The sequence below is a fragment of the Nonomuraea monospora genome (assembly GCF_039531895.1).
GTDB lineage: Bacteria > Actinomycetota > Actinomycetes > Streptosporangiales > Streptosporangiaceae > Nonomuraea > Nonomuraea monospora.
In genome coordinates this window covers 57,672-101,308 of the sequence record NZ_BAAAQX010000049.1, presented here as the reverse complement: position 1 = coordinate 101,308, position 43,637 = coordinate 57,672, and the positions used below count along the sequence as shown (strand labels likewise).

The following is a 43,637-nucleotide window of genomic DNA, read 5'->3' as shown; positions in this document are numbered from 1 at the left end:
TGGTGGCGGCCCGGCGGGCGGCGGCCTGGCGGGCGGCGCGGCGGCTACGGGCGGCGTGGCGGCGCGGAGCGCTGAGGCGGGCGTGGTGGCGGGCGGCGTCCCGGCAGGCGGTGTCCCGCCGACCGGTGTTCCGGCGGGTGGGGTGCTGATGGGCGGGCCGGTGGGCGGGCCGGCGGGCGGGCCGGCGGGCGCGTACCTGCCGCCCAATCCACCGACCCCGGGCACGAGCCTGGCCAGGATGTTCGGCGGCGGCATCATCGGACTCCTGGTGGGCCTCCTGGTGGGCATGTTCGCCGCCGTCCTGGCCAGCGTGACCATGGGCGACGGGATGGCCCTGGTCACCCTGGTCGGCTGCACGGCGCTGCTGGCGGCCGTGGGGGCGGCCATGGGCGCGGGGTCGGGCAGGAGGGCGGCGGCAGCGGCGTACCAGGCGACGGTCCCGTACCGGAGCCAGGCGGGCCCGGTCCCGCCGTACGTGCCGCCGCCGCTGTTCCCCAGGCCGGAGCTGCCGGATCCGCCCAGGTGGCTGTTGCCGGCGGCGGCGGGCGCGGGGGTGTTCGCGGCGGTGGCGCTGCCTGAGGCGCAAGTGGGGCTGGGGATCGTGCTGGTGGCGATGGTGCTGGGCGCGGCGGCGCTGCCGGCGGTGTTGCGGCGGATGACGCCGTGGACGGTGGCGTTCGGCGCGACGGCGTACTGGCTGATCTCGATGGCGGCGGTGCGGGACGCGGACTGGCTGGTGGGGATCCTGCTCGTGGCGGGGGCCGGGCTGGGCGCGCTGGCCGTGTCGGGCGCGGGCGGCGGCTGGCTGGGCGTGATCAGGGGCGGCGTGTCGGTGCTGCTGGCGCTCGGTCCTGTGCCGTGGTTCCTGGCGCAGCCGTTGAAGCGGCTGACGGCCAGGCGGCGGGTGCTGCCGATGGTGGCCGCGCTGGGCATCACGGCGGTGCTGCTGCTGGTGTTCGGGTTGCTGTTCTCCTCGGCGGACGCGGTGTTCGCCTCGTACGTGGAGCGGCTGACCACGGCCCCCGACTGGGCCGAGTCGATGCCGGGGCGGATCATCCTGTTCGCGCTGTTCGGGGTGCTGCTGGCGGCGGTGGTGCTGGTGGCGCTGCGGCCGGTGGTGGATCCGGTGGGGCCCGAGACGAAGTTCAGGGTGAGCAAGAGCGTCTGGCTGGTGCCGCTGACGGCGGTGAACCTGCTGTTCGCCTCGTTCGTGGCGGTGCAGATCACGGCGCTGTTCGGCGGGAACACCCTGGTGCTGAAGACGGCGGGGCTGACCTACGCCGAGTACGCCAGGCAGGGCTTCTTCCAGCTCGTGGTGGTCAGCGTGTTCGTGCTGGGCATCGTGGCGGTGGCGGCCGGGCTGCTCAGGGTGGAGCGGCGGGAGCGCTGGCTGCTGGCGGTGCTGCTGGGCGTGCTGTGCGGGCTGACCATGGTGGTGCTGGCCTCGGCGCTGCACCGGATGAACCTCTACACCGACGCCTACGGCCTGTCGCGGCTGCGGCTGTCGGTGCAGGCGACGGTGTGGTGGCTGGGCGCGCTGTTCGCGCTGGTGCTGCTGGCGGGCGCGGCGCGGCTGCTGGGCCGCGGCTCCGGCTGGCTGCCGCGGACGATCGTGCTGATCACCGGGCTGAGCCTGGGCGCGTTCGCGGTCGTCAACCCCGACCTGCGGGTGGCGCAGACGCAGGTGGAGGTGCGCGGCCCCGCCAAGATGGACTCCGACTACCTGGGCGACCTGGGCGCGGAGGCGGTGCCGGCCCTCGACCGGCTGCCTGAGCCGCAGCGCAGTTGCGTGCTGTCGGCCGTGGTGGCGGCCAACGGGCTGGACCGTCCGGACCCGTGGAACGGCTGGAACCTGGCCCGTTCGCTGGCCCGCGACGTGCTGGCGGAGCGGCCGGTGCGCGACGAGTTCGATTGCTCGAAGGTGGACACGCGGGTCCCTGATTAAATCCAGGAGTGACCTTCGACATAGTGATCAGCGGTGGGCGGGTGCTCGACGGCACGGGCGCCCCGCCGTACCGGGCGGACGTGGGGATCGCGGGCGACCGGGTCGCGGCCGTCGGCCGGCTCGACGGCGCGCGGGCGGGCACGGTGATCGACGCGGTGGGGCGGTTCGTCGCGCCGGGTTTCGTCGACTGCCACGCGCACGGCGACGCGGCCGTTTTCGACGCGGACGTGCAGCGGGCGGCGCTGCGGCAGGGGGTCACGACGTTCGTGCTGGGGCAGGACGGGCTGTCGTTCGCGCCGGGCTCGGCCGCGACCGTGGCCTACGTCTCGCGGTACTTCGCCGCCGTCAACGGCACCTTGACGGACGGGCCGCTGACGGTCGCCGACCTGCTGTCCGGCTACGACAGGGCGGTGGCGCTGAACACCGCGTACCTGCTGCCGCACGGCACGATCCGCTACGACGTCATGGGCCCCTCGCCCGAGCGGGCCGGCCGCGACGAGCTGGCGGCGATGCTGCGGCACGTCGAGCGGGGGCTGTCGGAGGGCGCGGCCGGGCTGTCGAGCGGGCTGGAGTACCTGCCGGGCCGCTACGCGGACGCGGACGAGCTGGCTGCCCTGTGCACGCCGCTGAAGGGCCTGCCGTACGTCACCCACATGCGGGCCTACGGCGAGCGGGCCGGGGTGGGCATGGCCGAGGTGGTGGAGATCGCCGGGCGCTCGGGCGCGGCCGTGCACGTCTCGCACCTGCACGGGCCGGCCGGCGTGCTGCTGCCGCTGGTCGAGGAGGCCCTGGGCAAGGGCGTGGACCTCACCTTCGACACCTACCCCTACCTGCGCGGCAACACGATCCTGGCGATGCTGGTGCTGCCGGACCACGTGCCGGGCGCCGACACGGAGGCGGCGCTGGAGATGATCGCCTCGGACGCGCTGGACGAGTGGTGGCCGTCGCTGTCCGGCGTGTGGCCGCGCGTGACGATCTCGCACGCGCCGGGCCTGGCCTGGGCCGAGGGGCTGACGCTGGTGGCGGCGGCCGAGCGGGCAGGGGAGGAGCCTGCCGCGTTCTGCCGCAGGCTGCTGATCGAGACGCGGCTGGAGGCGGGCGCCGTCATCACCCGTCCCGACGAGGGGCGGGAGGGCGAGGAGTCCGTACGCCGGATGCTGCGGCACCCGTCCCAGACCGGCGGCTCCGACGGCATCTACGTGGGCGGTCATCCGCATCCGCGCGGGTTCGGCGCGTTCGCCAGGTTCCTCGGCCGGCACGTCAGGGAGCTGGGCGACTGGACGTGGGAGCAGGCGGCGGTGCACCTGTCGGCGCATCCGGCGAGGCGGTTCGGGCTGGCCGACCGGGGGCTGCTGCGGCGCGGGTTCGCCGCCGACGTGGTGGTGTTCGACCCGGCCACGGTGGGCGACCTGGCCACCTACCCGGAGCCGCGCACGCCCGCGGAGGGGGTGGACGACGTGCTCGTGTCCGGCGTGCGCGTGCTGGCCGGCGGCGAGCTGACGGGCGCCACCCCGGGACGCGCGCTGCGGCCCTCGTGAGCGGTGGCCGGGCAGGCGTCGCGGCCCTCGTACGCGGTGGGCGGGCGCGCGCCGCGCCCGTTGTGAGCGATAAGGTCGGAGCCGGAATCAGAGGGGGTGTTGTGCCGGCGATCCTCGGTCAGTCGGTCTTCGACGGCGGGCTCGAATTTCCCGCGATGGTGGTGCACCGGGACGCGCTGGAGCACAACGTGTCGACGATGGCGGCGTTCGTCCGCGACCACGGCATGGAGCTGGCGCCGCACGCCAAGACGCACATGTCCGCGGAGATCTCCGCGATGCAGCTCGCAGCGGGCGCGTGGGGCCTCACGGTCGCCACGCCCCGGCAGGCGGCGGTGGCCAGGTCGTTCGGCGCCGCCCGCGTCCTGGTGGCCAACCAGATCGTCGACCCGGCAGGGCTCACCTGGGCCGCCCACGAGCTGGAGCGGGATCCGGGCTTCGAGCTGCTCAGCTTCGCCGACTCCGTCGCCGGCGTCGACATCCTGGCCGCGCACGCCGGCTCCCGGCCGTTCAGGGTGCTGGTGGAGCTGGGGCACGAGGGCGGCAGGGCCGGCTGCAGGACGCTCGGCGAGCTGCTGGAGGTGGCCTCCTACGCGCAGGCCACGCCCGGCGTCGAGCTGGCCGGCGTGGCCGGTTACGAGGGCGGGCTGCGCACGGGCGCTGAGGTGCGCAAGTACCTCGACGGGCTGCAGGAGGCCGTCGAGTACGTCCGCGTGAAGAACCCCGTGCTCACCGTGGGCGGCAGCCAGTGGTTCGACGTGATCGGCCGCGAGCTGGTCGCCACCCAGGCCAGGATCCTGCTGCGCAGCGGCGCGTACGTCACCCACGACGACGGCTACTACCGCGAGCGCACGCCGTTCAACCGCATCGACGGCGAGCTGCGCCCGGCCCTGGAGGTGTGGGCGCACGTGCTGTCCGTGCCCGAGCCGGGGCTGGCCATCGTGGGCATGGGCAAGCGTGACGCGCCCTACGACGAGGGCCTGCCGATCCCGCGCCGCGGCGGCGTGACGATCGAGAAGATGCAGGATCAGCACACCGTGGTCCGCGCCACCGGGCTCAAGCCCGGTGACCTGCTGGCCTTCGGCATCTCCCATCCCTGCACGGCGTTCGACAAGTGGCGAGTTCTGCCGCTGGTGGACCGGGACTACCGTGTCGTTGGCACGATAAGCACGAATTTCTAGGAGATGCAGTGAAAAAGGAGCTCCGGACCACGGACGGCGCCGCCCCGGTCGGCGCCTACTCCCAGGGTCTCGTCGTGGGCGACTTCGTCTACACCTCCGGCGCGGGCCCGCTCGACCCGCAGACCGGCGAGGTCGTCGGCGACGACGTGGCCGCCCAGACGCACCGCACCATGCAGAACCTGGGCGCCATCCTGGCCGCTCACGGCCTCGGCTTCGACGACGTGGTCAAGGCCACGGTGCACCTGCAGCACCTCAAGCGCGACTTCGCCGCGTTCAACGAGGTGTACAAGTCGTACTTCAACCAGCCGTACCCCGTACGCACCACGGTGGGGTCCGACCTGATGGACATCCTGGTGGAGATCGACTTCGTCGCGCACAAGAGCGCTTAAGGTCTGCTTGTGGACAGTTCGGTGTACGTCTTCGTCGAGGACCTGCGCGGCGAGGGCGTCGAGCGGGTGCTCGACAGGATCAGCGGGTACGGCGTGTCCGGCATCACCGTCGGCGCCGTGCACCACGCCTCCCGCGACGTCACCCCGCACGGGCTGTCCCGGCTGACGCTGCGCCACGACGGCGCGCACTTCACCCCGCCGCCCGAGCTGTTCGACGGGCTCCGGCTGGCCCCGGTGCCCGGCTACACGGACGCCTTCGACGGGCTTCGCGAGGCTTGCGCGAAACGGTCCATGAAGCTGCACGGCTGGACCGTCTTCCTGCGCAACGCCACGATCGGCACCGAACATCCCGACGTGACCGTACGCGACTGCTTCGGCGACCGCGGCTCGCTCACCGACCTGTGCCCCGCCCACCCGGACGTGCGCGACTACGCCGTCGCGCTGGCCAGGGCGGTGGCCAGGCTCGGGGTCGACAGCGTGGTGGCCGAGTCGCTGCACTTCAGGCCGCTCAAGCCGCAGCGCTCCTTCGTGCCGCTCGGGCCGATGGACGCCTACCTGTTCGCGCTCTGCTTCTGCGACTACTGCATGCGCAGGGCCACCGACCTGGGCGTGAACGCCGAGGTGGCGCGCGAGGAGTGCGCGCGGATCGTGGGCGGCGTCTTCGACGGCGACCCGCCCGCGCAGGGCGAGGTGACCAGGGCGGCGCTGACGGCGTACGCGGGGCCCGACGTGGTGGCCTACGCCCGCGCCCGCTCCGAGACGGTCACCACGCTGGTGTCGGAGGTGGCCTCCGCGGTGGCCGCCGAGGGCTCCAAGCTGGTGTTCATCGACTCGACGGGGGCGGTCAAGGGCTACACCGACGGGCTGCCCACGCCCGGCCTGGCCGCGCACGACGCGTGGCAGCTCGGGGTGGACCTGGTGGCGCTGGGCGACCTGGTGCCCGCCTTCGGGGTGCTGGCGTACGCGCGCGACGCGGCGCGGGTGGCCGACGACGTGGGCGCCTACCTGCGGTCCGTGGGCAAGGACCGCGAGGTGCGGGCCGTGCTGCGGCCCGGGTATCCCGACAGCGACTCCACCGACCGGCTGGTGGCCAAGGCTCGCGGGGCCAAGGCGGCCGGGGCGCTGGCGGTGGACTTCTACGCGTACGGGCTGGTGCCGCACCCCGTCCTCGACCGCATCCCGGCCGCGCTGTCGCTCTAGCAGGTCACGACAGGTTCTTCTGCCTGACCTGCCACGGCCCCGCGCAGAGCCCGCAGTTCGGCCCCACGAACGCGGCCTTGGCGGCGGCGTCGCCCTTGAGCTGCCACTTCAGCCAGAGCGCACCCACCCGGCCGAACTCGCCGCCGTTGGGCTGGGAGTAGGTGCCGAGGTGCCCCACGTCCAGGTTGCCCATGAACGCGGGCAGCCCGGCGGGCAGCCGGTTCCAGTCGTCGAGCGCGTTCTCGTAGGCGATGTCGCTCGGCCCGCCGATGAAGTAGCCGATGGGCGCGTGCAGGCGGGAGAGCTGGGCCTTGTCCAGCGCGCTCATGATGCCGCTGTTCCAGATGCCGGTTGTTGCTATGCGCGGGTCGTCCGACACCTCATATGCTTCGAGTCCGCCGCACGACTGCCCCATGACCGCGATCTTCGTGGTGTCGATCCTGCCGCGGTACCTGCTGGTGGCGCGGCTGTTCTCGGCGATCGCCCAGTCGATCGCGTCGATCAGCATGTCGGCGTCGGTGCTGCCGGTGCCGCCGGGGCGCCCGTTCGCGATGACCAGGAAGCCGTGGGACGACAGCTCCTTGAGGAAGTTCTCGAACCAGGTGCCGTCGGCGCGGCAGGCGCCGTTCCCCCAGGCCACGATGGGTAGCCGGACGCCCGTGGGCAGGGTCGCGGGGCGGTAGATCGTGTGGCGGGGCAGGCGCAGGGTGGTCTCGTAGTCGGCCGGATAGGGTCCTGAGCCTCCGGGGGCGGCCTGCGCGGGCGCGGCCGGCACGGTCAGGATCGCGCCGGCCAGCACGATTCCCGCCCCGGTCGCGGTGGCGCGTCGGATGAGCTGCCCGAGCTTCATGAATCCTCCTGGGGTCGCTCGACTCGGTGCCGCGACCTTCGCACAGGGGGTCGGGGGGATCAATGGATCACGGGCATGACTGGTGATATTACCGATGCCGACCGTCATAGAAACGGTCGGCTATTAGAGGCCGTCGAGCAGGGCTGGGATCGCGTCGGTGGTTGGATCCGTCGAGCAGGCCCGCGACCGCCTTGGTGTTCAGATGCCGTCCAGCAGGGCCGCGACCGCGTCGGTGGCGAAGTCGTCGTCCAGGCGCAGCCCGCGGAAGACCGACCGCATCCACACCGCCCCCGCCAGCAGGTCGACGACCAGCATCGGGTCCACCGTCGCCGCCAGCTCGCCCCGGCCCACCGCCCGCTCGAAGATCTCCCGTTCCCTGGCGAACCGGTCGGCGAAGAAACGCCGCGCGTCCAGCTCGGGATGGCGGACGGCGGCGCCGAGCGCGGCCACCGCGATGTCGCTGCCCGGCGGCTCGGTCAGCAGCCGCCTGACGCCCTCCACCAGCGCCACCAGGTCACCGCGCAGGCTCCCCGTGTCGGGCGTGTCGAAGCCGAGCAGGTCCGACTCGACCAGCGCCGCCCCCAGCAGGGCCGCCTTCGACGGCCACCACCGGTAGATCGTCGTCTTGTTGACGCCCGAGCGCTCCGCGACCCCCTCGACGGTCAGCCCGTCGTAGCCCTTCTCGGCGACCAGCCGCAACGTCGCATCGAAGATCTCCTGCTGCTTCCTCGGCGCCATGCGGCTCATTCTCTCCCGGTGAACGCCGTGAGCACCCCCAGCCCGAGGTAGACGACGCCGCTCACGTACCGCATGCTCCTGGCCGCGCGGTCGAGCCGCCTGCCCAGGGCGCCGGCGGTGAGGGCGTACACGACGTCGGAGATCAGCCCGAGGAGCAGCAGCGTGAGGCCGAGCACCACCACCTGCAGCGCGGGCGAGCCCGACTCCGGGTGCACGAACTGCGGCAGCAGCGCCAGGAAGAACAGCAGCGTCTTCGGGTTGAACACGTTGACCAGCAGGCCCTCCACGAACACCTTGCGCAGCGGCTGCGGCTCAGGCCGGCCCGTCTCCGGCGCCTTGCCGGTGAACGCGCGGATCCCCAGGTAGACCAGGTAGGCCACGCCGGCCCACTTGATGATCGTGTACAGCGTGGCCGACTGCGCGATCACGTACGACAGGCCCGCGGCGGCTGCCGCGATGTGCAGCAGCGTGCCCACCTCGACGCCCAGCGCGCTGACGAGACCCGCCGCCCGGCCCTGGGAGAGGCCCCTGGCGGTGATGTAGAGGTGGTTCGGCCCCGGGATGAGCACCAGGACGGCCGATGTTGTGAGGAAGAGCGCGAAGGTTGCGGGGGATATCACAAAGGAGCAGCGTAGGATGGTTTTGGTCTGTCGAAAGAGAGCCAATCTCCCACTGGAATCCCGGACCAATCGGCTGTCGGACCGTCATGGCATAGTTTCAGACGTGAACGGTCTCCTTGTCGGGCGCTCCACTGAGCTGGCAGGCCTGGTGCGCGTGCTGGCCGCGGCCGGCGACGGCGTCGCCGGAGTGGCGCTCGTCGGCGGTGACGCGGGGATCGGCAAGACCCGGCTGATCACCGAGCTGGCCGGAGAGGCCCGAGAGCGCGGGTTCAACGTGCTGGTCGGGCAGTGTGCCGAGCTCGGCGACGCGCTGCCGTACCTGCCGCTGGCCGACGCCCTGCGCGGCGCCGAGCCGGTCGTGCGCGAGGCCGCCGCCGCGCACCCGATGCTGGGCCAGCTCCTGCCCGGCACGGAGAGCGCGCCGTCGGCGGGGCTCACCCAGCAGCGGCTGTTCGGCTCGCTGCTCAGCCTGCTCGCCGACGTGCAGCCGGTGCTGTTCGTGATCGAGGACCTGCACTGGGCCGACCGCTCCACCCGCGACCTGCTGGTCTTCCTCAGCCGCATGGTGCAGAGCGAGCGGGTCTGCGTCGTGGGCACCTACCGCACCGACGACCTGCACCGCCGCCACCCGCTGCGGTCCGTGCTGGCCGAGCTGAAGCGCCTGCCCACCGTGATGAGCGTGGAGCTGGGGCCGCTCGGCTCCGGCGAGATGTCCGACTACGTCACCACCCTGGGCGACGTGGACGCCCAGGGCCTCGGCCTCATCGTCTCCCGCGCCGACGGCAACCCGTTCTACGCCGAGGAGCTGTTCGCGGCCATGGCCGAGGGCGACAGCCTGCCCGACGGCCTGGCCAGCCTGCTGATGTCGCGGGTCGAGGTGCTCTCCGAGGCCGGTCAGCGGGTGCTGCGGGCCGCCGCCGTGGCCGGCCGCCGCGTGGAGGACGACCTGCTGCGCGAGGTGTCGGGGCTGCCGCTGGACGAGTTCGAGGAGGCGGTCAGGGAGATCGTCTCGCGCGGGCTGCTCAAGGTGCGGGGCCACGGCTACGCCTTCCGCCACGCGCTGCTGCAGGAGGCCGTCTACACCGACCTGCTGCCGGGCGAGCGCACCCGGCTGCACGCCGCCCTCGCCCGCCTGCTCACGTCCCCGGCCGAGCTGGCCCACCACCACCTCGCCGGCCACGACCTGGCCGGCGCGCTGGCCGCGTCCGTCGAGGCGGGCAGGCAGGCCGAGCGGGTCGGCGCGCCCGCCGAGGCCCACAGCCACTACGACCGTGCGCTCGGCCTGTGGGACCGGGTGGACGACGCCGAGCGGCTGGCCGGGGAGACCCGCGTGGCGCTGGCCTTCCGCAGCGCGGTCATGGCCGCCGACAGCGGCGACAAGCACCGGGCCGTGGTGCAGCTCAAGGCGCTGCCGCAGACGTCCGAGGTGAGCGAGCGGCTCGCCTACTACCTGTACGAGTCGGACGACCCGGAAGGCGCGATCGCGGCGGCCGAACGCGCGGTGGCGAGCGCGGACGACGACGCGGCGCTCGCCCGCGCCATGGCCACCAAGGCCCGCACGCTGGTGTGGAGCTCGCGCCACCAGGAGGTCGAGGCCCTGACGAGCGCGGCGCTGGAGACCGCCCGCAAGGCCGGGGCCAGGGACGCCGAGGTGGGCGCGATGCTCACCCAGGCCATCGTCGTCGAGTACCGCGGCGACGTGCGGCGGGCCCACGAGCTGGTCGACTCGGCCATGTCCAGGCCCAGCGGCGACCTGGCCATGGACCTGCGGGCCCGCTTCCACCACGCCCGCATCCACTACGAGCAGGGGCTGCTCGCGCACGCCGCCGAGGTGGCCGACGACGGCATCAAGGTGGCCTCCGACAACGGGCTCAAGTGGAGCACCTACGGCACCGACCTGCGGTTCCTGCGCTTTCTCATCCACTACGTGGCCGGCGAGTGGGACCAGGCGCAGGAGGTCGCGGCCGGCTTCGGTGCCAGGGTCGGCACCGTGCCCGAGGCGACGCTGTCGTCGTTCGCGCTGTTCATCGAGGTGGCGCGGGGCCTGCCCGCCGTCGAGGACCGGCTGAGCTGGCTGCGGCCCTTCTGGTCCGACGAGCTGGTCTCGTACATGTCGAGGGGGCTGGCGGCCGAGCACGCGCTGTGGCGCGGCGACCCGGCGGCGGCGCTCGACCACGTGCGGGCGGTCATCGCGGCGCAGCTCGACGGCGACGCGGGCAACATCCGGATGGCCGCCGTGGGGCTGTGGGCGCTGGCCGACCTGGGCATCACCGACGGCGCCGACGACCTGCGCGCCCACGCCCGGCTGGCCATCGAGTCCGGCCCCACGGGCGAGGGCGTGCACCTGGGGCCCGAGGGGCGCGCCTGGGCGCTGCGCGTGGAGGCCGAGTGGCACCGCGTGCACGGGCGGCACGACGTGGAGCTGTGGCGGCGGGTCGTGGAGGCGTTCGACTTCGGGTTCGTGTACGAGAGCGCGCGGGCCCGCTGGCGGCTGGCCGAGGCGCTGCTGGCCGCCGGTGAGCGGGAGGCGGCGCAGGCGGAGTGGGAGCTGGCCAGGGAGGCGGCGGGCAGGCTCGGGGCCGTGCCGCTGGAGAACGCGCTGCTCGACTTCGGGCGTCGCGCCCGCTTCGCCGGGCCGGGGCACGGGGCCGGGCACGGGTCCGGTTCTGGTTCTGGTTCCAGGCACGGTTCCGGGTCCGGGCACGGTGACGCGGGGCTGACGGCGCGGGAGGTCGAGGTGCTGCGGCTGGTCGCCGAGGGGCTGACCAACCGGGAGGTCGCGGAGCGGCTGTTCATCGCGCAGAAGACGGTGAGCGTGCACGTGTCGAACATCCTGGGCAAGCTCGACGTCTCCACCCGCACCCAGGCCGCCGCCGAGGCCCGCAAGCTGGGGTTGCTGGGGTAGCGGCCGGGGCTGGTCACGTCAGGAGGTGGCGCCAGCGGTCGGCTGACTCGATCACGTCCACGCTGACCCGCTCCAGGAACGCCGCCGTCTTGGCCAGCCGCTGCCCGACGGGGCCGTCCAGGCCGTGGATCTCGGCCACCGCCATCGTGGCCCGTACTGTCTCCAAGGTCTGCTCCCTGCTGATCACGACGGAGCGGTACCAGGCGTCGTCGTCGATGACGTAGATGTCGCGGCGGCGGCGCGGATCGCGGTCGCGCCGCGCGTACCCCTGCTGGACCAGGAAGTTCACGGCCACGGAGATCGAGGCGGGGCTGACGCTGAGCCTGCGGGCCAGCTCGGCGGCGGTGCGCCTGCCGTCCTCGGCGAGCATCAGGTCGTGGTGCACGCGCGCGGCCGTCCTGGGCATGCCCGCCCTGACCACCATCTCGATAATCTCCTGCTCCAGGATGGCGACCGGCGGGGTGGACGCGTGCGGGGGTGCGGGCGTGCCGCGCCTGGCCCGCTGGATGGTCGCCTGGTGCGCCTGCTGGGGCCGGTATCCGGCGGGGCCGCCGTTGCGGGCGATCTCCCGGGTGATCGTCGAGGTGGGGCGGCCGAGCCTTCTGGCGATCTCGCGGTAGGTGAGTCCTTCGGCGAGCCCGGCCGCGATGCGCTGGCGGTCCTGCTGGCTCAGTCGTCGTCTTGGCATGGCTGCCAGTGTTGCCTTAGTCGCCATTCATTGCAACAGAGTGTTGCTTTTGAGTACAGGTCATAGCACCAAATTGTACGCTTCTAGCTGCATAAATGCTCTTCTTTGGATTGACGTCAATGTGAATGCAACATAGCTTTCGGAAGGAACTGAACACGTACTATCGCGAAGTGAGGAATGTCGATGTCCCGCAAGATCTTCCTGCCGGTGGTGGCCGGGCTGCTGGCCACGGCGGTCATGCCTGGGGTGGCCGGCGCGTCCGCTGCACGGCCGGAGTTGCAGCAGGCCATCCAGGCGTTCGTGGACGCCGGCTTCGCCGGGGCGCAGATGCGCGTCAACGACGAGCGGGGCGAGTGGGTCGGCAACGCCGGCGTGCGCAAGCTCGGCAGCCCCGTCAAGCCGCCGACGAACGGGCTGTTCCGGCTGGGCAGCAGCACCAAGACCTTCGTCGCGACCATGGTGCTGCAACTGGTGGCCGAGGGTGAGCTGAGTCTGGACACCCCCGTCGCCGGTCACCTGACCCAGTTCGGGCTGGACGAGCGGATCACGGTCAAGATGCTGCTGCAGCACACCAGCGGCGTCTACAACTACACCGGCGAGCTCGACGCCGAGGGCAACTTCGTGCCGGGGATCATCGGGGTCGGCAAGGACCTGGTGGAGCAGCGGCTGCGCAGCTTCCGGCAGGAGGAGCTGGTGCGGTTCGCGCTGTCCAAGCCGGCGCGGTTCGAGCCGGGCACGAACTGGAGCTACTCCAACACCAACTACACGCTGGCCCAGCTCCTGATCGAGAAGGTCACCGGCCGCTCGTTCGCCGAGGAGCTGGACCGGCGGATCGTCAAGCCGCTCGGGCTCAAGCACACCCTGGCGCCCAGCACCCGCACGACGATCCCCGGGCCGCACTCCCACGGCTACTACCGCTACGAGGACGCCGGCACCTGGAAGGTGGTCGACGTGACCCGGCAGAACCCGTCCTATCTGGGCGCCGCCGGCGGCATGATCGCGACCTCCGAGGACCTGCACACCTTCTTCTCGGCGCTCAACAGCGGCAAGCTGCTGCCCGCCGGGCTGCTGACCGAGATGCGCGAGCCGCACCCCCAGAGTGGCGCGCTCCGCTACGGCCTGGGGGTGTTCGTGCAGGACCTGGGCCCGAACTGCGGCACGGTCCTGCACCACAACGGCAGCGCCCTGGCCGGCTACGCGTCGATCATGTACAGCACGCCCGACGGCAAGAAGACCCTGACCGGCTCCATCACCATGGGCGACGCCGCGATCGACCCCTCGCAGGCGGTCACCAAGCCCATGGAGAACCTCCTGAAGACGGTGTTCTGCGACGAGGAGGCGGCGAGCTGACCGGGGCCCGCGCTCACCCGGAGGCGCCCCCGGCCAGGATCGAGGACACCTCGAACCGCTGCTTGAGGTAGCCGAACTCGAGCATGAGGTCCGCCACGCGCTGCACCCGCGCCGGGTCCACCGCCGTGGAGAAGCCGCCGAGCTTCATCGTCGAGGCCGTGGCCTGGTCGATCTTGGTGTACTTCTGCAGCGCGGCGGTGACCTCGGCCGAGTCCGAGCGGGCCAGCTCGGTCGCCTTGCGCAGGGCGCGCTGGAAGGCGGCCACGGTCTTCGGGTTCTGCTGGGCGAAGGTGTCCGTGACGAGGTAGCCGGCGATCGGGAAGTCGGCCAGCGACCCGGTGAACAGGTCGCTGAGCATGACCGCGCCGAGCGTCTTGGCCGCCGCCTGGTGGAACGGCTCCGGCAGGAGCGCCGCGTCCACCTGGCCGCTCTCCAGCGCGCCGGCCATCTCGGGGAAGGGCCGCTCGACGAACTTGACGTCCTCGGGGCGCAGCCCGGCGGGCTTGAGCAGGGCGCTGACGGACAGGGTGGAGATGTTGTTCAGGGTGTTCACGCCGACCGTCCTGCCCTTGAGGTCGGCCACCTGGGTGATGGGGGAGCCCTTCTTCGTCATGAGCAGGAAGTTGCCGGGCTGGGCGGCGTACGCGTCACCGACGATCTTGACCTTGACGGTGCCGCTGGCCGAGGCGAGCAGGGCGGAGACGTAGTTGCTGTGCAGCACGTCGAGCTTGCTGGAGACCAGGTCGGGCATCGCCGCCGCCCCGCCCGAGATCAGCTCCGTCTCGACCTTGAGCCCTTCGGCGGCGAAATAGCCCTTGTCGATGGCGATCTGAATGGGCGCCACCTCCGGCAGCGGCAACATCCCGATCCTGATTTCGGCCTTTTCCGGGCCATTGGTTTGCTGGACCGAATTTCCGCCCCCGCCGCACGCGGTGAGCAGTAATGCGGCGACGCAGAGGGCGGGCAGGAATCGCAGACCTGACATGAAAGCTCCTCAGGGAGTAAACGCGTTTAGGCAAAGGCCGATCTGCGAGCCTAACCGTGACCTGTGTCAAAGTCGCTACATTTTCGCTTCATGCCAGGTGAGCGCCCTTTTCTCGAGAAGCAGAAAGCCCTGGTTCAGCAGATAGCCCAGCACCCCGAGCAGCACGATCGCCCCCCACACGCCCGGCAGGTCGAACGCCCGCTGCGCGGCCCTGAGCTGGAACCCGATGCCCTCGGTGCTGAAGAACTCCGCGATGACCATGAGGATCAGCGCCAGCGACAGGCTGAGCCGCAGCCCCGCGAAGATCTTGGGCGCCGCCGACGGCAGGATCACCCGCAACAGCCGCTGCCCCCGCGTCAGCCCGAACACCCGCGCCGTGTCCAGGTGCTGCGGCTCCACGCTGCGCGCCCCGTCCGCCGCGTTGAACAGCACCGGCCACACGATCCCGAACGTGATCGTGGCGATCTGCATGCGGGTGCCCGTCGAGAACAGCGCCAGGAACATCGGCAGCAACGCCGGCGCCGGGAGTGCGCGCCCGAACTGGATGATCGGGTCGAGGAAGCGGTAGAGCAGCGGCGAACGGCCGATCGCCACGCCGAGCGCCACCCCGCCCACGCCCGCCAGCGCCCATCCCGCCAGCAGGCGTCCCAGGCTCTGCGGGAAGTTGGCCAGGGCGGTGTCGTTCAGCCAGAGCCGGGTGGGGTGGCCGGTGAACCACAGCTCGCGCATGTGGGTGAGGATGACCGACGGCGGTGGGAAGAACGGGTGCTGCAGGGCGCGGGTGGCCAGCTCCCAGCCCAGCAGCACCACCGGCACGATCCACAGCCTGGCCAAGCGCCGCAATACGGTCATGCTGACGCTCCCGGGTGCCAGTGGAAGACGCGGCGTTCGGCCAGGACGAACGCGCCGTTCGTGGCGACGCCGAGCAGCCCCGCCCAGACGGTGGCGGCCACCGTCAGCGTGAGCCCGTCGGGGCTGCTGCCCGCCAGGTTGATGAACGCGCCGATCCCGTCGGAGCCGCCCGCGAGCAGCTCGGTGCTGATGGCCAGGATGAGCGCGATCGTGGCGGCCACCCGCACCCCGGTCGCGATGAACGGGGCCGTGCTCGGCAGCGAGACCCGCAGCAGCACCGCCAGCCGCCCGAAGCCGAACGACCGCAGGGTCTCCTTGGCGACCGGATCGACCTCCCTGAGGCCGTACATGGTGTTGATCAGGATCGGCCACGTGGCCGCGTACACGATCATCGCCAGCTTCATGTCCAGCCGCTCCGTGAACACGAACGCCGCGAGCGGGATGAGCGCCACGGACGGGATCGGCCGCAGGAACTCGATCACCGGCCGCAACGCCCGCTCCACCGCCGGCACGCTGCCGAGCAGCAGCCCCGCCGGCACGGCGAGCGCCACCGTCAGCGCCAGCCCCAGCGCCCACGCCGCGAACGTGGCGCCGACGTCCAGCAGGAATTCGGGATCGGCCGCCAGCCCCGCCGCCGTGACCAGCACCGTCGAGGCGAGCGGGAATTGCACGGTGGAAACGAGCCCCAGCCGGCCGGCCGCCTCCGCGACGAGAAGCAGGCCGGCCACGCCGAGAAAGCCGCAGAATAACGCGCTGTCGAAGGGACGCCGGGAAAACAGCCGGGGGATCAAAAGATCGCCCCGGAAAGGAGAAACGCCATGAGGCCCCCATATTCCTCCGGTACGGCGAATATGGAGCCAGCGTAACGATCAGTTGTCCATATCGGCGAGCGACTTGTTCAGCGTGAAGCCTCCAGCAGCAGGTCAGGCTCGCCGAAGTTGCCCGATTTGAGGAGCAGCGCAGGGCCGGACGGGGCGAAGATCCACGGCACGCCGCGCGCCGCCTCCGCCCCGATCACGCCGCCGGGCACGCCGAGCGCGCTCACCACCGCGCCGGACGTCTCGCCGCCCGCCGTGACCAGCCGGGTGACGCCCCGCTCCACCAGCCCCCTGGCGATCCGGCCGATGGCCGCCTCCAGGATCGCGGCCGACCGGTCCACGCCGAGTGCCTGCTGGACGCGGCGCAGCTTCCCGGGCTCCAGCGACGAGTAGATCAACGGGGCGCCGGAGTCCTCGTCCAGGGCGTCGTACCAGGCCAGGGCGCGCCTGGCGAGCGAGTCCGCGTCCTGGTCGGCCAGCGCGTCCAGCCGATGGGCCGGTCTGCCCGCCTCGATCATGACGCTGACCTGTTCGAGCGTGCGGGCCGAGCAACTGCCCGCCAGCACGGCGGCGGGGCCGGACGGCTCCGGCGCGGGCTCCGCACCGTGTCCCTCTCCCGCCGCGCGGGCCGCGGCCAGCCCGCCCGCCAGCCCCGCCGCCCCCGCCACCAGCGGCGCGCCGGCCAGCGCGCGACCGGCCGTCATCAGGTCCTCCTCCTCCAGCGCGTCCACGAACGCGTACCGCACGCCCTGCTCGCGCAGCTCGGCCAGCCGCCGCTCGACCGCCTGCCCGCGCACGTGCGGCAGCGTCACCACCCCCGACCGGTACGCGCTCTGCGCCTCCAGCAGGCGCGGCAGGTACGAGTCGGTCATCGGGGTGAGCGGATGGTGCCGCATGTGGGACTCGCCCAGCAGCACGTCCCCGACGAACAGGTAGCCGTTGTACTGGGTGCGGCCGTGCTCGGGCGAGCTCGGCGTCATGGGGACGACGGCCGCCTCCAAGGCGTCGGCCAGCGCGTCCAGCACCGGGCCGATGTTGCCCTCGGGCGTGGAGTCGAAGGTGGAGCAGTACTTGAAGTAGACCTGCTCGGCGGCGCCGTGCGCGCGCAGCCAGCGCAGCGCGCGCAGGGAACGGGCCACCGCGTCCGCCTTGCGGGCCGTGCGGGTCTTGAGCGCGATCACGACGGCGTCGTGCTCGGGGAACTCGGCGCCCTGCGGCGGGAGCCCGAAGTACAGGAGGGTGCGGATGCCCCGGCGGCGCAGCGCCACGGCCACGTCGGTCGCGCCGGTGAAGTCGTCCGCGATGGCGCCGATCATCGGTGCCTCGTCGGCCTGGTCTCGATGCTGTCGTGGTGCGAGTCGAACATGACGCCGACGGTATCGGCGTCCGGTCGCGCGCCCTAGGGGCGGGCCGACTTGTCGGCCGTGACGATCGTGATGACCACGCGCGTCCGACGACAGCTCGGCCAGCCGGTCCGCCGCCGTCTTGGCGGCCCCATGCTTTGGTCGCCCCGGAGGAGACCAAGGTTCGATGCCGGTGAGCGCACCCCGTCCGTAGCTTCAGGCTCATGACAGAAGTGCGCACACCGCCCGCCACCCGCATCCACGAGGTGGACGTGGTGCGCGGGTTCGCGCTCGCGGGCATCCTGATCGCCAACATCGGCTACTTCGCCGACCCCGGCTACGCCGTGAACGGCGCCATGACCCTCCCCGACGGCCCCGTGGCCTCGCTCATCACGGCGCTCGTGCTGACCAAGTTCTACATCGTCTTCTCGTTCCTGTTCGGCTACTCGTTCACGCTCCAGTTGCGCTCGGCGGAGCGGGCGGGCGTGAGCGTGCGGGCCAGGACGCTGCGCCGGTGCCTGGGGCTGTTCGTGATCGGCCTGGCGCACGGGCTGCTGCTGTGGATCGGCGACATCCTCACCCTGTACGCCGTGCTCGGCCTGGCCCTGCTCGCGATGCGCGGCATCAGGCCGAGGACGGCCGTGGTGACAGGGGCGGCCATCGTGGGCGGGCTGGCGCTGCTGTGGGCGGGGCTGGCGGCGCTGTCCGCCCTCGACCCGGCGGCCGGTCAGGCTCCGGCGGCCGATCCGGCGGCGGCGGCCCGCGCGCTGGCCCTGGCCACGGGCAGCCCGCTCGACGTGCTGACCCTCCAGGTGGAGCTCTACCCGTCGCTCGCCGCGATGATCTGGATCTTCCAGGGGCCGACGGCGCTGGCCATGTTCCTGTTCGGGCTGGCGGCGGGCAAGACCAGGCTGCTGGAGGAGACCGGCCGCTGGTGGCGGCTCGCGCCCTGGATCCAGTGGATCGGCTTCGGCCTCGGCCTGCCCGGCGGGGTGCTGCTCGCGGTGACGGCCGGGCAGGCCGGCGCGTGGGAGCTGGTCGGGCTGGCGGTGAGCGCGGTCACCTCGGTGCCGCTGGCCGCCGCGTACGTGGTGACGTTGCTGCGCGTGACGCGCCGCTTCCCCGCCGCCGGTCGGGCGCTGGCTCCCGCCGGACGGGTGGCGGCCTCCAACTACCTCGGGCAGTCGGTGTTGTGCTGCCTGATCTTCACCGGGTACGGGCTGGCGCTGGCGGGCACGCTGTCACCGGCGGCCGTGATGGGCGTGGCCCTGGTGATCTACTGCGTGCTGCTGGGGCTGAGCGCGTGGTGGCTGCGCACGCACCGGTACGGTCCCGTCGAGTACGCCCTGCGCCGCCTCACCATCTGGAGCTAGGCCACGGCCGCGCGGCGGAACCGGCCGGGCGCCACGCCGTACTCCCGCTTGAAGGCGTTGCCGAAGGCGAACTCCGAGGTGTAGCCCACCCGCTCGGCCACCTCCGCCACCGACGCGTCGGACTCGCGCAGCATGCGGGCCGCGCTCGCCAGCCGCCACCAGGTCAGGTACGCCAGCGGCGCCTGCCCGACCAGCGCCGTGAAGCGGCGCGCGAAGCCGGCCCGCGACAGGCCCGCGTGGGCGCCCAGCGACTCGACCGTCCAGCGGCGGCCAGGCTCGCAGTGGATGGCGTTGAGCGCGCGCCCGATGGCGGGGTCGGCCAGCGCGGCGGCCCAGCCCGAAATCGTGCAGGGCTCGCCGTCGCTGTCGAACCACGCCCGCAGGATGTAGAGCTGCAACATGTCGAGCAGGGACGACACGACGGTGTCCGCGCCGGGGCGCGGGTTGCCGATCTCGCCGGCCAGCAGCTCGACGGCGGCCCGCAGCTCGGGGTGCCTGCCGAGCGTCGAGGGCAGGTGGATGAGGGCGGGCAGCGAGCCCAGGATGGGATGGCTGCGGTCGGGGAACGTACGGTAGCCGCAGGACAGGAGGACCGTCTCGGCCCCGGCGCCCTCGAAGCCGGCCGAGGAGAACAGCTCGGTGTGCAGCGCGCAGTCCGACCGCGCCAGCGGTCTGGCGGGGTCGTCGGCCAGCCCGAACCCGTCGCCGTGCGGCAGGAACACCACGTCGCCCACGTTCAGCCGGACGGGCTCGCCCTCGGGCGGCAGCAGCCAGCAGGACCCGGTCAGCACCACGTGGAAACCCGCAGAACCGGGCGCGGAGGGGAACGCCACCCCCCACGGGGCCCGCCAGGAGACGCGGGTGGAGGTGGGGCGGCCGGTGCGCATGAAGGCGACCACGTCGCTCAGCATGTCCATGGCGGCCAGTCTAACGCCTGAGACGATCGCGTATAAAAGTGGGACAGCAGCGCATTCAGTATCTCGGCTTCTCCTTCTACGGTGATTCAGGTAACCGAACTTCCCTGAGGAGCACCGACATGCTGAAGGTAGGCATCATCCTTGGCAGCACCCGTCCCGGCCGCACCGGCGAGGTGGTGGCGCAGTGGGTCCGCGACCTGGCGGTCAAGCGGGGCGACGCCGAGTACGAGATCGTCGACCTGCTCGACTACGACCTGGGCAACCTGGACGAGCCCGAGCACCCCTCCACCGGCAACTACCGGCACGAGCACACCAGGCGCTGGTCGGCCAAGATCGCGTCCCTGGACGCCTTCGTGATCGTCACGCCCGAGTACAACAACTCCTACCCGGGCGCGCTCAAGAACGCCCTGGACTTCCTGTACACGGAGTGGACCAACAAGGCGGCCGGGTTCGTCGGCTACGGCGTGGACGGCGCGCCCCGCGCCATCTCACACCTGCGGCACGTCCTGGGCCTGCTCAGCGTGGCCACCGTGTCGAACCAGGTCGGCCTGTCCATCCACACCGACTTCGTCGACGGCTTCAACCCCGCCGACTTCCACGAGGACCGGCTCAACGCCGTCCTCGACCAGGTGAACACGTGGGGCTCCGCGCTGCGACCGCTGAGGGGATGAAGCCAATAGGTATTAATCCCTGTACGTCCCCCCTCTGGGAGAGCACCATCCTGGGCAGAGGGGGTGAGCAGCAGTGCCAGTCGCCTGGGGCAACGTGCGAGGACGGGTCGTCTTCGACAGCTCCCGGCACGACGTGCTCCTGGAACGCCAGTCGTCCGGGTTCTCCTGGACGGGCACCCGTTCCCTGCTGCTGACCGACCAGCCCGCCGTGTACGTGCACGACACCGGCGGCCTCGGCAACCCGGTCGTCACCGCACTCGACCCGGCCGCCGACCCCGACGCCACGATCGAGCTGGTCGACGGCAGCACCAGGCTGGTCGCCGACCTCCGGCTGCCGGACGGCAGAACCATCGAGCTCACCTCCGGCGAGCTGCCGCGCCCCGCGCTCACCGCACTGACCGGCCTGCGCGGCAAACTCATGCCGGACGCCAAGGCCACGGACTTCATCAGCCCGTGCGCCGTCTCGATCACCCCCCACTACGAGGCCGGCACCGGGGACGACGCCCCGGCCGAACTGGCCGCGTACGTGGTCATCACGGGCGGTCGCCTGCAACTGCGCAGCCGCGGCCAGATCCCGCTGGAGTGGCCCATGAACCGGGTCACCGCGAACCCCGTCGGGCCGAGCGCGGTCGAGCTGCGGGGCGGCGCCCTGCTCGGCGGGCACTTCCTCACCGGCGCGACCCTGCACCTCGTGACCCAGCAGGTGCGGACGGCCTTCCTGGTCGTCGCCGGGTCCGCGGGGCCGGGGCCGCGCACGGTGGGCACTTCCGCACCGGTGTCACTGCGCGGCCTGCGCGGTCCGGGCGGTCCGGGTGGCGCGGGCGGTCCGGGTGGCGCGGGCGGTACGGCGGCGGTGCGGGCCGACTGTGTGCTGAGTGAGCACGCGCTGGAGTTCCAGGCACCCGACACGCAGCAGGTGCTCGCCCGCTTCGACCTCGGCGACCGGCACCTGCGCATCGCGGGGACGGCCGAGCGGTTCGTCGTGTTCAGCCCGGCGTACGGGCCGGTGACCGTGGAGTGCGCCTCCGAGGTGTTCGGGCGGCGGCTGCACCGCAACGCCGACCTGCGCGCCGCCGCCGAACGCACCCTCGGCTCCGGGGTGCTGCCCGCCGAGCTGGCCGACGGGCGGCCGGTCGCGTGCGCGTTCGCGCCCGACGGCATGCGCGTCAAGGGCAGTGGGATGAACGTGCGCATCCCGTACGAGCACATCAAAACCGTCGAGGGCAGACCGAAGCCGCCCAGAGCCGAGCTGCGGCTCACCACCGAACGCACGGACCTGCGCGTCGTCGCCCAGCCCGAGCTCGTCCAGGCCCTGCACACCGAGGTGCGGGCGTGGAGCAACGCGTGCGCGAGCGCGGCGCAGGTGCCCGACATGCTGCGCGCCGCCGTCGGGCTGGAGGAGGACTACCTGCTCTACACCGTGTTCGGCCCGTTCTACGAGCTGCACGCGGCGCTGCTCGGCGACGTCGGCGCCGACGACCTCGGCCGCCCCGTCGAGCTGCCCGAGGCCGGGGACGAACGCGCCAGGATCGCCGCCGTCCTCCAGGTCGGGCTCCAGGAACTGCAGGCCCACCTCGACCAGGTCGCCAACGTCCTGCCCGCCTTCCTGCGGCACCGCGACGCGCTGCTCCTCGCCGCGGCCACCGGCGGCGCCGAACCCGGCTGGCTGAAGGCGGGCGAGCCTCGCCTGCGGGCCGCGCTCGCCCCCGCCCAGCGGGCCGCCGCCGAGACCGGGGCGCTGGCCGCGCAGCTCTCCCGCGTGATGGACCTCGACCCCGACGCGCTGCCCAAGGTCAGCTACGCGGGGGCCGCCCTGTCGCTGGGGGCGGCGGCGCTGCTCAACCCGGTGTTCGCCGTGTCGGGCATCTCCCAGGCGTACTCGTCGCACGCGCAGGGCGAGCAGCGCAAGGCGCACGTGACCGCCCAGTCGGAGCGGGGGTGGGGCGTGGTGCTCGATCGGTGGAACGCGCTGGTGGGGGCGTCGGTGCCGGTGCTCGCGTACGTGCTGACCGAGAACGTGTTCGCGCTGCGCTGGGAGACCGCCCGGCGCATCGGGCAGTCGCTCGCCGCCGCGCCCCCCGCCGCCCGGCTGCCCGCGCTCCGTGCGGTGGCGCGGCGGCTCGCCGTCCTCGACGTGATGCGGCGGTATCCGGGCGGGTCAGGGGTGCGGCTGCGGCGCGGGGAGATCGCCGGCCACCTGCGGGCCGCCCGCGAGTCCGTACGGACGCCGCGGTTCCTGGACTTCTGAGGGAGGTCGTCATGACTCTGTTCACCAGCCAGTTCGACCGGGCCCGGGACGTGGCCGGCGCCTACGCGGGTGAGGCGGGGGAGACCCGATTCTGGGTGCCCGCCGTTGTCGGGGGAGTCGCGGTGGTGGGGGTCGCGGAGGGCTGGGGTGAGGGGTGGGATCAAGGGTGGGACGCGGGCGCGCCTGAGGGCGAGCCGGTCGGGGGCGACGGCGGGGTGGTCGTGGGCGGCGGCGGTGCGGCGGGCCTGCCGGTCGCGGACGACGGCGATGTGGTGGGCGCGCCTGCCGTGGACGACGGTGCGGCTTGGTCGCATCACGGGGATTACACGGACGCGTCGGTGGGTGGGGATGGTGACTTCTTCTACTTCATCGATGGGGACAGCAGCTTGACGATCGGCTGAGCTTCGGGGGGTCTGCGCCACGTCACCGCTTCAGAACGGCCTGCGCCATGCGCGCCTCAGAGGGCCTGCGCTCGCGTCGCGCCGCACGGGGCCTGCGCCGCGACGCGCCTCATAGGACCTGCGCCACGTCGCCGCTTCAGGGCGGCTGGGCCACGGCGCGCCTCAGAGGGGCCTGCGCCACGCGCGCCTCAGAGGACCTGTGCCACGACGTCGCCGATCCGCTGCGCGGTGCTGAAGTCGGCGGCCAGCCGGTTCTTGGTGATCGCGAACGCCACGCCGGTCGCGATGTCGGCGCAGGCGTAGCTGCCGCCGCTGCCCGCCCAGCCGAACACGGTCGGGGTGTCGGCGGGGTCGGCGCCGAGGCGGCCGATGACGTAGCCGTTCGACAGGACGGCGCGGTTGCCGAACACCCGGTCCACGTCGTCCACCATCGGGGTGCTCAGCTCCCGCAGGCGATCCGCCGAGATCAGCCGGACGCCGTCCACCGGGCCGAGGAGCGCGGCGTACATGCGGGCCGCCGCGCGGGCGGTGAACTGGCCCGCCGCCGGGATAGCCGCCGACAACACGTCGGCCCGGTTCCCGAACGCGGCTCTCGGCCGCACGCCACGCGGCGCCACCACAAAAGCGGCCGGACCGCCGGGCCCCGACGCCGCCGCCAATTCCGGCTCTCGGCGCGGCGGTGCCGCGGTCTTCTCGCGTGTCGGGGCCGGGGCCTCTTCGCGTGACGGTGTTGTGGGCTCGCCGCGTGTCGGGCCTGCGGGGTTCTCGCGCTTCGGGGCTCGGGGCTCTCCGCGCGGCGGTGTTGTGGGCTCGCCGTGCGTCGGGCCTGCGGGCTCGTTGTGCGCCGGGGCCTCGGGCTCTTCGCGTGTCGGGGCCGACAGTTGCTCGGCGTACTCCGGAGCGTCCTCAAGCCGGGCGAGCCTCCCCAGCTCAGCCCTTGGCACACCGAGGAACAGCTCGTTCGCCGCCTTCAGCGGCCCCGCGACCTCCTCGGCGAACGCCCTGGCCACGGGCACGCCGGTGACCCGCCGCACGACCTCTCCGACGATGTAGCCGAAGGTGTAGGAGTGGTAGCCGGTGCCGCTGCCCGGCTCCCACCACGGCCGCGCATCGGCGATCACCGCGCACATCCGGTGCCAGTCGCACAGGTCTTCGGGGGTGAGGTCGGCGGGCAGCCCCGGCACGCCGGTCGCGTGCGTCATGGCGTGCCGTAAGGTGGCCGCGCCCTTGCCGTGCGCGCCGAACTCCGGCCACACCTCGGCGATCGGCAGGTCGTAGTCGAGAGCCCCGCGTTCGGCCAGCACGTGGACGAGGGTGGCCGTCAGCCCCTTGCCCGCCGAGAAGGCGTGGAACGGCGTGCCGGGTGTCACCGGCCGCCCGGTCGCGGGGTCGGCGAGCCCGGCCACCACGTCGGCGACCTGCTCGCCGTGCCGGTAGACGGCGATCTGCAGCCCGCGCTCGGCCCCGGAGCGTACGAGCTCGTCGGCCGTCTCCTGAAGCCGCCGCTGCAGCACGTTCACGAGTCCGTCTCCTTGAGTCGCCGCCGCACGCCGTTCACGAGGTCGTCTCTTTGAGTCGCCGCCGCCGTACGCTTACGTGGCTGTCTCCTTGAGCTGCCGCCGCACGCCGTTCACGTGGCCGTCTCCTTGAGCTGCCGCCGTACGCCGTACCTGGCCGTCTCCTTGAGTCGCCACCGCAGCATGTACACGAGTCCGTCGCCTTGAGTCGCCGCCGCACGCCGTTCACGTGGCCGTCTCCTTGAGCTGTAGCCGCACTACGGTCACGAGACAGCTCCCTGTTCGGCGCGGTGGACGAGGCCGGCGATGCGCTGGGCGAGATCGGGCAGCAGCGCCCCCGGCAGGTTGTGCCCCATGCCGTCGATGACGACCAGCTCGGCCCCCGGGATCGCCGCCGCCGTGGACCTGCCGCCGCTGACGTCGCACATCAGGTCGTCGGAGCCGTGGATCACCAGCGTGGGCACGCGGACGTCGCGCAGCCGCGCCGTCCGGTCGCCCGAGGCGACGACGGCGACGGTTTGCCGCGCTGTCCCGATCGGATCGTAGGCCCGGTCGTAGGCGAGCGTGACCCGCTCGCGCAGCTCGTCCTCGCCGCTCGGGTAGCCGGGTGACCCGAGGAGCTGGAACGCCCTGACCCACTGCTCGATCACGTCCTCCCGGGTGGTGGGCGGTGGCCCCGCCAGGCGGGACAGGGCCTCGCGGTCGGCACCGCCGACGCCGGGAGCGCCCGTCGTGCTCATGATCGACGTCAGCGACCGGACGCGGGCGGGATGCTCGATGGCCATCGTCTGCGCGATCATCCCGCCCAGGGAGACGCCGACGAGGTGGGCGCTGTCCAGCCCCAGCGCGTCGAGCAGCCCGACCGTGTCGGACGCCATGTCGGACAGCGTGTAGGAGGCCGAGGACGCGTCACCGGCCAGCGCCGCCTGGAGGTCGGGCGGCGGGGCGTCGTGGAAGTGGGTCGACAGGCCCGCGTCGCGGTTGTCGAACCTGATCACCTGGCAGCCGCGGGCGACGAGCTCGGCGCAGAAGCCCTCCGGCCAGTGGATGAGCTGCCCGCCCGCGCCCATCACCAGCAGCACGGGTGGCGCCTGCGGGTCGCCGAGCCGCTCGTACGTCACCTCGATCTTGTCGGGACCGACTGCGAGCGCCTTTTCCTCGCCCATTACGGCACCACCTCCTGCGGGCATCATATTTCGACGGGGACGGTCAATTGCTGAATTACGCTTCGGGGATATTCGCGATGATGGCTCAGCGTTTGCGGCCGACTCCCGCCAGTACGTTGTAGCGGGTCAAATCCTGACGAATGAGGTCGCCTGGCTCGCTGCGCCAATCCGCCAGCGGCACCAGGCCCGGCTCGATCAACTCCAGGTCGCCGAAGTACGAAATGATTTCGGCCCGGGTGCGCCAGCGGCCCGTCCCGAGGCTCTGGTTGAAGCTCCGCTCCGCCTCCACGGCGATCCTGGACGCCTCCGGGTGCTCGTCGCCCGGGTTGTGGAAGTGCACGATGGCGAGATGGCTGCCGGGGGCGAGGACCGAGCGGAACGTGGCCATCACGCCGGACGGGTCCTCGTCGTCGTTGACGTGGTGCAGCACGGACACCAGCAGCAGCCCGAGCGGCCTGCCGAAGTCCAGGCGTGCCCGGACCTCGGGGTCGTCCAGGATCTCGGCGGGGCGGCGGACGTCGCCGGGGACGAACGTGGCGCGGTCGTTCCCGGCCAGCAGCGCGCGGCCGTGCGCCTGCACGGTCGGATCGTGGTCCACGTAGACGACGCGGGCGTCCGGAGACACCGCCTGGGCGATCTCGTGTACGTTGCCCTGCGTGGGGAGCCCGGAGCCGAGATCGAGGAACTGCCGGATGCCGGCCTCGGCCGCCATGTGTTGCACGGCGCGGCGCAGGAAGGTCCGGTTGGCGCGGCCTGCCTCGCGGGCGTCGGGGGCGATTCTCAGGGCTTCTTCGGCGATCTTGCGGTCGACTTCGTAATTGTTCTTGCCGCCGAGGAAATAGTCGTAGACGCGGGCGATGCTGGGTTTGGTGGGATCTACGCCGGGTGGCGCCCATTCCTCCATGGAAGGGAATCGTAGCGGGAAATGTCGGTGATTTATGAGAGGTTTGTCGGGGTTTCCGAGGATCCTGTGGTGGAGCTGTTCGTCGCGCTCACGGCCGAGAAGCCGGTGCGGCGGCCGTTGCTGGTGATTCACGGCGGGCCCGACTGGGATCACTCCTACCTCCGTGAGCCGCTCGTGCGGCTCGCCGACCGCCATGACCTGATATTTCCGGACCTGCGGGGGTGTGGGCGGTCCACTCGGGGGTTGGCCGACGACCAGTACAGCCCGGCCGCCGCCACGGCCGACCTGCTGCGCCTCCTCGACGCGCTCGGGGTGGGCAGGGCGGACGTGCTCGGGTTCTCCTACGGTGGGATGATCGCGCAACGGCTCGCGCTGGCCGCGCCCGGCCGCGTGCGGCGGCTCGTGATCGCCTCCAGCGGCGTGCTGCCCGTCCCCGCCGACGCGTTCGACGGCTGGCGGGAACGCGACAGGCGGGTCGCCGCGGAGGCAGCCGTGTGGTCGGGAGGGTCAGAGGCGGGGCCGGAGTTGACGCGGGCGGCGGCGTTCGCGGGCGTCGAGGCGAACGTCTGGCGCGCGGAATCGCGAGACGACTACCGCGACCGCCTCGCCCGCATCAGGTTCTCCGCCGAATGGCTACGGCCCTGGCGCGCAGGAACGCTCCCCGCCGCCCGCCCCCAAGACGCCCCCGCCCGCCTGGCCGCGCTGGACATGCCGATCCTGCTGCTCAACGGCAGGCAGGACATGACGTTCCCCGCCGGCCTGGCAGCGCGGGCCGCCGAGCTGATCCCGCGCGCTCAGGCCGTACTGCTGGAAGAGGCAGGTCACATGGCGCACGTGGACAGCCCCGGCCCCTGGCTGGAGGCCGTGGCCGGCTTCCTGAGACCATCGCACGACGAGGAGGGGCGAGCATGACGACGAGTGGTGGGACGGAGCTGGACCTGGGCGCCGTCAGGACGTTCCTCGCGGTCGTGGACGACGGCCAGATCACGGGGGCGGCGGCCGGCCTGCGGATGACGCAGCAGGCCGTGTCGAAGCGGATCGCCAGGCTGGAGGCCGACCTGGGCGTCCCCCTGCTGCTGCGGACCCGCACGGGGGTGCGCCCGACCGAGGACGGCGAGGCGTTCATCCCGCACGCGAGGGCGCTGATCAGCCTCGCCGACCAGACGGCCGCGATGTTCCGTGCCCGCCACCGCGCCCTGCGCGTGGACGTGCTGGGCCGCGACGCCGCCTCGATGGACCTGGTGCGCTCCTTCTACGAGACCTGCGACGTGGACGTGGACGTCGTCGTCTCCAAGGGCACCCCCGCGCAGGGGACGGCCCTGGCCGACGGCTCGATCGACGCGGCGTTCGGCCGGGCCACGGACGCACTCCCGCAGGGGATCGAGCGGGTTCCGGCGTGCGTGGAGCCGATCCCCGTGCTGGCCGGCCGCCGGCACGCGCTGGCCGGGCGCGGGCGCGTCCCGCTGAGGGAGCTGTCGGGGGTGACGGCGTGGATGCCGGGCAACGCGCGTGACAGCGAGTGGGCGCAGTACTTCCGTTTCCTGAGCGCCGAGTTCGGCGTCCGGATCGACAGCTCGGGCCCGGTCTTCGGCCGCGACCACATCATGGAGCGGATCGAGGCCTCGGACGACCTGATCACCTTCGGCAACAAGACGCAGTACCCCGGCCACCCGGACGTCGTCGAGATCTCCGTCACCGACCCCGCCCCGGTGTATCCGTGGTCCCTGATGTGGCACGAGGCGAACCGTCATCCGTCGCTGCCGCTGCTCGTCGCGCACGTTCGGGAGCGTTACCGTCCGTTCGACCCGCGCAGCCAGTGGTTGCCCGCCGCCGACCGGCCGCTCTTCAGAGCCGCCGGATCAGCCGCAGGCACAACCCCATGAGCCCCAGGGTGAGCACGGCGTAGAGGCCGGTCTCCAACCACTGCAAAGGCCAGAACCGGCTGGAGGGCTGGTAGGTGACCTCCTGCCGGTAACCCCGCCGGTTGATCTCGTCGAGGCACGTGTCCCTGCTCTGCGCGGGCCGCGCGGCCGGCTGGGCCTCCAGGCTGCAGGGCCCGGACGCCGTGGGCACGGGGACGAACGTCTCGTCAGGAAGTGCCTGGTCGCCGGTACGGGCCGCGGACGTCACGGAGCCCGGCGGGCCGACGAGGCGGCTGGACAGCGTCCACGCGCCCGGGTCGCCGGGCACCCGCGTGGCCAGGGCCACCATCAGCGCGCCCTCCTGGCCTCTGAGCAACTGGTCCACGTTCTCCGGGATGAGCGCGAAGGAGGCGCGGGCCGGGGGAAGCAGGTGGGGGCGGATCAGGAGCGGCATGGCGATCTGCACGGCGGTGAAGAGTGCCAGGGTGAGCGCCATGGCGGGCAGGGGACGCCGCACCAGCATCCCGACGGTGACGCCGAGAGCGAACGCGAAGGCCGCGTACCCGATGGGGACGATGCCGCGTCCCGCGAAGACCAGCGGCCCCATCAGCGGGAAGTCCACGGCGGCCCGGTCGAGGTCGGCGGCCCACCAGCTCACCGCGAGGCTGCCCAGCCCGCCGGTCACGGCGGCGGCCCCGCCGAGGAGCGCCAGCTTGACGGCCAGCCAGCGCGTCCGGGTGATGCTCTGGCTCCACACCAGCAGGTGCGTGCCCGCCTCCAGCTCGCGCGTGATCAGCGGCGCCCCCCAGAACAGCCCGACGAGGGCGGGCAGGGCCAGGGCGACGGCGGTGACGCCGAGGAACGGGGTCTGGTGCTCGTCGAAGAACCGGTCCAGGAACCGCTCGCAGTCGCCCAGCTCGCCGCACGAGGTCAGGCCCTGCGCGTACTCGCCGCCCAGCGTGGTGCGGCTCATGGCCAGGACGGCGGCGAGCGCGGCGAGCGCGAGCGCCGTCATCAGGGCGGCGGCGCGGAACTGCCGCCACGCCAGCCAGATCACCGCAGCACCGCCAGCGCGGGCCGCCGCGGGACGGCGGCGGGGGCGGGCGCGGTGGCGGCCTGCTCCATGTACGCCAGGACGAGGTCCTCCATGGTGAGCCTGCTGACCGTCCAGGCGGGGTCGAGGATCGGCCCGTCGGTGCGGACGATGAACGTGCTCTGCCGTTCGGTGTGCCGGGCGGAGACGACGTGCTGTCCGGCGGGCAGGCGGCCGGGGTCGCGGCGCGGGCCGGTGAGCCGGTGGTGGGTGGCCAGCAGCTCGTCCACCTCGCCCGCCAGCCGCACCCGCGAGTCGACGAGCACGATCAGGTAGTCGCAGGTGCGTTCGAGGTCGGAGACCAGGTGCGAGGAGAGCACCACGCTCAGCTCGTGCTCGGCGGTGGCCTCCATCAGGCCGCGCAGGAAGTCGCGGCGGGCCAGCGGGTCGAGCGCGGCGACGGGCTCGTCCAGGACCAGCAGCTCGGGGCGTTTGGCCAGGCCCAGCGTGAGGGCGAGCTGGGCGCGCTCGCCGCCCGACAGCTTGGCCGCGCGGCGGCGCGGGTCGAGGCCCAGCCGGTCCACGCGCTCCTGGGCCAGCGCCGCGTCCCAGCCGGGGTTGAGCCGGGCGCCGAGCCGCAGGTGATCGGCGACGGTCAGGCCGGCGTAGGTGGGGGTGTCCTGGGCGACGAAGCCGACCCTGGCCAGTTGCGCCTGGCCGCCGGGCGGGCCGCCGAGCACGGTGATGCCGCCCGCCGTGGGGGAGAGCTGGCCGCAGGCCAGCTTGAGCAGCGTGGTCTTGCCCGCCCCGTTGGGCCCGACCAGGCCGACGACGTGCCCGGCGGGGACGTCGATCGTGCAGTCGCGCAAGGCCCAATGCCGGCCGTACTTCTTGCCCAGCTCCTGGGCTTGCAGGACAGCGGTCACGCGATGTCCTCCTGCGCCGTGTTGCGGAAGGTGGTCATGAACAGGGCCTCGATGCTCTCGTCGTCGAGACCGGCCGCGCGGGCCTTGATCAGCCAGCGCCGCAGCTCCTGGCGCAGCGGGCCGTGCGCGGCGAGCGTCGCGTCGGTCAGCGTCGCCGTCACGAACGTCCCCACGCCGGGCCGGGCGGCGACGAGCTTCTCGTGTTCGAGCTCCCGGTACGCCTTCAGCACCGTGTTCGGGTTGATCGCGAGCTGGGCCACCACTTCCTTGACCGTCGGCAACCGATCCCCCTCCCGCAGCAGGCCCAGCCGCAGCGCGTGCCGTACCTGCCGGACGAGCTGCAGGTACGGGGACACGCCCGACCCGCTGTCCAGGTGGAACTCGATCACCGATTGCTCCATTTACCTAGTGTCCTAGTCTTTCTAAGTACAGGAGCATACGGCGGGAGTAAAGACCGTCACGGGCCGAGCGTGGCCGCCCAGGCGGCGATCTGCGCCCGCGAGTTGACGCCGAGCTTGTTCATGATCGCCCGTACGTGGCTGTCCACCGTGTGCTCCGAGATGAACAGCCGCTCGCCGATCTGCCTGTTGCTCAGCCCCTCGGCGACCAGCCGCGCGACCTCCGCCTGCCGCCTGCCGAGCGGCACCTCCTCCCGCGCCCGCTCGGGCGGCGCGGGCTCGCCGAGTGCCAGGCCGATCGCGTCGTCCCTGCCCAGCCGCCCTCCCTCGGTGTACGCCGCCTCGTACGCCGCCGCGCCCAGCCCCGCCCTGGCCGTCCCCTCGGCCCCCGCCAGCAGCGGCGCCAGGAAGGGCAGCACGCTCGCCCCCGCCCCCGTGCGCACCGTGTCGGCCGCCCCCATCAGCAGCACCGCGTGCCGCAGCCGGCCCGAGCCCGCCGCGACGCAGCCCAGCGCGTCGAGCAGCACGTACTGGCCCACCCGGTCGTCGATCCGGTACGCCACCCGCAGCGCCTCCACCAGCAGCGGCTCGGCTTCGTCCGGCGCGCCCGCGATCAGCCTGGCGCAGCCTAGGTTCAGCAGCATCATGTCCAGGCTGTAGAGGTCGCCGGCCTGCCTGCCTAGCCGTACGCCCTCCTCCGCGGCCTCCCTGGCGGTGTTCAGGTCGCCTTCGAAGAGTCCGTTCAGTGCGCGGGACTGCAGGTACATGAGCACGGCCGTGTCGTCGTCCGTCTTCGCCAGGGCGGTTCTGGCCCGCTCGCCGAGCTGTTGCGCCCGGTCGTGGTCGCCCGACATGCTCGCCGCCATCGACGCCAGCGCGAGCGACTGCGCCAGCACAGACGCCAGCCCCGCCCCGCCAGCTCCGATCGCCGCCTCGGCCCCTGCTGCCGCCTCGGCCAGGGCGGGCTTCGCGCTCGCCGCGTCCGACTGCAGCACCGCGAGGAAGCCGCGCATGAAGGCGGCCCTGGCCCGCTCGGCCGGCCCGCCGCCCGGCAAGGCCAGCAGTTCCTCGGCCCAGCGGACGCCCTCGCTGAGCGCGCGCGTCATCCAGTAGTAGCCGAGGGCGTAGAGCAGGGTCATGCCGTGCCCGGCGCGGGCGGGGGTCAGGCAGCTCCGCAGGACCGCACGGAGGTTGTCGATCTCCAGGTCCATCCAGTCGAGCCACTCGGCCAAGCGGTGCCGGACCTGCGGGGCGGCCCTCAGGCAGAGCGCGGTGTAGTGGGCGGTGAACCGTCGGGCGAGCGCCTCCTCCTCGCCCGCCTCGCGCAGCTTGAGGGCGGCGTACTCGCGCATCGTCTCGTGGAGGCGGTAACAGGCCAGGGCACGGGCGTCCTCCTTGATCACCAGCGACTTGTCCACCAGCGACGCCAGCCGGTCCAGCACGGACGGCCCGTCGCCCACGCGAGCCATGTCGGCGTCTCGCAGCGTGGGCGGCCCGACCACGTCGGCGTCCCTCGGTGCGGGTGGAGCGTCGTTCGCGCAGACCGCCTCCACGTCCTCCAGCGTGAACCGGCCCGCGAACACGCACAGCCGCCGCAGCAACGCCTGCTCCGCCGGATCCAGCAGGTCGTGGCTCCAGTCGATGGTGGTGCGCAGCGTCTGGTGGCGTGGCAGCGCCCGAGTTCCTCCGGTGAGCAGCCCGAACCGGTCGTCGAGCCGGTGCAGGATCTGCTCGGCCGACAGCAGCCGCGTGCGGACGGCCGCCAGCTCGATCGCCAGCGGCAGCCCGTCGAGTCGGCGGCACAGCCCGGCCACCGCCGCCTGGTTCGCGGCGGTCAGCTCGAACGTGCCGGACGAGGCCGCGGCGCGTTCGGTGAACAGCCGGACCGCCTCGTTGCGCCGCAGCTCCGCCAGCGGCGGGCGGGCGTCCGGGGCAGGCAGGTCGAGCGCCGGCACCACGATCACGTGCTCGCCCGGCGCGGACAGCGGCTCCCTGCTGGTGGCGAGCACCCGCACGCCTGGCGCCGCCCGCATCACCTCCGCGACGAGCCGCGCGGTCGCCGCCAGCAGGTGCTCGCAGTTGTCCACCACCAGCAGCAGTCTCTTGTCCCGCAGGTACGCCGCCAGCACCCGCGACGGCTGGCCCGCCGCCTGCGGCCGCAGATCCAGGGCCGCCACGACAGCATCCGCGACCAGCCCGGAGTCACGCACGCCCGTCGGCTGCACCGGCCCGGAGTCACGCACGCCCGCCGCCTCCACCGGTCCGGAGTCGCGTACGTCCGCCAGTTCCACCAGCCACGCGCCCCCGGGAAAGGCGCGCCCCAGCTCGCCCGCCGCCCGCAGCGCCAGCCGCGTCTTCCCGACCCCGCCGGGCCCCACGAGGGTGACCAGGCGGGCTTCGGCGAGCCGGGCTCTGACGGCGGCGAGTTCGCGGCGGCGGCCGACGAAGCTGGTCGCCTCGGCGGGCAGGTTGCCCAGGCGGCGCGGAGGTCTGGCCATGGTGGCTCGGACACTACCTCCCCCATCACGAATTCACGTGATTTCGTACGCCCCCTTCCGCCCGCACCCTGGAACGCGTGAAAGCCATCCGCTACCACGCCTACGGCCCGCCCGAGGTGCTCCGGATCGAGGACGCGGACCCGCCCGCCGTCGGCCCCGACGACGTGCTGATCCGCGTGCACGCCGCCTCCGTCAACCCCCTGGACTGGCACAACATGCGCGGCGAGCCGTACATCGCGCGCCCGATGAGCGGCCTGACCCGCCCGAAGCACACCGCGCTGGGCGCGGACCTGGCGGGCGTGGTGGAGGCGGTCGGCCGCGACGTCACGGCCTTCGCGCCGGGCGACGAGGTGTACGGCGGCTGCGGCCTGGATCTGGTGCCCGGCACGACGGGCCTGGCCGAGTACGCCTGCCTGAAGCAGGACGGGATGCTGCTGAGGAAGCCGGCCGGGCTGACGTTCGAGCAGGCCGCGGCCGTCCCGGTGGCGGCGCTCACCGCGTTGCAGGCGCTGCGGGACGTGGCGCGGCTGCGGCGCGGGCACCGGGTGCTGGTGAACGGGGCGGCGGGCGGCGTGGGGACGTTCGCGGTGCAGATCGCCAAGGCGCTGGGGGCGGCCGAGGTGACCGGGGTGTGCGGCACCGGCAACGTGGAGCTGGTCCGGTCGATCGGCGCGGACCACGTCCTCGACTACACCAAGGAGGACTACACGCGCGCGGGCCGCCGGTACGACGTGGTGCTCGATCTGGTCGCCAACCACGGCGTGCTGGCGAACCGGCGCGTGCTCGCCCGCCGGGGCGTGTTCGTCGAGGGCGCCCCGTCGAAGGGCCTGTGGATCGGGCCGGTGATCGGCATGGTCAAGCTGGCGGTGATGCCCCGGATGACGTTCTTCCTGAGCCGCAACAGCCGGGAGGACCTCGCCCTCGTCAGTGAGCTGATCGAGTCGGGCGAGGTCACACCGGTCATCGACCGGACCTATTCGCTGGACGACGCCGCCGAGGCCGTCCGGTATCTCGAACAGGGGCACGCGAGGGGCAAGGTCGTGGTGACGGTCACACCCTCACGGACAGACCGCCGTCCACGGGAAGGTTCACCCCGGTGATGTAGCCGGCGGCGGGGGAGGCCAGGAAGGCGACGGCGTGGGCGACGTCCTCGCCGGCGCCGATCCGGCCCAGCGGCACGCGCGTGGCCAGCTCTTTGAGGAAGGCGTCGCGCGTGGTCTCGGGCAGGCCGAGCTTGTCGAAGGCGGGGGTGTCGATGGGGCCGGGGCTGACGGCGTTGACGCGGATGCCGCGCGGGGCCAGCTCGACGGCCAGGGCGCGGACCATCGAGATCAGGGCGCCCTTGGTGGCGCTGTAGACCGACCAGTGGGGCTGGCCGAGCGCCGCTCCGATGGCGCCGTTGAAGATCACGGAGGCGCCGTCGGCGAGCAGGGGGAGCACCCGCTGGAGGGTGAAGACCTGGCCTTTGACGTTGACGTCGAAGTGCTGGTCGTAGAACGTCTCGTCGATCGACTCCAGCGGGGCGACCCGGCCGGTGCCGGCGTTGAGGAACACCAGGTCGAGGTGGCCGAGGTGGTCGCGTACGTGCTGGGCGACGGCTTCGGCGTCGTCCGGCACGGCCAGGTCGGCGCGCAGGATCGCGACGTCCTGGGGGAGTGCGTCCCTGGCGGCGGCCAGGGTGACGGGGTCGCGGCCGGTGACGAGCACCGTGTACCCCTGGGCGTGCAGGGTGCGGGCGGTGGCCAAGCCGATCCCGGTGGTGCCGCCGGTGATCAGTGCGGCGGATGCGGTCACGTCATGCTCCTCACAAGTGGACGGATCGGTCCAATGAATGTAGGCACAACTGGACCGATCCGTCCAGAGCCATTAGGCTGATCGTCATGGCGCACCAGCCGACCACCGACCGGGGCAGGCGCAGCCGCGACCGCATCGTGGCGGCGGCGTCCGAGCTGATGGCGACCCACGGTGTCAGCGGCACCGGCATCGAGCGTGTCCTGGCGCGGGCCGGGGCGAGCAAGAGCCAGCTCTACCACTTCTTCGACGACAAGGACGACCTGGTCAGAGCCGTGATCCAGGCCAGGCTCGACGGCGTGCTCGGAGCGCAGGGGCCGCTGCTCGCCGAGCTGGACGACTGGGCGGGCATCCGCCGCTGGCTCGACCTGATGATCAGCGAGAACGAGGCGAACGGCCTGCCCGGCTGCCCCATCGGCAGCCTCGCCGCCGAGCTGTGCGGTCGCGACGAGGCGGCCAGGGCCGACCTGGAGCGTTGCTTCGAGATCCTGGAGGGCCATCTGGCGGACGGGCTGGCGAGCATGCGGGCGCGCGGCCTGCTCGTCGCGGAGGCGGATCCGCGGCGGCTGGCCATGGTGGTGTTCGCCGCGTTCCAGGGCGGGTTGCTGCTGGCCAGGACACGGCAGGACGTCGAGCCGCTGCGCGTGGCGCTCGACGCGGCCTACGAGCACCTGCGCTCATTCAGAAGCGACTAGCTCCGGTTCTCTGGCGAGTAAAGCGACTAGCTCCGGTTCTCCGGCGCGGTCAGGTGGTCGAGCAGGACCTGGCTGATCTCGCCGAGCTGCCGGAACTGCTCAGGGGTCAGCGCGTCGATCAGGTGCTCCCGCACGCTCTCCACGTGCCGCGGCGCCGCCGCCTCCAGCGCGGCCAGGCCCTCGTCGGTGAGCACGGCGAGCCAGCCGCGCCGGTCGCCCTCGTAGTGCTCCCGGCGCACCCAGCCGCTCTGTTCGAGCTTGTTGACCGCGTGGGAGATGCGGCTGGGCTTGGAGCGCGTCCAGTGCGCCAGCTCGCTCATCCGCAGGGTGCGCCGCGGCGCCTCGGAGAGCAGGACCAGCAGCTCGTAGTACGTCGGCGGCATGCCGGCCGCGTGCATCAGGTCACGGTCGAGCCGGTCGTTCACCAGGCGCGTGGCCTGCGCGAACGCCCGCCAGCTCCGTTGTTCGTCGTCGTTCAGCCACCTCGTCACGCCAGGCATCCTACTCAACTGTTGCGCGCTGAAATAAATGGAAGTACTGTCGCGCTGAATGTTCCAGTGCTGAACTAAATGACAGGAGCGGACATGTACCCCAGTGAACTGAGCGGCGCCTACACCATCGATCCCGCGCACAGCCGCTTCGGCTTCGTCGCCAGGCATGCCATGGTGACCAAGGTCCGCGGCAGCTTCCCCGTCGTGGAGGCCACCGCGACGCTGGACGCCGCCGACCCGGCCGCGTCCAGCGTCCGCGTGGTGCTGGACGCGGCGGGCGTCGCCACCGGCAACGACCAGCGGGACGAGCACCTGCGCACCGGCGACTTCCTCGACGCCGCCGCGCACCCGCACATCACGTTCACCAGCACCGCGATCAAACACGCGGGCGGCGACGGCTTCGAGGTGACCGGCGACCTGACCATCCGCGGCGTCACCCGCGAGATCACCATCCCCCTCGAGTACACCGGCACGGCCATCGACGTCATGGGGCTCAAGCGGGTGGGGTTCGAGGGCGGCACCGTGATCAATCGCAAGGACTACGGGGTGAGCTTCAACGCCGTCCTGGAGACCGGCGGGGTGATGGTGTCGGAGAAGATCACCCTGGAGTTCGACCTGTCCGCCGTCAAGGCCGACTAGTGGGGCAGGGGGTGAAGAGCGGGCGCGTGCCGGTGGAGTAGGCGGCCGGGTCGGTGAAGCGGCACCCGTAGGACGGGGCGGCCACCACGGCCCGGTTCGTCACGTCGTCGCCCTGGGGCCGCCTGCCGGTCCGTTCCCACCGGACCAGGTCGTCCCAGGCGGCGCCCGCCTCCGCGTCGCTGAACTCGCAGTGCCCCACCGCGCGGATCGCCCGCTGCACCAGCAGCCCGGACCGGCCGTGCCGGGCCACGTCGGCGCGGTAGTACTGCTCCATCGAGAACGGCACGAAGGCGTCGCCCAGGTCGTGCAGCGACAACACGGGCACGTCGATCCTGCCGGAGACGGCGGGCACCTCCGTCAGCCGCGCCGTGCGGCGCGCCACCGGATCGGCGGGCTCGACCCGCTGCACGCTCGCGTTCACGTTCACCGGCGTGACGGGGCGGTAGACGGTGTCGCGGTTGGTCGCCACCCTGCCGGGCTCCTGCGCGAGCGTGCCGCCGCCGTCCGGGCCGGCCAGGCCGAACAGGAAGTCCTGCCAGTACGCGAACGCCGCCGCCCCGCCGGGCCGTTCGCCACCGCTGAGGTCGACCACGATGTCGCGGAACTGCCTGCCCAGCTCGTTGGCCGGCTCGCCGCCGCCGTTCAGCCCGAGCCGCTCCTTGATCTTCGGGACGACCGAGGTCGCGTAGTCCGCCGGGATCGGGTACGCGGGCACGTCGGCCAGGTCCTGGGCGACGAGCTGGAAGTCGAGGAAGAAGTCGAACAGCTCGTGGTCGCCGAGCACCCCGCACATCGGCAGCGCGGCGTCGTACACGCCGGGGAACTGCTCGATCGAGCGGACCGTCACGTGACCGCCCATGGAGACGCCGGCCAGGAACGTCCGGCGCGGCCGTGCCACCTCCTGCGCGAAGCGCGTGACGAGGTCGCGGGTGCTGAGCACGCCCGCCCGCACGTCGTAGCCGTTGGCGTAGTAGGAGGAGGCGGCCCAGGCGTAGCCCTGCTCCAGCAGCCGCTGCCGCAGGCCGTAGGAGGGCGGGTCCACGGTGAGCACCGTCGTGTCGCCGCGGTAGCCGTGCGCCCACATCACCAGCTCGCCGTTCCAGCGCGGCGGCACCTCGAGGTCGAACGCGGCGTGCTCGTGCACCCCCTGCACCACCCGGCTCGGCTTGCCGTGCACGGTGGCCGGGGCCAGGGGCGGGTTGTCGATGGTGTAGCCCGGCAGGGGCTGGTCGCCGGGGACGCCGGGCGCCGCGGCGGCGGGTGCCGCGGGTAACGCGCACAGCACCACGGCGAGCGCGGCCGAGAGGAGGGTACGCATGGGATCGTCACCTTTCTCCGGGATTTCTCCGAATTTCGACTCCTGCATGTTCTCAGCCCCGCTGGGGCCGATGTGAGCACCGTTACCTGCTGGGATGTGTGGGCTTTGACGGGTTGTTTGGGTTTAAGGAGGTAACTGAGAGTATTCGCATGGGTACGTCTGCTTCCGTCAGGCGATCGCCCAGCACGGGGGACGCCGGACTTCTGGCCGATCTGCAATGAACGGAAACAGCACGTGAACACTCAAATTCGCCGAGGGCGGCTCGCGGCGCTCGTACTGACCGGCGCGGTCGCCGGTGTCGTCTTCCTTCCTCTGGGCGTGGGGGTGGCCAGCGCGAGCGCCGGCTTCCCCGCCGTACAGGCCGGGGGCCCGCCCTCCGAGCCGGTGCGCCACGTCACCAAGTACGTGCCGAGGGAGAAGCCCGTCCTGCACAACCCGCGCTACCACATGCCGCGGATCGACGTCATCGTCCACAACGACAACTACTCGCGTAACGAGCGCCACCACGAGCGTCTCAAGCACGAGCCGGTCAAGCACGAGCCGGTGAAGGAAGAGCCCGTCAAGGAAGAGCCGATCAAGGACGAGCCGATCAAGGACGACAAGGTCGACAACGACAAGTGGTGGTGGCCGAACCTGGACTAATCCGTCCGGGTTCACGGTGACCTGGGGCCGCTTCCTGTCGGGGAAGGAGGAGGCGGCCCCTGACCACAACGATGTACGTTTCATCGGCCCCGCCGGGCCGCTCCCGCATCGTCCCCGGTCAGAGGGCGGGAACGACCCGGCGGGACCGCCGGCGGCGACGGCCTTGATCGTGAACCTGGTTGTGACGGCGGGCGAGCGGATACCGTCCGATCTCGACGAAGCCTCGCCGCTGGAGCCCTGACATGCCAGGAAAACGCTGGGCAGCGCCCGTGCTGCTCGCCTTGTCCCTGCCACTGCTAGCCCCCGTCACCACCCCGCCGCCCGCGTCGGCCGCCGCCGCCGTGCCGCTGGAGGAGATCAACGCCACCACCACCCAGGTCGCGTTCGGCTTACGCCGCCCCACCGCCATCGCCGCCCCGGACGACGGCACGCACCGGCTGTTCATCACCGAGAAGCGCGGCACCGTACGCGTCTACCACCCCGACACCGGCCTCGCGCAGACCCCGATCATCGACGTCACCGCGTCCGTGGACGAGTCCGGCAACGAGCGCGGGCTGCTCGGCATCGCCCTGGCCCCCGACTTCGCCACCAGCCAGGACCTCTACCTGGCCTACACCGCCCTGCCCGACGGCGCCGTCACCCTGGCCAGGTACCGGCTGGACGAGGCGCGGCTCGAACCGCTGCTCTCCCAGGAGCACGCCGAGAACACCAACCACAACGGCGGCCAGATCGCCTTCGGCACCGACGGCAACCTGTACATGAGCATCGGCGACGGCGGCGGCGCAGGCGACCCCTTCGACACCGGGCAGCGCCTGGACACCCTGCTGGGCAAGATCCTGCGGGTGGACGTGAGCAGGAGCTGTGGCGCGCTGGCCTACTGCGTGCCCGCCGACAACCCGTTCGTGGGTGTTGCGGGGGCGAGGGCTGAGGTATGGATGTACGGCGGCCGTAACCCCTGGCGCTTTTCCGTCGATCCGGCGGACGGCTCGATGTGGATCGGTGACGTCGGGCAGGGCCGGTGGGAGGAGGTCAACCACGTCAAGACCGGGCGGCAGGCCGGCGCGAACCTCGGCTGGTCCTGCTACGAAGGGCTTGAGGTGTTCGACCAGGCCCAGTGCCGCTCCGGCGCCACGTACACCAAGCCCGTCTTCACCTACTCGCCGCACACCGGCGGCTGCGCCGTCATCGGCGGCCAGGTCTACCGCGGCAAGCAGTTCGCCGACCTGGTCGGCGGCACTTACATCGCCGCCGACTACTGCTACATGACCGTGTGGGCGCTGCGGGACAACGGCACGGGCACCTACGCCGCGGCGGAGCTCGGCGAGATGCCGACGCAGGTCACCGCGTTCGGCGCGACGCCGGAAGGCGAGCTGTACGTCGTCAACGACCTGCCCGGCGGCCTGCACAAGGTCTCCTTCGAACGGGCGAAGCCGACCTGCCGGATCGCCTACACCACCCGGACCTGGGGGACCGGCCTGACCGTCGATCTCACCATCACCAACACCGGCACCGCGCCGCTCAGCGCCTGGACGCTGCGCTTCCCCCTCGGCAGGGGGCAGAGCGTCATCTCCGACTGGAACACCGACCTGACGCAGAGCGGCGACATGGTCACCGCGGTCAACGCCGCCCACAACGGCTCCATCGCCCCCGGCCAGAGCGTCACCATGGGCTACCTCGCCAGCCACACGGGCGACGCGTCCGCGCCGAGCAGGTTCACGCTCAACAGGGACAACTGCGCCGTGGTCAGGAGCTGACCTTCAGCTCTCGTCGGCGGGCAGGGTGAAGAAACGGACGTGGACGGGGCGCGCATCCGGCGGCGCCCCGTCGGCCGGGCGGCTGTAACGCAGCAGCAGGGCGATGTACTCCTCGTAGAACGCGTCCAGGTCCTGCTTCGTCATGCGGGCCAGCCCGCGCGAGCCCCGCGCCCAGCCGGGGTCGGCCCGGTAGGCGGCGGGGAAGCGCTCGAACAGGGCGCGGTCCTCCTCGTAGCCGATCCGGTGGAACTCCTCCAGCACCGGCCTGTCCTCCGGCGCGACCTGGTCGGGGGTGGGCAGGCGCAGGTCCCTGGGGATCCGGGCGCGGCGCCACCAGCGTTCGCGGCCGGTGGAGCGCTCGGGGATCTCCTCGATGAAGCCGTACTTCTCCAACTGGCGCAGGTGGTAGCTGGTGGTGCCGGTCTTGGCGCCGAGCAGCTCGCCGAGCGTGGTGGAGGTGGCGGGGCCGTGCACGTTGAGGTGGGTCAGCATGCGGCGGCGCATCGGGTGCGCCAGGGCCTTGAGCCGGTCGGGGTCGTCGAGTACGTACGGCTCGTCATCCTTCATGAGGAGCAGGCTAGTCCTCCAGAACGATATCTGCAGACATTCCTTTGCCGAGACTTCTCTGCAGACTAGTCTCGGCAACATGAGGAAGATCCTTATGGCGGCTCTGGCCGTGTTGTTCGCCGTCGCGACACCCGCCCAGGCCGCCTTCGCGACACCCGCTTACGCCGCAGCGCCGCCGGGACTGCCGGGTGACTTAACGTCCACTGAGGTGAGCTTTCGCGGCGACGGAGGTCTGGAGCTGCGCGGCAGCGTGATCAGCCTGCCGGACGCGCCCGCCGGGCGGCCAGGGGTCGTGCTGGTGCACGGCGCGGGCACCGGCACACCCCGGGAGAAGCTGCTGGCCGAGGCCGTCGCCTTCGCCCGGCAGGGCCTGTCCGTGCTCGTCTACGACAAGCGCTCGGTCGGCTACTCGACGTTCGAACGGTCGTACGCGCAGCTCGCCACGGACGCCCTGGCCGCCGTCGAGACGCTGCGACGCCAGCCCGGCGTCGATCCGGCCAAGGTCGGCATCTGGGGGCTCAGTGAGGGCGGCTGGGTGGCGCCGATCGCCGCCACCCGTTCCCCGGACCTCGCCTTCGTCATCCTCGTCGGCGCCAACGCGCTCAACCCGCTGCGTCAGCAGACCTGGGCGGTGGCGGCGGGGCTGCGCAAGGCGGGCGCGGGCGGGTCGCTGGTGGACCGGGCCGAGCCGAACCTGTACCGGGTGATCGCGGACGGCGGCCTGTTCCCCGAGCCGTACCACGACCCCGAGCCGGTCATCGAGCGGTTGCGGCAGCCCGTGCTCGGCATCTGGGGGGTGCACGACCTGCTCACCCCGCCCAGGGAGTCGCCGCCGCTGTTCGCCGAGGCGCTGGAGAGGAGCGGGAACCGCCGCTACACGTTCCGGTTCTTCCCCGGCGCCGATCACGCCGCCCACCTGACGCCCGACGGCGGCGTCACCCGGCTGCCCGAGCTGGCGCCCGGCTACGCCGAGCTGGTCGGGACGTGGGTACGCGACGCCACCTCCGGCCGCGCGCCCGTGGCGCAGGTGTCCGGCCCCGACCCGCAGCAGGCCAGTGACACCGTCGGGGTGCCGCCCACCGCCTGGTGGGAGTCGGCCGGCGTGCAGCTCCTGGCGCTGGTGCTGTTCCTGGTGGCGTTCGGCGGGTACCCCGTGGTCGCCCTGGTCCGGCGGATCAGGCGCGGCCCGGCCGTCGCGCCGACCAAGGCGGCGCGGCTGGTGAGCGCGGGCGGGCTGGTGGCGCCGGTGGGCGGGTTCGCCTACCTGTTCTACGTGGTCATGACCGGAGGGAAGCTGGCCTCGCCCGGGCCCCTCGTGGGGGACAGGCCGCTGCTCTGGCTCGCCCTCCAGGCGGTCGCGGTCGTGACCGTCGTCGCCACCGTGCTCACGGCGGCGCGGTGGCGTCGGGTGACGGAACGCGGTGAGCGGGTGCGGCTGGGGGTGCTGGTCGCGGGCGGCGTCGTGTTCCTGCCCTGGGCGCTGTACTGGGGACTGCTGCTCCCCTAGGCACGACGTCAGTGCACGCGCAGGGGGTGGGCGCGGGAGCGGAACGTGCGGCGGTAGGTGTCCGGAGGCACGCCGACCGTGCGGTTGAAGTTGCGGCGCAGGGTCGTGGCGGTGCCCATGCCGGTGGCCGCCGCGATCGTGTCCACGCTGTCGTCAGTGGTCTCCAGCAGTTGCTGGGCGTGGCGGATCCGCTGGATCAGCAGCCACTGCAGCGGCGTCGTGCCGGTCACCGACCTGAAGTGGCGGCCCAGGTTGCGCGCGCTCATCCGCGCCTGGCGGGCCAGGTCCTCCACGCTCAGCGGATGGTCCAGCCGCTCCATCACCCACGGGAACAGCTCGGCCAGCGGATGGTTGTCCGGGGCGGGCACCGGGGTGGTGACGAACTGGGACTGGCCGCCGTCCCGGTGCGGCGGCACGACGAGGCGGCGGGCGACCGCGTTGGTGACCGACGAGCCGTGGTCCAGGCGGACCAGGTGCAGGCACAGGTCCATGGCGGCGGCCTTGCCCGCCGAGGTGAGCACGCTGCCGTTGTCCACGTACAGGACGTCCGGATCCACCTCCACCTGGGGGTGGCGCGCGGCCAGGACCTCGGTGTGCGCCCAGTGCGTGGTGGCCCGCCTGCCGTCCAGCAGACCGGCGGCGGCCAGGATGAACGCGCCCGTGCACAGGGACGCCACGCGCGCGCCCGCCTCGTGGGCCGCGCGCACCGCCTCGACCAGCTTGGCGGGCGGGTCCACATCGACGTCGGCCCAGCCGGGGACGATCACGGTGTCGGCGCGGGAGAGATGGTCGAGGCCGTGGTCGGGCTCCAACCGGAACCTGCCCGCCCGCACGGGGCCCTGCCCGCAGACCACGAAGTCGTACCAGGGGTCGGCCAGGTGGGAAAGGTCGCTCCCGAAGACCTCGTACGCCAGGGACAG

General features: G+C 72.4%; 40 protein-coding genes (1 of these 40 only partly in view). 19 read left to right on the top strand and 21 right to left on the bottom strand.

What is annotated here, in order from left to right:
• From ABD331_RS53635 to ABD331_RS53615, 5 genes are all read left to right on the top strand, one after another.
• Window positions 1-1,945 (top strand): DUF4153 domain-containing protein (locus tag ABD331_RS53635; RefSeq protein ID WP_344494082.1); only part of this gene is annotated, 1,945 nt, incomplete at its 5' end.
• Window positions 1,946-1,953: 8 nt separating this feature from the next.
• Window positions 1,954-3,483: an N-acyl-D-amino-acid deacylase family protein gene (locus ABD331_RS53630; RefSeq protein WP_344494080.1), complete on the top strand. Its 1,530-nt coding sequence runs from the start codon at window positions 1,954-1,956 to the stop codon at window positions 3,481-3,483.
• A 101-nt stretch (window positions 3,484-3,584) separates the two neighbouring features.
• Complete coding sequence (locus tag ABD331_RS53625) at window positions 3,585-4,661, top strand: alanine racemase (RefSeq protein ID WP_344494079.1); 1,077 nt, start codon at window positions 3,585-3,587, stop codon at window positions 4,659-4,661.
• An 8-nt stretch (window positions 4,662-4,669) separates the two neighbouring features.
• Entirely contained in the window at window positions 4,670-5,050 is a 381-nt protein-coding gene (locus tag ABD331_RS53620; RefSeq protein WP_148443568.1) for a RidA family protein, read from the top strand.
• A gap of 9 nt (window positions 5,051-5,059) precedes the next feature.
• Entirely contained in the window at window positions 5,060-6,250 is a 1,191-nt protein-coding gene (locus ABD331_RS53615) for a hypothetical protein (protein WP_344494076.1), read from the top strand.
• A gap of 4 nt (window positions 6,251-6,254) precedes the next feature.
• Here the strand turns inward: ABD331_RS53615 and ABD331_RS53610 are convergent, their stop codons facing one another.
• The 3 genes from ABD331_RS53610 to ABD331_RS53600 all read right to left on the bottom strand — a co-directional run bounded on the left by ABD331_RS53610 (window position 6,255) and on the right by ABD331_RS53600 (window position 8,458).
• Window positions 6,255-7,100 (bottom strand): poly(ethylene terephthalate) hydrolase family protein, encoded by an 846-nt coding sequence (locus ABD331_RS53610; protein ID WP_344494074.1) that lies wholly within the window; start codon window positions 7,098-7,100, stop codon window positions 6,255-6,257.
• A gap of 198 nt (window positions 7,101-7,298) precedes the next feature.
• Window positions 7,299-7,838 carry a TetR/AcrR family transcriptional regulator gene (locus ABD331_RS53605; RefSeq protein WP_344494072.1) on the bottom strand — a complete coding sequence of 180 codons (540 nt, stop codon included), beginning with the start codon at window positions 7,836-7,838 and terminating at the stop codon, window positions 7,299-7,301.
• Between the two features lie 5 nt (window positions 7,839-7,843).
• A complete protein-coding gene (locus ABD331_RS53600; protein WP_344494070.1) occupies window positions 7,844-8,458 on the bottom strand; it encodes a LysE family translocator in 615 nt (204 codons plus the stop codon).
• A gap of 103 nt (window positions 8,459-8,561) precedes the next feature.
• Here ABD331_RS53600 and ABD331_RS53595 point away from each other — a divergent pair, with 103 nt between their 5' ends.
• Complete coding sequence (locus ABD331_RS53595) at window positions 8,562-11,363, top strand: helix-turn-helix transcriptional regulator (protein WP_344494068.1); 2,802 nt, start codon at window positions 8,562-8,564, stop codon at window positions 11,361-11,363.
• Between the two features lie 13 nt (window positions 11,364-11,376).
• On the opposite strand, the gene ABD331_RS53590 is transcribed toward ABD331_RS53595, so the two are convergent.
• Window positions 11,377-12,051, bottom strand: a complete 675-nt coding sequence (locus tag ABD331_RS53590; RefSeq protein WP_344494066.1) for a helix-turn-helix domain-containing protein — start codon at window positions 12,049-12,051, stop codon at window positions 11,377-11,379.
• Between the two features lie 183 nt (window positions 12,052-12,234).
• On the opposite strand from ABD331_RS53590, the gene ABD331_RS53585 reads away from it, so the two are divergent.
• Entirely contained in the window at window positions 12,235-13,401 is a 1,167-nt protein-coding gene (locus tag ABD331_RS53585) for a serine hydrolase domain-containing protein (RefSeq protein WP_344494064.1), read from the top strand.
• Window positions 13,402-13,414: 13 nt separating this feature from the next.
• On the opposite strand, the gene ABD331_RS53580 is transcribed toward ABD331_RS53585, so the two are convergent.
• The 4 genes from ABD331_RS53580 to otnK form a co-directional block, all read right to left on the bottom strand.
• Complete coding sequence (locus ABD331_RS53580) at window positions 13,415-14,386, bottom strand: ABC transporter substrate-binding protein (protein ID WP_344494062.1); 972 nt, start codon at window positions 14,384-14,386, stop codon at window positions 13,415-13,417.
• Window positions 14,387-14,461: 75 nt separating this feature from the next.
• Window positions 14,462-15,238, bottom strand: coding sequence for an ABC transporter permease (locus ABD331_RS53575; RefSeq protein WP_344494060.1), 777 nt, complete (start codon window positions 15,236-15,238; stop codon window positions 14,462-14,464).
• Window positions 15,235-15,966, bottom strand: coding sequence for an ABC transporter permease (locus ABD331_RS53570; protein WP_344494058.1), 732 nt, complete (start codon window positions 15,964-15,966; stop codon window positions 15,235-15,237). The genes ABD331_RS53575 and ABD331_RS53570 overlap by 4 nt, the downstream gene beginning before the upstream one ends.
• Before the next feature lie 170 nt (window positions 15,967-16,136).
• Complete coding sequence (gene otnK, locus ABD331_RS53565) at window positions 16,137-17,372, bottom strand: 3-oxo-tetronate kinase (protein ID WP_344494056.1); 1,236 nt, start codon at window positions 17,370-17,372, stop codon at window positions 16,137-16,139.
• Window positions 17,373-17,623: 251 nt separating this feature from the next.
• Here otnK and ABD331_RS53560 point away from each other — a divergent pair, with 251 nt between their 5' ends.
• Complete coding sequence (locus ABD331_RS53560; RefSeq protein ID WP_344494054.1) at window positions 17,624-18,772, top strand: DUF418 domain-containing protein; 1,149 nt, start codon at window positions 17,624-17,626, stop codon at window positions 18,770-18,772.
• Here ABD331_RS53560 and ABD331_RS53555 read toward each other — a convergent pair.
• Window positions 18,769-19,689: an AraC family transcriptional regulator gene (locus ABD331_RS53555; RefSeq protein ID WP_344494052.1), complete on the bottom strand. Its 921-nt coding sequence runs from the start codon at window positions 19,687-19,689 to the stop codon at window positions 18,769-18,771. The genes ABD331_RS53560 and ABD331_RS53555 overlap by 4 nt on opposite strands.
• Window positions 19,690-19,808: 119 nt before the next feature.
• On the opposite strand from ABD331_RS53555, the gene ABD331_RS53550 reads away from it, so the two are divergent.
• From ABD331_RS53550 to ABD331_RS53540, 3 genes are all read left to right on the top strand, one after another.
• Window positions 19,809-20,360: an NADPH-dependent FMN reductase gene (locus ABD331_RS53550; protein WP_344494050.1), complete on the top strand. Its 552-nt coding sequence runs from the start codon at window positions 19,809-19,811 to the stop codon at window positions 20,358-20,360.
• Window positions 20,361-20,433: 73 nt separating this feature from the next.
• The gene (locus ABD331_RS53545) at window positions 20,434-22,608 is read left to right on the top strand and encodes a hypothetical protein (RefSeq protein WP_344494048.1); all 2,175 of its coding nucleotides are present in this window, start codon (window positions 20,434-20,436) and stop codon (window positions 22,606-22,608) included.
• Window positions 22,609-22,619: 11 nt separating this feature from the next.
• A complete protein-coding gene (locus ABD331_RS53540; RefSeq protein WP_344494046.1) occupies window positions 22,620-23,009 on the top strand; it encodes a hypothetical protein in 390 nt (129 codons plus the stop codon).
• A gap of 188 nt (window positions 23,010-23,197) precedes the next feature.
• Here ABD331_RS53540 and ABD331_RS53535 read toward each other — a convergent pair whose 3' ends face one another.
• From ABD331_RS53535 to ABD331_RS53525, 3 genes are all read right to left on the bottom strand, one after another.
• The gene (locus tag ABD331_RS53535; protein WP_344494044.1) at window positions 23,198-24,529 is read right to left on the bottom strand and encodes a serine hydrolase domain-containing protein; all 1,332 of its coding nucleotides are present in this window, start codon (window positions 24,527-24,529) and stop codon (window positions 23,198-23,200) included.
• Between the two features lie 260 nt (window positions 24,530-24,789).
• Window positions 24,790-25,692, bottom strand: a complete 903-nt coding sequence (locus tag ABD331_RS53530; protein ID WP_344494042.1) for an alpha/beta fold hydrolase — start codon at window positions 25,690-25,692, stop codon at window positions 24,790-24,792.
• Between the two features lie 85 nt (window positions 25,693-25,777).
• On the bottom strand, window positions 25,778-26,596 hold the full coding sequence (locus ABD331_RS53525; RefSeq protein WP_344494040.1) for an SAM-dependent methyltransferase: 819 nt from the start codon (window positions 26,594-26,596) through the stop codon (window positions 25,778-25,780).
• Between the two features lie 69 nt (window positions 26,597-26,665).
• Here ABD331_RS53525 and ABD331_RS53520 point away from each other — a divergent pair, with 69 nt between their 5' ends.
• Both ABD331_RS53520 and ABD331_RS53515 read left to right on the top strand, forming a co-directional pair.
• On the top strand, window positions 26,666-27,508 hold the full coding sequence (locus ABD331_RS53520; protein ID WP_344494038.1) for an alpha/beta fold hydrolase: 843 nt from the start codon (window positions 26,666-26,668) through the stop codon (window positions 27,506-27,508).
• Window positions 27,505-28,479 (top strand): LysR family transcriptional regulator, encoded by a 975-nt coding sequence (locus ABD331_RS53515; protein ID WP_344494036.1) that lies wholly within the window; start codon window positions 27,505-27,507, stop codon window positions 28,477-28,479. The genes ABD331_RS53520 and ABD331_RS53515 overlap by 4 nt, the downstream gene beginning before the upstream one ends.
• On the opposite strand, the gene ABD331_RS53510 is transcribed toward ABD331_RS53515, so the two are convergent.
• Genes ABD331_RS53510 through ABD331_RS53495 form a run of 4 tightly spaced genes read right to left on the bottom strand, consistent with a single transcriptional unit; the run spans window position 28,442 to window position 33,313 of the window.
• Window positions 28,442-29,515 carry an ABC transporter permease gene (locus ABD331_RS53510; RefSeq protein ID WP_344494034.1) on the bottom strand — a complete coding sequence of 358 codons (1,074 nt, stop codon included), beginning with the start codon at window positions 29,513-29,515 and terminating at the stop codon, window positions 28,442-28,444. The two genes, ABD331_RS53515 and ABD331_RS53510, sit on opposite strands and share 38 nt — an antisense overlap.
• Window positions 29,512-30,417 (bottom strand): ABC transporter ATP-binding protein, encoded by a 906-nt coding sequence (locus ABD331_RS53505; RefSeq protein WP_344494032.1) that lies wholly within the window; start codon window positions 30,415-30,417, stop codon window positions 29,512-29,514. The genes ABD331_RS53510 and ABD331_RS53505 overlap by 4 nt, the downstream gene beginning before the upstream one ends.
• Complete coding sequence (locus ABD331_RS53500; RefSeq protein ID WP_344494030.1) at window positions 30,414-30,818, bottom strand: GntR family transcriptional regulator; 405 nt, start codon at window positions 30,816-30,818, stop codon at window positions 30,414-30,416. The genes ABD331_RS53505 and ABD331_RS53500 overlap by 4 nt, the downstream gene beginning before the upstream one ends.
• 56 nt (window positions 30,819-30,874) lie before the next feature.
• On the bottom strand, window positions 30,875-33,313 hold the full coding sequence (locus ABD331_RS53495; RefSeq protein ID WP_344494028.1) for an ATP-binding protein: 2,439 nt from the start codon (window positions 33,311-33,313) through the stop codon (window positions 30,875-30,877).
• Window positions 33,314-33,390: 77 nt separating this feature from the next.
• On the opposite strand from ABD331_RS53495, the gene ABD331_RS53490 reads away from it, so the two are divergent.
• Window positions 33,391-34,413, top strand: a complete 1,023-nt coding sequence (locus ABD331_RS53490; protein WP_344494026.1) for an NAD(P)-dependent alcohol dehydrogenase — start codon at window positions 33,391-33,393, stop codon at window positions 34,411-34,413.
• Here the strand turns inward: ABD331_RS53490 and ABD331_RS53485 are convergent.
• On the bottom strand, window positions 34,364-35,107 hold the full coding sequence (locus ABD331_RS53485) for an SDR family oxidoreductase (protein WP_344494024.1): 744 nt from the start codon (window positions 35,105-35,107) through the stop codon (window positions 34,364-34,366). The two genes, ABD331_RS53490 and ABD331_RS53485, sit on opposite strands and share 50 nt — an antisense overlap.
• An 86-nt stretch (window positions 35,108-35,193) precedes the next feature.
• On the opposite strand from ABD331_RS53485, the gene ABD331_RS53480 reads away from it, so the two are divergent.
• Window positions 35,194-35,799: a TetR/AcrR family transcriptional regulator gene (locus tag ABD331_RS53480; protein WP_344494022.1), complete on the top strand. Its 606-nt coding sequence runs from the start codon at window positions 35,194-35,196 to the stop codon at window positions 35,797-35,799.
• Between the two features lie 26 nt (window positions 35,800-35,825).
• Here the strand turns inward: ABD331_RS53480 and ABD331_RS53475 are convergent, their stop codons facing one another.
• Window positions 35,826-36,290, bottom strand: coding sequence for a MarR family winged helix-turn-helix transcriptional regulator (locus ABD331_RS53475; protein WP_425566262.1), 465 nt, complete (start codon window positions 36,288-36,290; stop codon window positions 35,826-35,828).
• Between the two features lie 93 nt (window positions 36,291-36,383).
• On the opposite strand from ABD331_RS53475, the gene ABD331_RS53470 reads away from it, so the two are divergent.
• On the top strand, window positions 36,384-36,929 hold the full coding sequence (locus ABD331_RS53470) for a YceI family protein (protein ID WP_344494018.1): 546 nt from the start codon (window positions 36,384-36,386) through the stop codon (window positions 36,927-36,929).
• Here ABD331_RS53470 and ABD331_RS53465 read toward each other — a convergent pair.
• On the bottom strand, window positions 36,916-38,247 hold the full coding sequence (locus tag ABD331_RS53465; protein ID WP_344494016.1) for a hypothetical protein: 1,332 nt from the start codon (window positions 38,245-38,247) through the stop codon (window positions 36,916-36,918). The genes ABD331_RS53470 and ABD331_RS53465 overlap by 14 nt on opposite strands.
• Before the next feature lie 234 nt (window positions 38,248-38,481).
• On the opposite strand from ABD331_RS53465, the gene ABD331_RS53460 reads away from it, so the two are divergent.
• Window positions 38,482-38,889 carry a hypothetical protein gene (locus ABD331_RS53460; RefSeq protein WP_344494014.1) on the top strand — a complete coding sequence of 136 codons (408 nt, stop codon included), beginning with the start codon at window positions 38,482-38,484 and terminating at the stop codon, window positions 38,887-38,889.
• A 242-nt stretch (window positions 38,890-39,131) separates the two neighbouring features.
• Complete coding sequence (locus ABD331_RS53455) at window positions 39,132-40,643, top strand: PQQ-dependent sugar dehydrogenase (protein WP_344494012.1); 1,512 nt, start codon at window positions 39,132-39,134, stop codon at window positions 40,641-40,643.
• A 3-nt stretch (window positions 40,644-40,646) separates the two neighbouring features.
• Here the strand turns inward: ABD331_RS53455 and ABD331_RS53450 are convergent, their stop codons facing one another.
• Window positions 40,647-41,210 (bottom strand): ArsR/SmtB family transcription factor, encoded by a 564-nt coding sequence (locus ABD331_RS53450; protein WP_344494010.1) that lies wholly within the window; start codon window positions 41,208-41,210, stop codon window positions 40,647-40,649.
• 79 nt (window positions 41,211-41,289) lie between these two features.
• On the opposite strand from ABD331_RS53450, the gene ABD331_RS53445 reads away from it, so the two are divergent.
• On the top strand, window positions 41,290-42,717 hold the full coding sequence (locus tag ABD331_RS53445; protein ID WP_344494008.1) for an alpha/beta hydrolase family protein: 1,428 nt from the start codon (window positions 41,290-41,292) through the stop codon (window positions 42,715-42,717).
• Window positions 42,718-42,725: 8 nt separating this feature from the next.
• Here ABD331_RS53445 and ABD331_RS53440 read toward each other — a convergent pair whose 3' ends face one another.
• A protein-coding gene (locus tag ABD331_RS53440; protein WP_344494006.1) for a helix-turn-helix domain-containing protein crosses the window boundary here: on the bottom strand, window positions 42,726-43,637 show its 3' portion. 48 nt of this gene lie beyond the right edge of the window; the window shows 912 of its 960 coding nt (coding positions 49-960); the start codon falls outside the window, past its right edge — the gene reads right to left on this strand; its stop codon occupies window positions 42,726-42,728.

Coding starts and splice junctions, on each gene's coding strand:
- ABD331_RS53610 (WP_344494074.1), bottom strand. CDS start 7,100: ATGAAGCTCGGGCAGCTCATCCGACGCGCCACCGCGACCGGGGCGGGA.
- ABD331_RS53605 (WP_344494072.1), bottom strand. CDS start 7,838: ATGGCGCCGAGGAAGCAGCAGGAGATCTTCGATGCGACGTTGCGGCTG.
- ABD331_RS53590 (WP_344494066.1), bottom strand. CDS start 12,051: ATGCCAAGACGACGACTGAGCCAGCAGGACCGCCAGCGCATCGCGGCC.
- ABD331_RS53585 (WP_344494064.1), top strand. CDS start 12,235: ATGTCCCGCAAGATCTTCCTGCCGGTGGTGGCCGGGCTGCTGGCCACG.
- ABD331_RS53580 (WP_344494062.1), bottom strand. CDS start 14,386: ATGTCAGGTCTGCGATTCCTGCCCGCCCTCTGCGTCGCCGCATTACTG.
- ABD331_RS53575 (WP_344494060.1), bottom strand. CDS start 15,238: ATGACCGTATTGCGGCGCTTGGCCAGGCTGTGGATCGTGCCGGTGGTG.
- otnK (WP_344494056.1), bottom strand. CDS start 17,372: ATGATCGGCGCCATCGCGGACGACTTCACCGGCGCGACCGACGTGGCC.
- ABD331_RS53560 (WP_344494054.1), top strand. CDS start 17,624: ATGACAGAAGTGCGCACACCGCCCGCCACCCGCATCCACGAGGTGGAC.
- ABD331_RS53555 (WP_344494052.1), bottom strand. CDS start 19,689: ATGGACATGCTGAGCGACGTGGTCGCCTTCATGCGCACCGGCCGCCCC.
- ABD331_RS53550 (WP_344494050.1), top strand. CDS start 19,809: ATGCTGAAGGTAGGCATCATCCTTGGCAGCACCCGTCCCGGCCGCACC.
- ABD331_RS53540 (WP_344494046.1), top strand. CDS start 22,620: ATGACTCTGTTCACCAGCCAGTTCGACCGGGCCCGGGACGTGGCCGGC.
- ABD331_RS53530 (WP_344494042.1), bottom strand. CDS start 25,692: ATGGGCGAGGAAAAGGCGCTCGCAGTCGGTCCCGACAAGATCGAGGTG.
- ABD331_RS53525 (WP_344494040.1), bottom strand. CDS start 26,596: ATGGAGGAATGGGCGCCACCCGGCGTAGATCCCACCAAACCCAGCATC.
- ABD331_RS53515 (WP_344494036.1), top strand. CDS start 27,505: ATGACGACGAGTGGTGGGACGGAGCTGGACCTGGGCGCCGTCAGGACG.
- ABD331_RS53500 (WP_344494030.1), bottom strand. CDS start 30,818: ATGGAGCAATCGGTGATCGAGTTCCACCTGGACAGCGGGTCGGGCGTG.
- ABD331_RS53495 (WP_344494028.1), bottom strand. CDS start 33,313: ATGGCCAGACCTCCGCGCCGCCTGGGCAACCTGCCCGCCGAGGCGACC.
- ABD331_RS53480 (WP_344494022.1), top strand. CDS start 35,194: ATGGCGCACCAGCCGACCACCGACCGGGGCAGGCGCAGCCGCGACCGC.
- ABD331_RS53470 (WP_344494018.1), top strand. CDS start 36,384: ATGTACCCCAGTGAACTGAGCGGCGCCTACACCATCGATCCCGCGCAC.
- ABD331_RS53465 (WP_344494016.1), bottom strand. CDS start 38,247: ATGCGTACCCTCCTCTCGGCCGCGCTCGCCGTGGTGCTGTGCGCGTTA.
- ABD331_RS53455 (WP_344494012.1), top strand. CDS start 39,132: ATGCCAGGAAAACGCTGGGCAGCGCCCGTGCTGCTCGCCTTGTCCCTG.
- ABD331_RS53450 (WP_344494010.1), bottom strand. CDS start 41,210: ATGAAGGATGACGAGCCGTACGTACTCGACGACCCCGACCGGCTCAAG.
- ABD331_RS53445 (WP_344494008.1), top strand. CDS start 41,290: ATGAGGAAGATCCTTATGGCGGCTCTGGCCGTGTTGTTCGCCGTCGCG.